The organism is Rhodoferax sp. GW821-FHT10B06, from assembly GCF_059415605.1.
Genome location: NZ_JBWKNO010000020.1, coordinates 1 through 56,375, shown reverse-complemented (window position 1 = coordinate 56,375; position 56,375 = coordinate 1). Strand labels below are relative to the sequence as shown.

Genomic DNA, 56,375 nt, shown 5'->3' with positions numbered 1-56,375 from the left:
CACCACCGCATCCCACAAACGGTCGGTTTCGGCCTGGTCATCGGTCGCAACCTGGAACGAAAAGGCTTCAGACTGCTGGATCCCCGGCCCGCCGTTCAGGCCTACACATGGAATGCCGATCACGGTGAACTCGACCGTCAGCACATCGCCCTGTTTACCTGCGGGATAGTCACCGGGCGCGCGATGGACGGCACCCACCGCGCTGTCCGGAAAGGTCTTGGCGTAAAACTGCGCGGCGTCCAGGGCTGTGCCGTTGTACCAGAGACAGATCGTGTTTTTAGGGACCATGCTCGCTCTCCAATCGGTTGCAGGCCTTGCATCCTATCGCGCAAGCTACGGAATACGAACCCACCAACAAGACCCTGCTCTTATCAGCAGTACCGCCCTGAAACAACCGTAACAGCGATAGCCGTCATAGGGTCCGGCAAGCCACCGGCCCGCGGCGCCGCTGCGGCAGCACGATCAGCCAGAGCACTGCAGCCAAGGCCAGCACCAGCATCACCGAGCCCGCAGAAAACGCTGCAGCAATCCGGTGCGCCAGCAGCGCCCGCGCATCCAGCGTGCCCTGGTCCACCGCCGCAAACACCACCACCAGAATCGCCAACCCCAGCGAGCCGCCCAACTGGTGGGCCGCATTCACCAGGCCGGACGCGGCACCCGCATCCTCCCGGCGCACACCGGCGATACCCGCTACCGTCAGCGGGCTCAGCGTGCAGCCCTGGCCCAAGCCCAGCAGCACCATGGGCAAGGCGATACCGGTCAGGTATAGCGAATTCACCGACACCCAGCTGAGCCAGACCATGCCCAGCACGGTGGTAGCCAGGCCCGCTGCCAGCACACGGCCATTGCCAAAGCGCTGGGTCAGCCGGGGCACGGCCATGGCCGCGGCGAAGTTAGGAATGGTGGTGGGCAAGTACGCCAGGCCCGCCTCGAACGGGCTGAAGCCCAGCACACTCTGCAGAAACTGCGTGGTGAAAAACCAGAAGCCCACCATCGCCCCCAGGAACAGCACCCGCGCCACATAGGCCCCAGCCCGCTCGCGGTGGGCAAACAGGCGCAGCGGCATGACGGGCTGCTGCACCCGCGACTCATGCCACACCAGCAGGGCCAATAGCAGCAGGCCCGCAGCCAGCGACGCCACGGTCAGCCCATCGCCCCAGCCGGTACTGGCCGAGCGCACCAGGCCGTAGACCAGCGCGCCCATGCCCAGCGTGGAGGCCACGGCACCCAGCACATCAAACTGGCCCGATGCATGGCGCTCCGTTTCCTGGATGTAGCGCCGCGCGCCCCAGACCACGGCCAGGCCTATGGGCAGGTTGATGAAGAAGCCCACACGCCAGGACAGCCAGTCGGCAATCACGCCGCCCAGCACCAGGCCTATGCTGGCACCCACACCGGCGGTGGCGCCGTACATGCTCAGGGCCCGGGTGCGTTCCGGCCCTTCGGCAAAGTTGGTGGACAGCAAGGCCAATGTCGAAGGCGCCAAGATCGCCGAGCCTATGCCCTGCACCGCGCGGGCGCCCAGCAGCCATTCGGGAGACTGCGCCAGGCCTATCGCCAGCGAGGCAAAAGTAAACAGCGACATACCCCACAGAAACATGCGGCGCCGGCCCAGAATGTCGCCGGCCCGCGCGCCCAGCAGCAGCAGGCCGCCAAAGGCCAGGGTGTAGGCGTTTTGCACCCAGCTGAGCTCGGTGGCGCTGAACTGCAGGCTTTGCTGGATCTTGGGCAGCGCGGTGATGACGATGGACACGTCCAGCAAGGTCATCAAATAGCTGACCAGCACAATCGCCATCACCGCCGTGCGGTGTGTGGCGGTGCCCGACGTACTTGCGTGGTTCATAGGCTGTCCAGCCTGTATTGCGCATCGCTGACCTGCTCCAGCCAGGCGGCCGTGCTGCCGTCCAGCTCTTCCTGGATGGCGGTGTGCGTCATGGCCACATGGGCCTGGGCGCCGTGCCAGTGCTCTTCACCGGCGGCAATCCACACCACGTCGCCGGGGTGGATCTCTTCGCGCGGGCCGCCACGGCGTTGCACCCAGCCGGCGCCTGAAGTGACGATCAGCGTCTGGCCCAGTGGGTGCTGATGCCAGGCGGTGCGGGCACCGGGCTCGAAGGTGACGCTGGCGCCCAGCGCACGTGCCGGCGGGTGGGCGGGAAACAGATAGTCCACCTGCACCGTGCCGGTGAAATAGTCGGTGGGGCCTTTGGCGGAAGCTTGTGCGCCGTTGCGTTGGATGTCCATGGTGAGGTTCCTAAGTTTCGTGGGTGCAGTGGGGTGCACTGCGACGAAAAGAACTTTATCCATGGAGGCCGCCCTTGATAAGACGGTTAAATTGGCATGAACCTATGAGATTGGCTCACGAATCCATCACTGCTAAAAATTCAGCAAAAAACAGGCTCTAGCGCAGAATCTACCTGCGCAAGCAGCTATGAAAAGTGTAGTAGCGCTGTACAGAGGGCTTATGCCGGGCTCCAGTCCAGCCACTGCAGCAGCGCCTGGCACACGGCATCGGCCTGCTCCATAGTGCTCATATGGCCGGACTGCTCAACCACGTGCAACTGCACCGGCGCCGCCCGCAGCAGCGCCTGCATCTGCGCGTGCCGGGCCACGGGGCTCCAGGCATCTTCGCGGCCGCACAGCAGCAGCGTGGGGCAGCGGATCCAGCCCAGCAGCGCGGTAGCGTCCGGGCGATGCAGCAGTGCCTGGATTTGCGCGGCAAACACCTCGGGCGTGCTGCGCTCGATCATGTCCAGAATCTGCTCGAACAGCGGGCTGTCCAGCCGCGACGGGTGCACCATGCCGCGCGCCCAGTCACGGCCCATGGCGCGCATGCCGTCCTGGCGCGCGGTCTGCAGCAGCGCCATGCGGCCGGCACGCTCCTTGTCGCCAGCAGCGCCGGCTGCCAGGGCTTCAAAACCTGTGTCCAGCAAAGCCAGGCGCTGGATGCGGTCCGGCTGCTGGTGCAGCACCTCCAAGGCCACGCGCCCGCCCATGGAATGGCCGGCCAGTGCCAGCGGCCCAGGGGGTGCGGTCTGCAGCACATGCTGGGCCATGGATTCGATGCTGTCCAACGTGCCGTAGCTGGCCACCATGCAGGGACTGCGCTGTTGCAGCGCGGGCAACATGTCTTGCCAAACACTGGCATCGCACAACAGGCCGGGAAGCAGAACGAGTGTCATGCGCAGATAGTAGCCTGACTACACTGCGGAGCATGCCTCTCCCCCCAAAGCACAGCGCGCAAAATCATCTGACCAGCTACTACTGGAGCGGCGACGCCCTGCGCAGCCGCAGCGTGGGTGCGCATGTGCTGGCCGGCACGGTGGACCTGCCGGCGCTGCCCCTAAGGCTACTGGCGGACTGCGAGCGGGAAATCCTGCACCAGGGCCTGGAGGCTGGCGACGTGGAGCCCCTGCCCTGGGCGCGTGCACGGGCGCGCTGGCCGGGCTACCCGGCCTGGGTGCAAGCCATGTCCGATTGGCTCCGCAGCTTTGGGCTGCACAACGCACTGGCCGGTAGCGACGTCGCCCTCATGGCCTGCCTGGGCGCTCGCTACCACCATGATGCAGCCCATTACGGCAGCGCCGCTTTCTGCAACCTGTTTCTGAGCGAAGACAAGGGGCTGGACGTGCACTTTCCGCACACCGGCCAACGCATCCCGCTGCGCCGGGGCACGGCCTTGGTGTTCGACACCGGCCAGCCGCACGCCGTGATTCCACGCCACCGCAATGCCTTCCAGGCGGCCGACTTTGGACCTGGGCAGGACTGCAGCCAGCTGTTCCTGACCTGGGAACTCCCCATCGAGGATGCGCATGTCGCGCAGGCACTGCAATTGAACTTTGACGTAGACACCACTAGCGCCCAAAGACTGGATGCCGAGCAAATCTGGTGGCGAGGCGCACCGGCCCAGGTGTGCCCAGACACCGGCCAGTGGCGCGCGGCCAGCCCCGATGGCTCGCCGACAATCGCCCCTCCACACAGCACTCAGCGCCCCCAGCTTCCATGACGAACCTTCCTAAACAAACCCCGCGCAGAGTCGACGTGGTGGTCTACGCCGGCTTCAAGGCGATAGAGGCAATTGGTGCCATGAGCGTATTCGAATACGCCAACCTGCATCTGCTGCAAGAAGGCCGGCCAGCGGGCTATGCACTGAACATCGTGTCCGTCGCCGCCGGCCCGGTGGCCTCGGACACCCATATGCTGCTGCAGGCCGCCAGCGGGGTAGACGCCAACGACCTACCGCACACCGCCATCATCGTGGGCGCACGGCAGATTGAAAAAGCAATGGCGGCGCACAGCAGCATCGTGGACTGGGCGGCGGCGGTAGCGCCGCGCATCGAGCGCCTGGTGGCACTGTGCTCGGGCTGCTTCTTCCTGGCGGCAGCCGGTGTGCTGGACGGCCTGCCCGCCACCACGCACTGGAGCGTGGCGACACTGCTGCAAGAAAAGTTTCCGGCGGTGCAGGTACAGGCCGACGCGATCTACCTGCGCTCAGGCCGCTTGTGGACATCGGCCGGGGTCACCGCCGGCATCGACCTGGCCCTGGCCCTGGTGGAAGAAGACTACGGCCGCAGCCTGGCGCTGCAGGTGGCACGCGACCTGGTGGTGTACCTGAAGCGGCCCGGTGGGCAGTCGCAGTTCAGCGTGCACCTGAACAGCCAAAGCACCAGCCACCCCGGCATCCGCGAGGTGCAAGACTGGGTGCTGTCCAACCTGTCGCTACCGCTGGACGTGGCCATGCTGGCCGACCGCGCCGCAATGAGCGAGCGCAACTTCCGCCGCGTGTTTGCCAAAGAGGTGGGCAGCAGCCCGCTGCAGTTCATCGAGTCGGCCCGGTTGGAAGCTGGCCGCCGCCTGCTGGAAGAAGGCGAGCTGCCCCTGAAGTCCATTGCCGGGCGCATAGGCTTTGCGTCCGAGCAGTCGCTGCGCAAGCTGTTCATCAAGCGCCTCGGCGTGGGGCCGCAGGCATACCGCGAACGCTTTGGCGGGGCGCGGCCTTGAAGTTTTTTAAGCCGCCTTGCGCAGCTTGAAAACCTGCGTAGCCAACACGTCCATCAGCGTGGGCGACAGGCAGTCGTAGGTCTCCAGCCCGGCGTCGCGCAGCTCTTTGCGGATGCTGGCCATCTGCTCAGGCGGCGTGCCGGTCTCGATGATGGACGAGACAAAAGCCGCGAACTCCGGCCCGGCCCAGCCGGCGTCTTTCGACAGCTCGGTGTGGATGAAGGCCAGTCCATAGAACGCATGGTCCTTGTTCTCGACGGGGCCAAACATATGCACGCCACAGGCCTTGCAGGCATGGCGCTGGATGGTGGCGCTGGGGTCGACGATGTGCAGCTTTTCAGGGTGTGCGGTGACATGCACCTTGTCGCGCGACACCACGCCGACGATGGAGAACAGCGCGTTGGCCGGCTTCCAGCATTTGCTGCAGCCGCAAGCATGGTTGTGCGCCACCTGCGCATCGACCCTCACCACCACAGGATCGCTGCTGCAGTGGCAGGTCAACGTGCCGCCGCTGAAACCCGGTGCGCCCGGTTTCTTGCTTTGGCCCAAAGCGGGATGCAATACGGATGTGCTCATGTGTGTCTCCTCAAAGTCCACGCGGAACGGCCGCGCACCGAAAACAACACGTTTGCAGGTAATCAGTCCGTGCCTACAACCGTTCGGGCTGAGGTTCGAAGCCTCTATCCGCCGCACTAGGCACTTCGACAGGCTCAGTGCGAACGGGGTGGAGGGTGTATAGGCCCCATGCGCACCGGCTGGAAACGTCAGTACAGCACCACGCCGCGAATGGACTCGCCGCGCTTCATCAAGTCAAAGCCCTTGTTGATGTCCTCCAGCGGCATGGTGTGGGTGATCAGCGGGTCGATGCTGATCTTGCCTTCCATGTACCAGTCGACGATCTTGGGCACGTCGGTGCGGCCACGGGCGCCACCAAAGGCCGAGCCTTCCCATTTGCGGCCGGTGACCAGTTGGAACGGGCGTGTAGATATCTCGGCACCGGCCTCGGCCACGCCGATGATGATGCTGCGGCCCCAGCCCTTGTGGGTGCATTCCAGCGCCTGGCGCATGACCTGGGTGTTGCCTATGCATTCGAAGCTGTAGTCGGCACCGCCGTCGGTCAGTTGCACGATGGCGTCCACTACGTTCGGTACTTCCTTGGGGTTGATGAAGTGGGTCATACCGAACTGGCGGGCCATGGCCTGGCGCTCGGGGTTGATGTCCACGCCAATGATCTTGTCGGCACCCACCATCTTGGCGCCCTGGATCACGTTCAGGCCGATACCGCCCAGGCCGAAGACCACCACATTGGCGCCGGCTTCCACCTTGGCGGTGAACAGCACGGCACCGATGCCGGTGGTGACGCCGCAGCCGATGTAGCAGACCTTGTCAAAGGGCGCGTCCTTGCGGATCTTGGCCAGGCTGATCTCGGGGGCCACGGTGTAGTTGCTGAAGGTGCTGGTGCCCATGTAGTGGAAGATGGGTTGGCCGTCCAGGCTGAAGCGGCTGGTGGCGTCGGGCATCAGGCCTTTGCCCTGGGTGCCACGGATGAGCTGGCACAGATTGGTCTTGCGGCTGAGGCAGAACTTGCACTGGCGGCATTCGGGGGTGTAGAGGGGGATGACGTGGTCGCCCTTTTGCAGCGTGGTGACACCGGGGCCGACATCGACCACGATGCCGGCGCCTTCGTGGCCGAGGATGGCGGGGAAGATGCCTTCTGGGTCGGCGCCGCTGAGGGTGTAGTAGTCGGTGTGGCAGATGCCGGTGGCTTTGATCTCGACCAGCACTTCGCCGAACTTGGGGCCTTGCAGGTCCACGGTTTCTATGGTCAGGGGGGCGCCTGCTTTCCAGGCTACTGCGGCTTTGGTTTTCATGGTGTGTGTCTCTCTTGCGGTCTACGCGCGGGGATGAAATATGGACGCGAATGTAATGCTGCGCCGGCCCGCGCCGCGCTGCAATCGGGCCCATCCAGCATGAATGGCCGTGTTGGGGCGCAACTTGGCCGGATTGCACCCCTGCCAAGCATTTGCTATATAAAACATAGCTACTCGCGCAGGTAATTCGTGCGCCAGAGCCCTAAAACACTTGAATTTTCAAAACGCAAACCCCACAGCCGCCACTGCTGCCAGCGCAGCACCTGGCCCGCAGTCTGCTGCAAAACCAGCAGCAGCAGTGCGCCACACAGCCCCTAAGCCCTTGATTTTGTTCATAAAAATATTGGCACAGTCCTGGCATATATGGAATATGCGACCAAACCATTGCGGCTTCAATGCAGTGGGCATATCAACATTCCAGGAGAACCGCCATGAACCCCCATCCCACGCCGGCCACCGCTGCTTGGAGCCCCTACGACCACCCCACCCTGGCCGACAAGTTCCGCCCCATCTTCCAGCGTATCGCCGACACCGTGCTGGAACGCGAGCGCACGCGCACCCTGCCGTTTGAACCCATCACCTGGCTGAAGCAGGCCGGCTTTGGCGCGGTGCGGGTGCCGGTGGAGCACGGCGGCGGCGGCGCGTCGATTCCGCAGCTGTTCCAGCTGTTGATCGAACTGTCGGAGGCCGACTCCAACGTCACCCAGGCGCTGCGCGGGCATTTCGCGTTTGTCGAAGACCGGCTGAACGCGCCGGCCAGCCCCCAGCGCGATGTGTGGCTCAAGCGCTTTGTGGCGGGCGAGCTGGTGGGCAATGCCTGGTCGGAAGTGGGCAGCGTGGCGATTGGCGATGTCATCACCAAGGTGTCGCAGAAGGACGGCGGCTGGGTGGCCAATGGCCGCAAGTTCTACAGCACCGGCAGCATCTTTGCCGACTGGATCGACCTGTACGCGCGCCGTGCCGACAACAACGCAGACATCATCGCGGCGGTCAGCACCCACCAGCCGGGCGTGCAGCAGCAAGACGACTGGGACGGCTTTGGCCAGCGCACCACCGGCAGCGGCACATCGGTGTATACCGACGCCAAGATTGCCGAAGAAAACATCTTCCCCTTCGAGACCCGTTTCAAGTACCAGACCGCCTACTACCAGCTGTTCCACCTGGCCACGCTGGCCGGCATTGGCCGTGCGATTGAGCGCGACGTGGCCCAGCAGGTGCGGGACCGCCAGCGCGTCTACAGCAACGGCAACGCATCGCACGTCAGCCAGGACGCGCAAATCCAGCAGGTGGTGGGCCAGATATCGGCCTTGGTCTATGCCGCCGAAACTACGGCCCTGCGTGCCACCCTGCCCGCCCAGCGCGCGTTCGAAGCGCGGCTGCAGGGCGACAACGCCGAGGCCGAGCGCCAGGCCAATATTGACGCCGAAATCGAATCCGCCCAGGGCCAGATCGTCGTGTCCGAGCTGGTGCTGCGCGCGGGCACCGACCTGTTCAACGCGTTGGGCGCATCCGCCGCCAGCACCAGCAAGTCGCTGGACCGCCACTGGCGCAACGCCCGCACCGTGGCATCGCACAACCCCATCGTCTACAAGTCGCGCATCGTGGGCGACTGGCGCATCAACGGCACCGAGCCGCCCTACGTCTGGCAAATCGGCAACGGCACAGGCCGCAAGGTTTGAACCTGTCTTTCATCTTCAAGGAATTACCATGAGCACTGCCACCCTGGACCGCCCCCGCGTCAACTCCACCGCGCCGTTCACCGCCCGCCCCCGCCCCAGTCAACCGGCCCACGTGATCCGCGACGATGCCGAAGCCATCACCGTGGCGCACCGCTTGGCGGCCGAGTTCCGCACCGAATCCGCACTGCGCGACCGCGAAGGCTTGCTACCACTTTCAGAGCTGGACGCGTACTCGCAAAGCGGGCTGTGGGGCATTAACGTGCCCAAAGCCTATGGCGGTGCAGGCGTCTCCTACGCCACGCTGGCGCAGGTGATACGCATCCTGGCCGAGGGTGACTCCAGCCTGGCCCAGATCACGCAAAACCACCTAGCGCTAGTTGCCCACATCGGGCTGGATGGCACGCCGGCCCAGCAGGCCGAGCTGTTTGGCCTGGTGCTGCAAGGCATACGCTTCGGCAATGCGTTCTCGGAAAAAAACAGCAAGAACGTGGCCGCGTTCGAGACTACCTTCAAGATCGAGGGCGACACCGCTGTGGTGAACGGTCAGAAGTTCTACACCACCGGCGCACTGCTGGCGCACATCGTGCCCATCGTCACGGTGGACCCGCTGGAAGGCAAGGGCTACCTAGCCTTTGCCGACCGCAATGCCGACGGCCTGACGGTGCTGAACGACTGGTCCAGCTTTGGCCAGCGCACCACAGCATCCGGTTCGATCCAGATCGTGGATGTGCGCGTGCCGTTGAGCCGCCTGGTGCCCGTGGCCGCGTTCGACCGGCCCACGGCAGCGGGCGCGATTTCGCAGATCATCCAGGCCGCGATTGATGGTGGCATCGCCGCCGGCGCGATTGCCGAGACCATCGCCTTCGTAAAGAACCGCAGCCGCCCCTGGATAGACAGCGGCAAGGAAACCGCTGCCGAAGACCCGTTCACCATCAGCGCCATCGGCGACCTGACGCTGCGCCTGCATGCGGCCGAGGCCCTGCTGGAGCGCGCCGGCCGCGCCATCGACCTGGCCCTGGCCGAGCCGAACGAGGCCACGGTCAACGCCGCCACCCTAGCCACAGCCGAAGCCAAGGTGCTGACCACCGAAGCCGCGATTGCCGCCACCAACAAGCTGTTTGAACTGGCCGGCACCCGCTCCACCCTGGCCGAGCACAACCTGGACCGCCACTGGCGCAACGCCCGCGTACACACCCTGCACGACCCGGTGCGCTGGAAGTACTACCACCTGGGCAACTACCACCTGAACGGTGTGCACGCCCCACGCCACGCCTGGAGCTAGGCAATGGCCCGACACATCCGCTTCAACGCGTTCGAAATGAATTGCGTGGCCCACCAGTCCCCCGGGCTGTGGGCCCACCCGCGCGACAGGTCCTGGGAATACAAGGACCTGCGCTACTGGACCGACCTGGCCAAGACGCTGGAGAAGGGCTTCTTCGACGGTATCTTCATTGCCGACGTGATCGGCTACTACGACGTCTACAAGGGCAGCAACTACCACGCGCTGCAACAGGGCGCGCAGATCCCGGTAAACGACCCGCTGCAGCTGGCCGCGCCCATCGCCATGGTGACCGAGCACCTGGGCATAGGCATCACCGCGTCCACCTCGTTCGAGCACCCCTACACCTTTGCGCGGCGCCTCTCCACCGCCGACCACCACACCCAAGGCCGGCTAGGCTGGAACATCGTCACCTCCTATCTGGAGAGCGGCGCCAAGAACATCAGCCAGGGCGGCCTGCGCCACCACGACAACCGCTACGAGGTGGCCAACGAATACGTGGAGGTGCTGTACAAGCTGCTGGAAGGCAGCTGGGAGGCCGACGCCGTGGTGCGCGACCGCGCCAAGGGCATCTTCGCCTACCCGGAAAAGATCCACGAAATCGCCCACAAGGGCAAGTACTTCGACGTGCCCGGCTACCACCTGAGCGAGCCCTCGCCGCAGCGCACACCGGTGCTGTACCAGGCAGGTGCCTCCGGCCCCGGCAAAAGCTTTGCGGCCCAGCATGCCGAGTGCGTATTCGTCGCCGCGCCCACGCAAAACGTGCTGAAGAACTATGTGCGCGACGTGCGCGCGCAGGCAGCCATTGCCGGGCGCGACCCGCACAAGCTGCTGGTCTACAACCTGGTGACGGTGATCGTGGATGAAACCGACGCCAAGGCGCAGGCCAAGTTCGAGGAATACCAGCGCTACGCCTCCTACGACGGCGCGCTGGTCTTCATGTCTGGCTGGACCGGCATCGACTTCGGCCAGTACGCGCCCACCGAGCTGGTGCGCAAGGTGGACACCAACGCCATCCTGTCCGCCGTGGAAGTGCTGGCCGGCGGCGACCGGTCCTGGACCATCGAGGAGTTGGCGAAGTGGGGCGGCGTGGGCGGCCTGGGCCCGGTGTTCGTAGGCTCGGCCGCCACCGTGGCCGACATCCTGCAACAGTGGGTGGAAGCCACCGATATCGACGGCTTCAACCTGGCCTACGCCATTGCGCATGAGACCTTTGAAGACGTGGTCACCCACCTGGTGCCCGAGCTGCAGCGCCGCGGCGTCTACCCCACGGCCTACAAGCCCGGCACGCTGCGCGAAAAACTGTTTGGCGACGGCCCCCTGCTGCCCGCCAGCCACCCGGCGCAGCAGTACCGCGATATTGAAAAGGTGAAGAGAGAGGGTGGGCAAAGAAGCGCGCCAGCGGCGGCGGAGACAGAGCGGGAGGCTGCTTTGTCTTAAACCGTCATATTGGCGTTTGCTTCATTTTTAATAGCTGCCAGCGCAGGGCTCTTCTGCGCTGGTGGCTATTTTTTCTTGTGGATCGGAATACGAGGACAACCGTTGGTGCCGCGATTCGCATTCTGCGAAGTCGCGCTTACCAGGCCTCTGCGGCTGGCGTTCCTTGGTGGTAGCGCAGCTGCCACTGGCCATCTACCTGCATCCAGATAGATGAACGCAGCGTGTGATTCTCCAGACCACCGTGTTGTTGGCGGTGCGCCGAGCGGTAAGTAAGCAATGCCACCCCGGCTGCAGGTTCGTACACCGAGAAGTCACTTGAGACCACAGGCGGAGAAGTCTGCTGCGCGCCCAGGAAGCGAAGAACCGTTGCACGATCGTATTCACGTCCTGAGCGGCCTACTTCTGAGAAGTCTTTGTGTAGCAACTCCTCTAGGCGACCGACTTCACAAGGAACACCCGGATGGTGTAGCTCGACCTCTAGGGCTTGAATGGAGGAGAGGAGAGAATTCATAGATGAAAATTCAAGACAGGCTCCAGCCTACGGCAAGGCGTTAGACACATACGCTTCTCTGTTTTCGAAGAATCGCATGTTCTTCATTGACAGAACCGAGCCACACGTCGGACATGTGCGCGATATGGTTCCAGTAAACGTCGTTTCCTCGTTCAATTCGTGGCACTTTTGACACCACCAGACAAACGGAAACTTGTCCGGTAAGTCAACAGAGCAAAGCGAAACGAATTGCACTGCAGTCCTCCAAATGGACTCATCGTGGTTGTTGACGTCTAGCGAGTGATTAAATTCGCTGTACTCTTCATATCCATAAAGTCCAGGGGACAGATTTCTTGCAAGATCTATCCAGATCCAGAGGATATATGGCTCATTGCTGTCGTCTGAGAGTTGCAGCATTTCCCTCACACAGTCCCATGGTTGCAACGTCCCATTGACCGTTCTCTTGCATATGCTGCTAGCGTACGCAAGGAGTGCTTGATGCCAGTTCAAAGGTAAGGTGAGTCCTAGCTCGATAAGGCAAGATTGAAATATACGTTCAACTTGCTGCTTGTCAGGGTTCGATTCCAAGTAGCAGCTTGCCAGCTCAGCAACGCTCGGTGCGTCGCTACCTTCTTCAAGTAGTTGAGTTGCCCACTCGATGTAGTCGCGCGTCGTGAGCCATCGCTCTTCAAGTCGCTTGTAAGCTAATTCGACAAATTCCATAGCAGCAGAAGTCTGGCGCAGTAAGGCCTAGCGCAACGTCAACCGCGAAGCCTGCGGTGTAAAAGGGTCGCTTAGGTCTATGTTGCTCATCCAAATCTCCTGTATGTGGCTTGCTGACTGACTTCCCGGTAGAGTGGCTGGGCAAGTGCCCAGGTATACAAAGGCTCTACCAAACCCCGTAGGGCTTTGATGGCAATGTTAGCCGTCGATTCAGCAGCCGGTCTTCCCCCCTGCGATAAGTCAGCCCAGTGGTTCGGCAAAGACCATCCCACACCGTACCGGCCCGCAATGCTTCTTGCTGCCCGGGCAGCAACACCACCCACATCTGCTGCCCCACCAGCATCCAAAAACAGCATATGCATGCGCGCAAACCGACTATGCCGCAGGCACTGTTGCTCCAGCAGCAACACATCCGCAGCATGTTGGAAACCCAGCACACACAGCGCCCATAAAAACACCCTAAACCCTTGATTTACATCAATATTTTCTCTGGCACGCCATTCGCATAAAGCCACTGTGCTGCAAATAGGTTGCGGCTTCCAAACAGAGGTCCTATCAACATGGTGAAGAAACTCAAAGTCGTGGCTGTATCCGGTGGTTTGCAGCGCCCCTCCCGCACGCTGGTGCTGGTACAAGAATTGTTGGCCGCGCTGGGCGATGCCCTGCCTATCGACGTGCATCTGATCGAGCTCGGCAACATCGGCCCGCAGTTTGCCGGCACGCTGTACCGCAGCCAGCTGCCGGCCCACGTGGAGGCCGAAGTGGCCGCCATCGAATCCGCCGACCTGCTGATCGTGGCTAGCCCCGTGTACCGGGGCTCGTACACCGGCCTGTTCAAGCACCTGTTCGACTTCGTGCACCACGAGGCGCTGACCGATGTGCCGGTGCTGCTGGCCGCCACCGGTGGCAGCGACCGCCATGCGCTGGTGATCGACCACCAACTGCGACCGCTGTTCAGCTTCTTCCAGTCGCGCACGCTGCCGATTGGCGTGTACGCGGTGGAGAAGGACTTTGACGGCTACGAGATCAGCAGCCCCGCGCTGCGCGACCGCATTGCCCTGGCGATTGCCCGCGCCGTACCCCAGCTGTCGTACCGCGCCACCCTCGATGAAGTGACTGCCACGGCAGCAGAAGCCGTCGCCGCCTGATCCACCTCTAACGCACAGGAGTCTTCCCATGAGCAACGCATCCAGCACCCCACCCGCAGAACTCAAGTTCGCCTACTGGGTACCCAATGTCAGCGGCGGCCTGGTGGTCAGCACCATCGCGCAGCGCACCGACTGGAGCCTGGAATACAACCAGAAGCTGGCGCAGACGGCCGAGAAGGCCGGCTTTGACTACGCGCTGAGCCAGATCCGCTTCACCGCCGGCTACGGCGCCGAGTACCAGCACGAATCCGTATCCTTCAGCCAGGCGCTGCTGCATGCCACGACCAAGCTGAAAGTGATCGCCGCCATCCTGCCCGGCCCCTGGAACCCGGCCGTGGTGGCCAAGCAGATTGCCACCATCGACCACATCTCCAGCGGGCGCATTGCCGTCAACATGGTGAGCGGTTGGTTCAAGGGCGAGTTCCAGGCGATTGGCGAACCCTGGCTGGAGCACGACGAGCGCTATCGCCGCACCAACGAATTCATCCGCGCGCTCAAGGGCATCTGGACGCAGGACAACTTCAGCTTCAAGGGCGACTTCTACCGCTTCACCGACTACACGCTGAGCCCCAAGCCCATCCAAAAGCCGCACCCGGAAATCTTCCAGGGTGGCAGCTCGCGCGCGGCACGCGACAACGCGGCCAGCGTGTCCGACTGGTACTTCACCAACGGCAACACGCCCGACAAGCTGAAGGAACAGATCGACGACATCCAGACCAAGGCCGCCAAGAACGGCCACAAAGTGCGCATCGGCGTGAACGCCTTCGTCATCGCCCGCGACACCGAGGAAGAAGCCAAGGCTGTGCTGGCCGACATCATCAAACATGCCCATGTGGAAGCCGTGCACGCCTTTGGCGACGCGGTGAAGCAGGCCGGCAAGGCATCGCCCGAAGGCGAAGGCAACTGGGCCAAGTCCACGTTTGAAGACCTGGTGCAGTACAACGACGGCTTCCGCACCAACCTGATCGGCACACCGCAGCAGATCGCCGAGCGCATCGTGGCGCTGAAGGCGATTGGCGTGGACCTGGTGCTGACCGGCTTTTTGCACTTCATCGAAGAAGTCGAATACTTCGGCCAGCAAGTGCTGCCTCTGGTGCGCATCCTGGAAGCAGAGCAGGCGAAGACGTTGGCACAGCCGCAGGCCGAGCCGGCGCTGGAAGCCCTGGCCTAAGGACAGCACACATGCCCAGCGCCAGCCTAGGTCTGGACCGGCTCGCACCGGTCTCGCCGCCACCGACCACCACGCTCAGGCAAAGCACCGAGCGGCCCCGCCCTGCACGGCCCGCCCACACGGCGCCCACCGCTGCCACGGCAGTGACGCCCGTGTTGCGGCTGGAAGACATCCATCTGTCTTTTGGCGGCGTAACCGCCTTGGCGGGCGTGGACCTGTCGATTGCGGCCGGAGAAATCCGCGCCGTGATCGGGCCGAATGGTGCGGGTAAAAGTTCGCTGGTGAATGTGATCAGCGGTCTGTACCGTCCCGACCGGGGACGCGTATGGATAGGCGGCAAAGACTTTGCCCAGGTGCCCACGCCACGGCTGGCACGGCTTGGCGTGGCGCGCACCTTCCAGAACCTGGCGCTGTTCAAGGGGCTGACGGTGCGCGACAACATCGTGATGGGCCGGGTCGACACGGTGCGCTCCACGTTCATCGAGCAATGGATAGGCCTGGGCCGCGCACGGCGCGAGCGTGACGACGCGCAGGCCCGTACCGACGCGATCATGGGCTTCTTGGGCCTGCACAGCGTGCGCGAGCGCCTGGCGGGCACCCTGCCCTATGGTCTGCAAAAACGGGTGGAGCTGGCACGCGCTCTGGTGGCGCGCCCGCAACTGCTGTTGCTGGACGAACCCATGGCCGGTATGACCGTGACCGAGAAGAGCGAGATGGCGCATTTCGTGCGCGCCGCCCGCGACCAGTTCGGCACCACCATCCTGTTGATCGAGCATGACATTGGCGTGGTGCTGGCCCTGTCGAACCGCGTGGCGGTACTGGACTACGGTCGCAAGATCGCCGACGGCACACCCGCCGAAGTGCGCGACGACCCGGCGGTCATTGACGCCTATCTGGGCGTAGCCCATGCAGAAGAAAGCCTGTGATGGACGGATTTGATTTCGCCTTTTTTGCCGAAGTACTGGTCGGCGGCCTGCTTTCCGGTGTGATGTATTCGCTAGTAGCCATCGGCTTTGTGTTGATCTACAAAACCTCGGGTGCGCTGAATTTTGCGCAAGGTGCGCAACTGCTGTTTGCGGCGCTGACCTTTGTGAGCCTGGTGGAACGCGGCATCGGTTTTCCGCTGGCGCTGCTGGCCACTTTTGCACTGATGGTGCTGCTGGGCCTGGCGGTGGAGCGCGTCGTACTGCGCCCGCTGGTGAACCAGCCGCCCATTACCCTGTTCATGGCCACGCTAGGCCTGTCGTATGTGATCGAGGGCGCGGCCCAAATGCTGTGGGGCACCCAGGTGCATGCGCTGGACCTGGGCATTGCCGACGAACCGATCGAGGTGTGGGGCATCCTGATCTCCACCTTCGACCTGTTTGCCGCTGCCATTGCCGGCACCATGGTGGCGCTGCTGTCGGCCTTCTTCCGCTACACCCATGTGGGCCTCGCCTTTCGCGCCGTGGCCGACGATACCTATGCGGCGATCGCCGTAGGATTGCGCCTGCCGCGCATCTGGGCCACGGTGTGGGCGACCGCCGGCACCATCGCGCTGGTAGCGGGCCTGCTGTGGGGCGCCCGGCTGGGTGTGCAGTTTTCGCTGTCTCTGGTGGTGCTGAAGGCACTGCCGGTGCTGATGCTGGGCGGCTTTGATTCCATCTTGGGCGCCATCGTCGGCGGCCTGCTGATCGGCGCACTGGAGAAGCTGGCCGAGGTGTATCTGGGCCCCTTCGTCGGCGGCGGCATTGAAAGCTGGTTTGCCTATGTGGCGGCGTTGGCCTTTTTGCTGGTGCGCCCGTCCGGCCTGTTTGGCCAGAAGCTGGTGGAGCGCGCATGAGCAAGGCTGCATTCCCCGCCAAGGCTTGGGGCGCACCATTGGCCTTGCTATTGGTCGCCTATGGCGTGGTGCCCACGCTGGGCAGCGCCTATTTGTTCGACGCCATCCTGATCCCGTTCCTGGCGCTGTCGCTGGCGGCCGTGGGGCTGAACCTGTTGACCGGCTACGCCGGCCAGTTGTCACTGGGTTCGGCCGCCTTCATGGCCGTAGGTGCGTTCGCGGCATACAACTTCAACCTGCGCCTGCCCGGCCTGCCGCTGTTGGCCAGCATTGCACTGGCGGGCCTGTCGGCTACCGCCATTGGACTGGTGTTTGGCCTGCCCAGCCTGCGTTTGCGCGGCTTCTACCTGGCCGTGTCCACACTGGCGGCGCAGTTCTTTGTGCAGTGGGCTTTGACCAAGTTCAGCTGGTTCACCAATGACAACGCATCCGGCGTGATCGACGCACCTCCGCTACAGGTGCTGGGCTTCAGCTTTGACACACCCGTAGGCCGCTACCTGTTTGCGCTGACCCTGGTGGCGGTGTTAACTGCGCTGGTCTGGCGCCTGGTGGGTACGCAAACCGGGCACAACTTCATCGCCATCCGCGACAACGAGCTGGCCGCCCGCGTGATCGGTGTGCCGGTGCTACGCACCAAGCTGCTGGCGTTTGCGATTTCGTCCTTCATCGTCGGCGTAGCCGGTGTGCTGTGGGCCTTTGTGTACCTGCGCACGGTGGAGCCCGCGGGCTTCAACCTGGACCGCTCGTTCCAGATTCTGTTCATCGTCATCATCGGCGGCCTGGCCACCATACGCGGGGCCTTTCTGGGCGCCGCGCTGATCGTGGTGTTCCCGCTGCTGCTGTCACGCGTGGGTGCCCTGCTGTTTGGCGGCTGGTTCGATTCCGGCGTACTCGACATGACCCAGCGCATCGTGCTGGGCGCACTGATCATCTTTTTCCTCATCGTGGAACCACAAGGCCTGGCCGCCCTCGGGAGTCGCCTGCGGAAGAAGTTGTCTCCGGCTGTCTGAAAACAGCATTTCAATTCAAAAATACACGGGAGTTTTCATCCATGTCTTTCATCAAAAACCTGCGTACCGCGGCCATCGCCGCTACGCTGGCCATCAGCGGCCTGCAGGCGGCCCAGGCCGACGAGCAATTCTTTCCGCTGCAAAGCTACCGCGTAGGCCCGTATGCGGCCGGCGGCACCGGCTTCTTCGGCGGCTTCATTGACTATCTGAACCTGGTCAACACCCGCGACGGCGGCGTGGGTGGTGTCAAGCTCACCTGGGAAGAAGGCGAAACCCAGTACGAGGTTGAGCGCGGCGTGGAGGTGTACGAGCGCCTGAAAACCAAACCCGGCATCGCCGCCTGGAACCCGCTGTCGGTCGGCATTGCCTACGCGCTGATCGACCGCGTCACGGCCGACAAGGTGCCCCTGCTGACCATCAACCACGGCCGCACCGACACCACCGACGGCCGCGTCTTCAAATACATCTTCCCGCTGCTGCTCAACCCCTACAGCGAAACCTCCGGCATCGTGAACTACATCGCCGGCAAGGTGGGTGGTGAAGACAAGCTCAAGGGCAAGAAGATCGTGGTGCTGTACCACGGCTCGCCCTACGGCAAAGAGACCATCCCAATTTATGAGCTGCTGGCCAAGAAATACGGCTTCACCGTGCAGCAGATTGAAGTGCCACACCCTGGCAACGAGCAACAATCACAGTGGCTGACCATCCGCCGCGCCAAGCCCGACTACGTGGTACTGCGTGGCTGGGGCGTAATGAACCCGGTGGCATTGAAGACCGCGCAGAAGACCGGCTTCCCGGCCGACCACATCATCGGCAATGTGTGGTCCAACTCCGAAGAAGACGTGATCCCCGCCGGCGACGCCGCCAAGGGCTATGTGGCCATCACCAGCGTGGCTGCGGGCACGCAGTTTCCCGTGGTGCAGGACATCGTGAAGACGGTGTACGACGCCGGCAAGGGCAATCTAGAAGACAAGAAGCGCATCGGTACGCGCTACCACAACCTGGGCATTTTGAACGGTATCTTGAACGTGGAAGCCATCCGCATCGCTCAGGCCAAGTTTGGCAAGCGCACGCTGACCGGTGACGAAATCCGCTGGGGCCTGGAGAACCTGAAGATCGACGAAGCCCGCGCCGCCGCACTGGGTGCCAAGGGTCTGTTCCACTCCATCAACGTGACCTGGGACAACCACGAAGGCGATGGCCGCGTGGCCTTCCAGCAGTGGGATGGCAGCAAATGGAATGTGGTGTCCGACTGGATCGCCCCCGACTGGAAACTGCTGCGCCCCATCATTGAAAAGTCGTCCCTGGCCTACGCCAAGGAGAAGAACATCAAGGTACGCACCAGCATCAACGATTGAAACCCAACCATGCTGCAAATTGATGCTGTCGAAGCGGTTTACCAAAATGCCATCGCGGCCTTGCATGGCGTGAGTCTGGACGTACGGGCAGGCGAAATCCACGCCTTGCTCGGGGCCAACGGCGCAGGCAAATCGACCACGCTGAAAGCCGTATCCAACCTGCTGCCGGCACAGCGCGGCAAGGTGACTGCGGGCAGAATCGTGTTTGACGGGCATGACGTGGGCCGTACCAGCCCGGCCGCGCTGGTGCGGCTAGGGCTGGTGACGGTACTCGAAGGACGGCACTGCTTTCGCAGCCTGACGGTGGAGGAAAACCTGCTGACCGGTGGCCTGGGCCGCAGCGCCAGCCGGGCCGAGTTGGCCCAGGATCTGGAGCGCGTCTACGCCATCTTTCCGCACCTACGGGACAAGCGCCGTGCACTGGCAGGGCTGACCTCCGGCGGGGAACAGCAGATGACAGCCATTGGCCGCGCGCTGATGTCACGCCCGCGCCTGCTGGTGCTGGACGAACCGTCCATGGGCCTGGCGCCCCTGGTGGTGCAAGACATCTTCCGGCAGCTCAAAAGGCTGAACCAGGACGAGGGTCTGAGCATTCTGGTTGCCGAGCAGAACTCCACTGTCGCCCTGCAATATGCAGACCGGGCCACGGTACTGGACACAGGGGTAGCCGTACTGACGGGCACCACCGCAGAGCTACGGCAGCGCTCGGATATCCAGTCGTTCTACTTTGGTGAGGCCATAGCGGAGGAATTGGCAGGCTAATACCGCCCATTTCATCCTCAAGTCCGCGCGCCAGCGGCCGATAAAGTAGGCATGAACGTCTCATCCATCAGCGCAACGTCGTCCTCCGCCTCGTCAGGCAGCGGGACTTCTGACGCCATCGCCAAGCTGCAAAAGCAGATCCAGGCAGTGACGACCGAGTTGAAAAACCTGGCCGCCAGCGACATGGATGCCAAGGCCAAGGAAACCCAAAGCCAGTTGCTGCAGAATGAAATCCAGATGCTGCAGGCGCAAATCGCCGCCCTGCAACAGCAGCGCCAACAAGCTGACGCGTTGCAAATCCAGAAAAATTCCAAGCCAGACGCAGCCGACGCTGCTGCGCAAGCGCCAACTGCGCCCAAAAAACGTACGCCGGGGCTGGGTGAGTTGATCGACACCTACGCTTGAGGCATATCTGAGGCCCCTGCCTCAGAGCCGGTCCCTCAGCAGCTGCTATACAACGGCACCAGTCGCATCAAACACACCTTCAAACAAGGCTGAGCTCAGATAGCGCTCACCCGAATCCGGCAGCACCACGACGATGGTTTTGCCCTCGCTCTCCGGCTTGTGGGCCCAGCGCACAGCAGCGGCCACGGCCGCGCCGCAGGAAATGCCGGACAAGATGCCCTCCTCGCGCGCCAACCGCCGCGCATAGTCCAGCGCCTCGTCGTTGCTGACCTGCTCTATGGCATCCACCAGCGACAGGTCCAGCACATCGGGCACGAAGCCAGCGCCTATGCCCTGGATCTTGTGCGGTGCGGGTTTCAGCTCTTCACCGGCGCGCTTTTGCGTCAGCACCGGGCTGGCCGATGGTTCCACGGCCACCGAAATAATGGCCTTGCCCTGGATCTGCTTGATGTAGCGCGACACGCCGGTGATGGTGCCGCCGGTCCCCACGCCCGACACCAGGATGTCGATGCGGCCCTCGGTGTCCTGCCATATTTCAGGGCCGGTGGTGGTGGCATGGATGGCTGGGTTGGCCGGGTTCTGGAATTGCTGCAGCAGCACGTATTTGGGGTCGCTGGCCGCTATTTCCTCGGCCTTGGCGATGGCGCCTTTCATGCCCTTGGCACCCTCGGTCAGCACCAGCTTGGCGCCGTAGGCCAGCAGAATCTTGCGCCGCTCAATGCTCATGGTTTCGGGCATGGTCAGGGTGATAGGAATGCCTTTGGCTGCCGCCACAAACGCCAGGGCGATGCCGGTATTACCACTGGTGGGCTCCACAATTTCCTTGCCGGGGCCTAGCAAACCGCGCTTTTCCGCGTCCCAAATCAGCGCCGCACCGATACGGCATTTGACCGAATAGGCAGGGTTACGGCCCTCGATCTTGGCCAGCACCGTGGCCTTGGCACCATCGGTAATGCGCTTGAGGCGGACCAACGGCGTGCGTCCTATGGACAAGGAGTTGTCTGCGTAAATCGCGGTCATGGTGGGCGTTCTCCGTGGTGAAAAAGACCACTTTAGGATCAAAGCGTGGTGGCTCCAACGAAGAAAAAATCAGTTCCATACAAGCTGTATGTATGAGAACCTGACTACGGCCTATTGCCACATCGCTTATGCGTTTTTCCATCTTGAATATCGCCATTCATTCGTTCACAGCATGTAGCGGCATGCCTACAGTCGGCCTCCTCATTACTTCTCTGAGCGAACCACACAATGCCATTCCGTCCTGCCGCAATCATTGCCACCGCACTCACTGCGACCCTGTTGTCCCACGCCGCAATGGCCGACCAATTGGATGACATCAAGAAAAAAGGCGAGCTGGTCATCGGCGTACTGGGCACCGACGAACCCAACAGCTTTGTCGATCCCAAGACCCGCGAAATCGTGGGCTACGAGGTGGACATCGCCAATGCCATCGCCAAGAAGATCGGCGTCAAGCCCGTGTTCAAACAGCTGGCCGTGGCCGCCCGTATTCCCGAGCTACAACAAGGCCGGGTGGACATCCTGGCCGCGTCGCTGACGCATAACAAGGAACGTGAAGCGCAGGTGGACTTTTCTCTCACCACCTTCGTCACCGGCCAGAAGGTGCTGGTGAAGACCGCTAGCGGTATCAACGACCTGCCCCAGTTGGGCGGCAAGAAGGTGCTGACCGTGAAGGGCGGAACGCAAGAGCCAAACATCCGCAAGGCCGTGCCTGGCGTGGATGTGGTGACCTTTGAAACCACGCAGCAGGCCTTTCTGGCACTGCAGCAGGGCAAGGGCGTGGGATATGTAAATGACGAGGCCTCGTTGGTCAACGACTACGCCAAGCTGGGTGCAGCCAAGAAGGACTACGCCATCCTGTCGCAAAGCATCAGCGTGGAGCCCCTGGCCCTGGGTCTGAAGAAAGGCGAAAAGAGCCTGAAGACCACGGTGGACGGCGTGCTGCGTGAACTGGAAAGCTCGGGCGAAGCCGACAAGCTGTTCGTCAAATGGTATGGCCCCGCCACCAAGCTGCAGTTCGACAAGCGCAGCTTCAAGATCGACAGCGACCAAATCTAACCGCGATTTTTCGTGCCTGTCCGCACCACCTCTGCACGGGGTGGTGCGGATTCTTTTTATAGCTGCACATGCTGAATTTTGATCTGAACCTGCTGCTGACCGGCCAGTACCACGACTGGCTGCTCAGCGGCCTCGTGCTGTCACTGCAGTTGGCCGGCATCACCCTGGTGCTGGCGCTGCCGCTGGGCATGGTGGTCGCCCTGCTGCGCCTGTCGCCCTTTCGCTTGCTGCGCAGCCTGGGCTGGCTGTATGTGGAGAGCATACGCAACGTACCGCTGTTGGCGCACCTGTTGTTCTGGTACTTCGGCGCACCCGAGTTGCTGCCCGACCCGGTAAAGGAATGGCTGTACGCCGGCAATATCGAGGCGCTGAGCGCCATCGTCGCGCTGACGCTGTACACGGCAGCCTATATGGCCGAAAACATACGCAGCGGCATACGCGCCGTACCCACGGTGCAGACCGAGGCCAGCCGCGCACTGGGTTTTGGCTTCATCGCCACCATGCGCCTGGTGGTGCTGCCGCAAGCGCTGCGCGTGACCATACCGCCACTGCTGTCGCAAACACTGAACCTGTGGAAGGACACCAGCGTGGCCACCGTTATCGGCGTGGCCGAGATGATGTACCAGGCGGCCAAAGTTGAATCGGCCACCTTTCGCAGCATGGAGCCCTTTGCCTTCACCACCAGCGCCTACCTGGCGGTGGCGCTGCTGATCACCGGCCTGGGCGTCTGGTACCAGCACCGCTACCCGGTGCGTTCCATATAAGCAGGCGACCACAAGCATGTTGGAACTGATACAAACCTACTGGATTTACTTTCTGGTCGGCCAGTACCCGAACGGGCCGCTGGGCGGCTTGGCGCTGACCGTTTCGCTGGCGGCGCTGGCGCTGCTGCTGGCCCTGCCGCTGGGGCTGCTGCTGGGCTTGGCACGCGTCAGCCCCTGGCGCTGGCTGCGCTGGCCCATCACCGCGCTGGTGTTCCTGGTGCGCAGCGTGCCGCTGCTGATGGTGATCTTCTGGGCCTACTTCTTCCTGCCCAGCATCACCGGCCACAAGACCGAGCAGTTCAGCACCATGCTGATGGCGCTGGTGCTGTTCGACGGCGTGTACCTGGCCGAGATCGTGCGCGCCGGTGTGCTCGGCGTGCCCAAGGGGCAGATGGAGAGTGCACGCTCGCTGGGCTTCAGCTACCTGGCCGCCATGCGCCTGGTGATCCTGCCGCAGGGCCTGCGCCACATGCTGCCCTCGCTAGTGAACCAGTTTGTGGACTCCATCAAGGCCACCTCGCTGGGCTACATCATCGGCCTGACCGAGGTGTCCTTTATTGCCGCGCAGATCAATACCCAGGTGTTCACCCAGAGCACCCAGGTCTACACCCTGCTGGCCCTGACTTATTTTGTGCTGTGCTTCGGCCTGTCGCGCTTCGCCTTCTGGCTGGAACGGCGCAGCACCCTCTCTGTGAAAGCAAGCGCATGATCCAGTTTCAACAAGTCCAAAAATGGTATGGCGATTACCATGCGCTGGTAGATGTGTCTGAGACCATAGAGCGTGGTGAAGTGGTGGTGGTCTGCGGCCCGTCGGGCTCGGGCAAGTCCACGCTGATACGCACGCTGAACCGGCTGGAGTCCATCCAGTCTGGCCAGATTCTGATCAACGGGGAAGACATCCACCGCCGGGGCGTGGACCTGAACCGCTTTCGCTCCGGCATAGGTTTTGTGTTCCAGCAGTTCAACCTGTTCCCGCATTTGACAGCGCTGCAGAACTGCACACTGGCGCCGGTACGCCTGCGCGGCCTTACGCCCACCGCAGCTCGGGAAGAAGCCCTGGCCCTGCTGGACCGCGTGGGCCTAGCGCACAAGGCCGATGCCTACCCCAACGCGTTATCCGGCGGCCAGCAGCAGCGCGTGGCCATCGCCCGCGCTCTGGCCATGCAGCCGCCGCTGATGCTGTTCGACGAGCCCACCAGCGCACTCGACCCGGAGATGGTGGGCGAGGTATTGCAGGTCATGCGCGCCCTGGCCAAGGACGGCATGACCATGGTCTGCGTCACCCACGAAATGGGCTTTGCCCGCGAGGTGGCCGACCGCGTGCTGTTCATGGACGCCGGCCGGGTGCTGGAGCGCGCCGACCCGCACAGCTTCTTCAGCCAGCCGCAGCACCCACGCGCCCAGCAGTTCCTGGCCGATATCCGCTCACCGCATACGCGGGCGTGAGCGGCATATACACAAGGATTAGCTATCAAATAAATAGCATACTGCGTAGGTACTATCTGCGCCAGTGGCACATTTCTCTCGGTTAAATCCCGGTCCCGCAGCGCAGATGCAGGCTACACATGCATTCCGCCAATTTATGAGCCCGTGTGGGCTATATGCCCCGTGCGCTGATCCCTCACCAGCCCTGCAAGCAAAACGTCCACCAAGGTACCGCCCTCCTTCGACCCTCCATTCACAACTACCTCGGGTACCAGTTTCACGCCTGCGGAAGCCAGTGCCTGTGCGACCTGCACGATTGCATAGTTACCTGACTCCATGGAGTCAATCTTCTGCTTGATCACCGTCGCTTCCGCCTGCCCGACCGCCAACGTTTTGCCGGCTTCGGCCTCGCCGGTTACCCGGATCACCTCTGCGTCCGCGCTGGCATTGATCTTTTTCGCCCGCGCAGCGCCGTCAGCCGTCTTCACGGCGGCCTGGGCAGAGAAGTCGGCAATGGCAACCTTACGCTCAGCGTCTACAACCTGCGCCTGGGTGTTGGCCAGTGCAGTGGCTTGCTCCAGTTGCTGCTTCACGCCCTGGGCTTCCATCTGGGTGTTGTAGGTAACTTTCTCTTGTTCGGCGATCTTGCGATCGGTCAAGGTTTTCATAAGGTCGGCCGGCGGGCTGATATCACCAATCAAGGTCTCCACAGCCCCCACGTCGTAGTCCTTCAATGCGCGGGCAATAGCTTCCTTGGCATCGGCTTGGCGCTCTGTACGTTTCTTCAGAAAGTCGATGACGTCGGAACTCTGCGCAGCATTGCGGAAGTAGTTGCCAATAGTGGGCTCCAGTACCTGTGTCACCAGCGCTTCCATGCTGCCAAAGCGCGCAATGACCTTGGGGGCATCGTTACGCGGAATATGGATGATCTGGCTGACATCCAAGTTGAAGGTGAAACCGTCAGCCGAACGAACCGAAATGGTGGATAGGTTGGCGTCCAGCTTGTGGGCTTCCATTTTGCCGGTCGCCCAATTCAGTACGACGTTCGCGGTCGGGACCACCCGCACCTTGTGGGTATAGGTATTGACTGCGTATTTTCCTGGATCGAGAACATCTACCCAGACACCTTTCTCACCGCGGCGCACCATATTGGCATGCTTGAATTCGACCCCCGTCACATCGTCACCGGCCTTGCCAACGAATGCGACAACAACGCCGACCGAGGCGATAGGCACTTCGGTCATGTCGATGATCTCGACAGTCGCAAACATGGGGTTGATGAAGTAGCGTCCGGCAAGCAATACCTGCTCCTGCAGGCCCTTGGTACCACCGTTGTCCACAAACGCCTGGGGGTCCTGAAACAAGTTGTGGCCGGGCACTTCGGAGCCAGCGATTTCACCGGTCTTCAAGGACGCACCTTCACGCGTCGTCACAATGCCAACCTTGTTGTCTGGCACGTCCTGCACCGCAGCCATGGAAACCTTGAACAGCCGTGGATTGATCCGGTATTTGCCTTGCGGAATGATGGTCATTTGGGGACCACGCTCACCACCTTTACTCATGAAGGCCTGTGCATCCTGGAACGAATCACAGGCAACTTGCTTACCAATAATGCGACCGCCAGACAGCGCCTGCCCATCCCGCGCCTCAACAATACCAATCTTGCCCGGTTCGATCACAGTCATGGTGTCGATGTGCACCGTGAAAAGCAGAGTGTTGATACGCCATGCACCAGGCGGAATAACCGACATCTGTACCCCGCGCTCACCGCCATTGACCAGGAACGCACGTGCATCCTGGAAGTTGTCGCACACAACCTGCTTGGCGATCACCCGTCCGTCGGGCAATGGCGTCCCGTCGCAAGCTTCGATGACTGCAATACTGCCATCGGGAACAATCACAAACTTCACCAGTTCGATGGTGTATTGCCAGGGCCACAAGAAAAAATGCAACCCAGGCGCCAGGGTATCGGCTTGCAGGCCCGCCTCCCCCATGAGCGCCACAATTTTTCCTGGAGGCAGTTCCCGGTTGGCGCCAAACAGCACAAATTTTTTGGTGATGGTGCCAATGGAATCGTCAGGCACGATCACCACGCCAAAGAGCCGAAAGGTCCACTTGTAGAACGCAAAGAATGCCAGTATCACGGCAACGGTTAACACGACGCCTATATGGTTAAAAACGACATCACCCATGTCCATATTCATCTTTCTTGGTTGGATTTCTTGAGAGTTTCGGAGCCTTCTGAGACACCCATTCCAGGATGTCTAGATGGACGAAGGTGGATGAACGCAGCTTCGCGGTTCACCCCAAATAGTAGGCCTCCGCTAGAGGGAAAATATCGAGGCTTTGGCAAGCGCCTGGAAAACAGCCTGTACTGACAGGTTTTCAGTGTGCTCTTGCGACTATTCGAATACTTGGCCTGCGGAACGATCATGTGCTGACCTCAGTATGCACAGTTTGTCGCCCTATCCCGTCAACTCTGGCGCTACCCATCCACCATTTTGAGAAGACCCCAAAGTTCTACTTACACCAACTCAATAGATCGATTAACTATATGGAATAAACAATTTATTCTTTTGAGAAATAATATTTACGCCAAATAATCGCCGCTGGTTTGGTTATCAGGCAGGGCTTTTCCCCATGAATTTTCAGCAATTACGCTCCGTGCGCGAGACGGTGCGGCGCGGTTTCAATCTGACCGAAGTGGCCAATGTGCTGCACACCTCGCAGCCCGGCGTGAGCCGCCAGATCCGCGAGTTGGAAGAAGAGCTGGGCATTGAGCTGTTCGTGCGCGCCGGCAAGCGGCTCACCGGGCTGACAGACCCGGGCGGCCATGTGCTGCCCATCATTGAACGCATGCTGCTGGACAGCAATAACCTGCGCCGCGCCGGCGAGGAATACATGTCCCAGCAAAACGGCCAGCTGGCCATCGCCGCCACCCATTCCCAGGCCCGCTATGCGCTTCCGGCGGCGGTGCAGGAATTCCGCACACTGTTCCCCAGCGTGACCTTCCACCTGCACCAGGGCTCACCCGGCCAGGTGGCCGAAATGCTGCTGTCCGGCGAGGCCGATGTGGGCATTGCCACCGAGGCGCTGGACCAATACGAAGAGCTGGTGGTGCTGCCCTGCTACCGCTGGACGCACTCGGTCATCGTGCCGCCCGGCCACCCGCTGCTGGACGCACCGCTGACGCTGGAGCGCCTGGCCGCCTACCCGCTGATCACCTACGACAACGGCTTTACCGGCCGCACGCGCATCAACGACGCGTTCGCCCAGCAGCAACTGACGCCGCACATCGCCCTGGCCGCCATGGATGCCGACGTCATAAAAACCTATGTGGAGCTAGGCATGGGCGTGGGCATCGTGGCGTCCATCGCCTTCGAGGCAGAACGCGACCTGTCGCTGCGCGCCATCGACGCGGGCGAGCTGTTCGGCATCAACCTGACCAAGCTGGCGGTGCGACGGGGCAGCTATCTGCGCAGCTATGTGTACGCCTTCATCGCCTCATTTGCTCCCACGCTGACGCGGGAGGTGGTGGAACAGGCACTGGGCCAGAACAACTTCGCCGGCTGATCTCCGTTGGCCCGCGAGCCGCGAGTACCCTAGCTGCCCATACTGTTTACGGCTTGCCGTTAGTATCGGCCGCATTCGGGTTACTACTTAGTCAAGCCCGCTACCCATGCCCTCGGCCGCGCTGCGGGGCTTCCTGATTTCGCCCATGTCCGACCTGTCGTCCACCTCACCCACGGCACACACAGCCGCCATCAGCCAACCCAAAAGCCACGAGGTGCTGGCGTTAGTAGCCATCCTGCTGGGCGTGGTGCTCAGCGCACTGGACACCGCCATCGCCAACACCGCCCTGCCGGCCATCGCGGCGGACTTGCACGCACCGGCGGCCAACTCCATCTGGATCATCAACGCCTACCAGTTGGCTGTAGTGGCGACCCTGCTGCCGTTTGCTGCCCTGGGCGACCTGGTGGGGCCGCGGCGCATCTTCATCGGCGGCCTGGCGCTGTTTACCGCCGCTTCGCTGGCCTGCGCGTTTGCCAGCACCCTGCCCCAATTGGCTTTTGCGCGTGCCTTGCAGGGCATTGGCGGCGCCGGAGTGATGAGCGTGAACATCGCGCTGATACGGCTGATCTACCCACCCGCGCGCCTGGGCCGTGGTGTGGGCATGAACGCGCTGGTGGTCGGCATAGGCTTCACTCTGGGCCCGGCGGTGGCATCGCTGGTGCTGGCGGTGGCGTCCTGGCCCTGGCTGTTTGCCATCAATGTGCCGCTTGGCCTGCTGGCCCTGGCGTTTGCGTTCACTTCGCTGCCGCAATCGCCCCGGCGTGGCCATGGCTTTGACCCCTTGGCCGCCGCGCTGACCGCCGTGACCTTCTCGGCGCTGATCTTCGCCTTGGGCTCAGCCGCCCAGCGTGAGGCAGCGACGGTGGTGTTGCCGCCCCTGGGCCTGAGCCTGGTCACCGGCCTGCTGCTGTTGCGGCGCCAGGCCGGCCACCCTGCACCCGTGCTGCCGGTAGACCTGTTCCGCCGTCCGATGTTTGCGCTGTCCACCATTACCGCCATGGCGTCTTTCGCGGCCCAGGGCCTGGCCTTTGTGTCGCTACCTTTCTACTTTGAAGAGGTGCTGCACCGCAACCCGATCGACACCGGCTTTCTGATGATGTCCTGGCCGGTAATCGTGGCCCTGGCCGCACCGATAGCGGGCCGCATGTCTGACCGCTACCCGCCGGGCCTGCTGGGCGGCGTGGGCCTGGCGCTGCTAACCCTGGGCATGGCGTCGCTGGCGCTGCTGCCGGACAACCCGCACACACTGGACATCGTGCTGCGCATGGCGCTCTGCGGCGCGGGTTTTGGCTTCTTCCAGTCACCCAACCTGAAGGCGCTGATGTCCAGCGCGCCACCCGAGCGCAGCGGCGGCGCCAGCGGCGTGATCGGCATGGCGCGGCTGCTGGGCCAGACGGTGGGCGCCGCCCTGGTGGCCCTGTGCTTCAGCCTGGCCGGCATGCAAGGCTCCACCTGGGCACTGTCGTTGGGCGCCGCATCAGCCGGCCTGGCGTCCATCGCCAGCTTTGCCCGACTGTGGGCTCGCTGAACCGACGCGATTACTAGACCGCTAACGGGACCGGCGTATAGCCCGCGTCGCTGATGGCCTCCCGCAGGGCCTGCACATCGGCTTCGCGGCTCTCAATGTCCACGCGGTGCGCCGACAGATCGATATGCACCTGGGCGGCCTGGTCGGTGGCCTGTACGGCCTTGGTGATGGTGCTGGCGCAGTGGCCGCAGGTCATGTCTTGGACTTCGAAGCTGATCATGGAATGTTCCTTGTTGGTGGATAGATGGGCATACTATGAACCTTCACATGATGGCAAGGTCAAGCAGGATTTTTCAGCAACCACCCTGGCTGCATTGATTTTCCAAACAAATCCTTGACATTGCCATGGTGGGAAGCTTCAACATGAAGCCGATTTCACCACACACAAACACTATGTCTTCCACCCTCGCAGCCCCCCTTCAACTCGGCATTACCGGCATGAGCTGCGCATCCTGCGTGTCGCGGGTGGAAAAAGCGCTCAAAGCCGTGCCGGGCGTACACGAAGCCAGCGTCAACCTGGCCACCGAACAAGCCTCGGTACAGGCCGACGCCACGGTAGGCACCGCCACGCTGGCAGCGGCCGTGCAGCGCGCCGGCTATGCGGTGCAAACCACCGAGAGCAACCTGCAGATTGAAGGCATGAGCTGCGCGTCCTGCGTGGGCCGCGTGGAGAAAGCCTTGCTGAAGCTGCCCGGCGTGCTGTCCGCCTCGGTGAATCTGGCCACGGAGAAAGCCACCGTACAGGTCCTGTCCAACGTGACGCCAGCGGCGCTGAAAGCCGCCATCGCCAAAGCCGGTTACACCGCCAAAGACCTGGCCGCACCCGCACCTGCCCGGCGACTGCCGGACTGGTGGCCGGTAGCCGTCGCCACGATACTCACCCTGCCCCTGGTCTTGCCCATGCTGCTCGGCTGGCTGGGCATCGATGCCATGCTGGACGGCTGGACACAGTGGGCGCTGGCCACGCCGGTGCAATTCTGGCTGGGCGCACGCTTTTACCGTGCCGGCTGGGGTGCTTTGCGCGCGCGCACCGGCAATATGGACCTGCTGGTGGCGCTGGGTACCAGCAGCGCCTATGGCCTGTCGGTCTACCTGCTGTTCCAGCATGCGGGCCACGGCATGCCGCACCTGTACTTTGAAGCCTCTGCCGCCGTCATCACCCTGGTGCTGCTGGGCAAGTGGCTGGAGGGCCGGGCCAAGCGGCAGACCGCCGACGCTATCCGCGCGCTGAATGCGCTACGCCCCGCCACGGCCCGGGTGCAGCGCGGCACCGAGCTACTGGAGCTGCCGGTAGACCAGCTGGTGCTGGGCGACCTGGTGCTGGTGCGGCCCGGCGAACGCATTGCCGTGGATGGCGAAGTAGTCGAAGGCAGCAGCCATGTGGACGAATCGCTGATCACCGGTGAAAGCCACCCCCTGGCCAAAACCGTGGGCGACCATGTCACCGGCGGCGCCATCAACGCCGAGGGCGCGCTGACGCTAGCCACCCGTGCCCTGGGTGCCGAAACGCGGCTGGCCCGCATCATCCGCCTGGTGGAATCTGCCCAGGCAGCCAAGGCACCGATCCAGCGCACGGTGGACAAAGTCAGCGCGGTGTTTGTGCCCGTGGTGCTGGGCATTGCGCTGCTGACATTGGTGGGCTGGCTGCTGGTGGGCGCCGACGTGTCCCAGGCGATCCTGAATGCCGTGGCGGTGCTGGTCATCGCCTGCCCCTGCGCATTGGGCCTGGCCACGCCCACGGCCATCATGGCGGGCACCGGTGTGGCCGCGCGGCACGGCATTCTGATCAAGGACGCGGAAGCACTGGAGGTGGCCCACGCTGTCACCACCGTCACTTTCGACAAGACCGGCACGCTGACCCAGGGCCAGCCCTCTGTGGTGGCGGTGCTGCCCGCCACCGGCCAGAGCCGCGACGAGGTATTGACCCTGGCCGCTGCCTTGCAGCACAGTAGCGAACATCCGCTAGCCCGCGCGGTAGACCGCCAGGCACAGACCGAGCAATTGCCGGTGCCCGCCGCCCAACAGGCCCGCGCGCTGCCGGGGCGCGGGGTCGAAGCCGTGGTGGACGGGCAGCTGTACCAGCTGGGCAGCAGCCGCCTGCTGCAAGGGCTGGACTTGGGTCCCTTGGCGGCACAGGCCCAAAGCCTGGAAGCGAAAGGACGCACTATTTCCTGGCTGCTGCGCCAAGACAGCACACCCACATTGCTGGGCCTGCTGGCCTTTGGTGATGCCATCAAACCCACGGCCCGAGCGGCGGTGGCCCGCCTGCACGCCCAGGGCATTGCCACGGTGATGCTGACCGGCGACAACCGCGGCAGCGCCGAAGCCGTGGGTCAGGCGCTGGGCATACAGCAGGTGCAGGCCGAGGTGTTGCCCGCCGACAAGGCCACCGCCGTGCAAGCCCTGCGCACCGCTGGCCAGGTAGTGGCCATGGTGGGCGACGGCATCAACGACGCACCGGCCCTGGCCACGGCCGACGTGGGCATCGCCATGTCCACCGGCACCGACGTGGCCATGGAAACGGCCGGCATCACCCTGATGCATGGCGACCCCGGCCTGGTGGCCGACGCGCTGGACATTTCGCGGCGCACCTATGCCACCATCCGGCGCGGTCTGTTCTGGGCTTTTGCCTACAACGTGGTCGGCATACCGCTGGCGGCCCTGGGCTGGCTGAACCCGGTGGTGGCTGGTGCGGCCATGGCCTTGAGCAGCGTCAGTGTGGTCGCCAACGCCCTGCTGCTGAGCCGCTGGCGGCCCGCTGCACCCACGGAGAAAAAAGCATGAATACAGCCATCGCCATGAACATCGGCATGGCCGCCAAGGCCTCGGGCGTGTCGGCCAAGATGATCCGCCACTACGAGCGAGTGGGCCTGCTGCCCGAACCCAACCGTACCGAGGCCGGCTACCGCCAGTTCAGCGAGGCCGAGGTGCACACCCTGCAGTTCATCCGTCGGGCGCGCGACCTGGGGTTCTCGATCGCGCAGATCGGCGAACTTGTAGGCCTGTGGCAGAACCGCAAGCGCCCTAGCCGCCAGGTCAAGGCCCTGGCCCAGGCGCATATCCAGGAGCTGGAACAAAAAGCCCAGGAACTGCTGGCCATGAAAGCCACGCTGGAGCACCTGGTGCACTGCTGCCATGGCGACGACCGGCCCGAATGCCCCATCCTGGAGCAGCTGGACAAAGGCTAAATTCCTACAAGCTTTTTAAGCCTCTAGCGCAGGTATTACTTGCGCCAGTAGCTACAAAATTGATTGCACCAGGAAGCCCATCAAGCGCTGCACAGCCGCAATCCTCGGCACACTGTCCTACAAAAAATACCCAATCCCGCTGATGGAACTTTGGAGCACCGGGTTGCACTATCCAGTGTCATTTGTAAATATCTGTATATGCGCACTAATCCACGCACCGAATTCCACGTTAAACGCTCGTTTGCCGATGGCATCAGCCACCCGGCCAGCCTGGCCATCGCACTGGCGGTGTTGATGGCGGCCTTGATAGGCTTGCTATGGGCACTCTGGTGGCCACTGGGTGCGAGCCTGGCATGGGCCTGCTTCCATGCATCGCTGAGCCCCTTGCAGTATGCGGAAACCCAGCACATGGTGGGCGCCTTGCTGGTGGCCGCCGTGGTGGTGGGCGTGGGCACCATGTTCGGCCCCGTGGCCGCTGGCTTTACCAGCCTCACCTTGCTGCTGCCGCTGGGCCTGGCCGGCTTGGGTTTACGCGGCGAGCCTGCCGATGCGGCCTATCCGTCCAGTCTTTAACCGTTCAAACGCGCCACGCCATTCACAATCTTCACCCGGTCGCCAGGGCGAACGCTCTGTTCAGACTGGTGCAGCGTACGGGTCGATCCGTCATCCAGGCGCACCACCACTTCGTAGCTGTGCGTGGCCTTGACCTGGCCTTCAATATGGTTGCCCGCAAACGCGCCACCCAAAGCACCTAGCACCGTCGCTACGTCGCGACCACGGCCACCGCCGACCTGGTGGCCCAGCACACCACCGACCACGGCACCACCCACAGCACCCACGCCGCTGCCTTGTGCCGGCGTGGTCACTTCACGGGCCGATTCCACCACACCGCAGTCGCCACAGCGCTGTGCCACCGCCACGGGTTGAACAGCAGGGCGCGGGGTCGCATGCTGCACCACCGGCTTGGCCACGGGGGTCATGTTCTGTGCCGATGTTTGCACCGGGGGCGCCACCACCACGGGTGGGTTCGTCTGGGCCAGCTCACTCATCTCGGCATTCTTGGCAGTGGAGGAAGGCAACCAGCCCAGAATGGCGGCGGTGCCGACTGCGCAGACCATCACCACAGCGGCGCAGGCCACCAGGATCATGGGGTGGAGACGGGATTTGGAAACAGCGTCCAGGGGCGTATTCATAACGATCACCTTTGTTTTTGATTGTTGACGGGCCAAGCTTGCACAAGGCATGAAAAGCTATTTGGATAACGCGGCCCTTGTCTGTAAAGATGACACGAAACCGGCCTTGGCGGGTAACAGTGATTGTTACAAGTTCACCCTGGCAAGGTTTGCAGCCAGGTTTTGTCCCCGCCAAAGAAGCTGACATGCATCCAAAGCGCCACCCGTTGCGCGCCCCTGCCATGCCCTTTATTACGCTTTTTACGTTCAGTGGCGCGGCCCGCATAACGCGCCGTTTCCATCTGTTGGCTGCGGGGTGCTGCGGCCCTAGCCCACTTACACATCAAAGTGCCCTAGGCGCCTAGCAGCTTGCCGTGCGGCGTCCAGCAAGGCGGCCGGATCCGGGCCATCCCAGGCTGCGCTCAGGTAATCCTTGTGGCCAATGAGTGTCAGCACGGCCACGAGCTGTCGCCCCAGACCATACACCGGCGTGCTGAACGCACTGATCCCAGGCTGGGTGTTGCCATCGGATCGGGTCATACCGTGGGCTTGCAGGTCCGCCGCAATGTGTACCCGCTCACTCTCAAAATCCAGCGGCGTGCCGGGCGCGCTCAGCAAAACCTCCACCGGATTGTTCAAGGCTGCGGCAATCTTGTCACGCGGCAGTACGCCCGCAAACACGCGACCGGTCGCCGAACCCAGCAAGGACACCACCGAGCCCGGTCGCAGAGCAATATGCAAAGGCCGGCACGCCTCCACCATCCGAACCACGGTTGGCCCCAGATTGCCCCATACGGACACGGCTACCGCATGCCCTGTCGCCTGGGCCAGCGACTCGGCTGCATCGTTGACCGGCCGCATGGGCTCCAGTTGGTGCAAATAGGTCAGCCCTAGCTGGAGCGCAGCCGGCCCAAGGGCATACAGCCCGTCGGCACGGCGTTGCTCCACCAGTCCCAACTTGGCAAAACTGACCAAATAAGGGTGGGCCCGCGAAGCTGGCAGGCCAGCCTGAGCGGCCAGGTCCTTGAGCGTCATGGGCGACGCATTCTCGGCCAGGGCCAGTAGCAAGCGGCCACCCACCTCAATCGACTGTACGGCGCGTTGCTCTCGAGGTTCCTGCATGGTGGGTCCAAATTTCGTTAATGCCAAAGAATTTTGCCATACGCTAATTTTTGACTATGATTCAACAAATCAATTTGCAAATAGCGAATTCAAATGCAGACTGGCGTGATGCAGCTTTGTGCAGATGTATGAAAAAAATGCCTACGGCGCAATATCTATCTGCGCAAGCAGCTACATAAAACATAGCAACGCTATAGAAAGCGAGAGCGATATGACGGAGACAAATCTGGCCACGCGCCAGTACCAGCATGGCTTTGGCAACGAACACGCCACCGAAGCCGTGGTCGGCAGCCTGCCGCAAGGCCGCAACAGCCCGCAGCGGGCGCCGCTGAACCTGTACGCCGAGCTGGTCTCCGGCTCGGCCTTCACCGCGCCGCGCGCAGAAAACCGCCGCAGCTGGCTGTACCGGCGCCAGCCCTCGGTGGTCACTGGCGCCTACCAGCCCTATGCCCAGCCGCGCTGGACCAGCGGCGCCGCCACCGGCGTGGTCATGCCGCCCGACCCGCTGCGCTGGAACCCCTTCCCCCTGCCTGCCGCGGGTACGGCGGTGGACTTCATCGACGGCCTGGCCACCGTGGTGGCCAACGGCGACCCCGAAACCCAGACCGGCATGGGCGCCCTGGTCTATGCCGCCAACAGCTCCATGCAGCAACGCGCGCTGGTCAATGCCGATGGCGAGCTGCTGCTGATCCCGCAGCAGGGCCGGCTCATTATCACCACCGAGCTGGGCGTGCTGGACGTGCGCCCCGGCGAGATCGCGCTGATCCCACGCGGCATGGCTTTCAAGGTAGCCCTGCCTGACTCGGAAGCTGGCGCGGGGCCGTCTCGCGGCTATGTGTGCGAGAACTACGGCGCCGCCTTCCGCCTGCCCGAGCTGGGGCCCATAGGCTCCAACGGCCTGGCCAATGCACGCGACTTCCAGGCCCCGGTGGCTGCGTTTGAAGAACCTACCGGCGACTATGAAATCATCAAGAAATTTGGCAGCCGGCTGTGGCGCAACATGCACCAGGGCACGCCCTTCAACGTGGTGGCCTGGCACGGCAACCTGGCGCCGCTGAAGTACGACACCGCCCACTTCATGGTGATCGGCTCCATCAGCTTTGACCACCCCGACCCGTCCATCTTCACCGTGCTGACCAGCCCCAGCGATACGCCGGGCACGGCCAACTGCGACTTCGTGATCTTCCCGCCGCGCTGGCTGGTGGCCGAGGACACCTTCCGCCCGCCCTGGTACCACCGCAACCTGATGAGCGAGTTCATGGGCCTGGTCTACGGCCAGTACGATGCCAAGCCCGAAGGCTTCAAGCCCGGCGGCGCCAGCCTGCACAACTGCATGGTGCCGCACGGCCCGGATACCGACGCCTTCGACAAGGCCAGCCACGCCACGCTGGCGCCCCACAAGCTGGACGACACCCTGGCCTTCATGTTGGAGAGCCGCTACCGCTTGGTGCCCACCGCCTACGCCATGCAGGGCAGCAGCCTGGACCCCGCCTACGCCCAATGTTGGCAAGGCCTGCAAGACCATTTCAAGAAAGCCACCCCATGAGCACCGCACCCGACCACACCCACGCCCCCACACTGCAGAGCTGGGTCGCCTCGGCCAACCAGGCCGGCAGCGACTTCCCCATCCAGAACCTGCCCTACGGCCGCTTTCGCCGCGCCGGCAGCGGCGAGGCCTGGCGCATAGGCATTGCCATTGGCGACCAGATCCTGGACCTGCAGCGCGCCCACAGTCAGCCCGGCTGGCCCCAGTCCCTGGCTGCGCCGCTGGCGGCCCTGGCAGCCGGTGACCTGAACAGCGTGATGGCAGCCCCCAAAAGCCAGCGCCAAGCCCTGCGGGCTGCCTTCTCTGCCGCCCTCAGCGCGAATAGCCCGCAGGCCGCAGCGTTGACGTCCTGCCTGGTGGCACAGCAAGATGCAGAAATGGCCCTGCCCTGCCACATCGGCGACTACACCGACTTCTACACCGGCATCCACCACGCCACCACGGTAGGCAAGCTGTTCCGCCCCGACAACCCGCTGCTGCCCAACTACAAATGGGTGCCTATCGGCTACCACGGCCGCGCCTCCAGCATCGTGGTCAGCGGCCAGCCGGTGCGCCGCCCGCTGGGTCAGCTCAAGGGTGCGGAAGACACGCCCAGTTTCGGCCCCTGCCGCCGCCTGGACTACGAGCTGGAGCTGGGCGCTTTTGTTGGCCCGGCGAACGCGCTGGGCGAGCCCGTGCCCATGTCCAAGGCCGAAGACCGGCTGTTCGGCCTGGCACTGTTCAACGACTGGTCGGCCCGCGATCTGCAGGCCTGGGAATACCAGCCGCTGGGTCCGTTCCTGGCCAAAAACTTCGGCTCTACCCTGGCGCCCTGGGTCGTTACCATGGAGGCGCTAGAGCCCTACCGCGTTGCCTTCGAGCGGCCCGCCAGCGACCCGCAGCCCCTGCCGTATCTGGATGCGGCCAGCAACCGCGCGCAGGGCGCCATCGACATCACACTGGAAGTCTGGCTGCAAAGCCGCGCCATGCGCGAGGCCGGCCTGGCGGAGGTGCGCCTGTCGCAGTCCAACTTCCGTGACGCCTACTGGACCCTGGCCCAGCTGCTGGTGCACCACGCCAGCAATGGCTGCAATTTGCAGCCCGGTGACCTGCTCGGCACAGGCACCCAGTCCGGCCCAGCGGCCGGCCAGGGCGGCTCGCTGCTGGAGCTTTCGCTGGGCGGCAAGCAAGCTATTGCGCTGCCCGGTGGCGAGTCGCGTACCTTCCTGGAAGACGGCGACACCCTCACGCTGCGTGCCTACTGCGAACGCCCCGGTGCCGCCCGCATCGGGTTTGGCGAAGCCAGCGGCACGGTGCTGGCCGCTCCCACCCTGCCCTGAGGCCGCCACCATGCTGCAACTGCACAGCTACTTCCGCAGCTCGGCCGCCTACCGCGTGCGCATCGCGCTGGGCCTGAAAAGCCTGGACGCCCAGATACTGCCGGTGCATCTGCTCAAGAACGGCGGCGAGCAGCGTAGTGCCACCTACCGCGCCATCAACCCCGCAGGCCTGGTGCCGGCCCTGGTGGACGACGGGCACATTCTCACCCAGTCGCTGGCCATCATCGAGTACCTGGAGGAATGCCATCCCCAGCCGCCATTGCTGGGCAGCACGCTATTGGAGCGAGCCCACATCCGCGCACTGGCGCTGGACATCGCCTGCGAAATCCACCCGCTGAACAATCTGCGCGTGCTGAACTACCTCAAAGACGAGATGGGCCTGAATGAAGAGCAAAAAATGCGCTGGTACCGCCACTGGACCGAAACCGGCCTGGCCACGGTAGAGGCCCGCCTGGCGCACACCGCAGGCCAGTTCTGCGTGGGCGACAGCCCCAGCCTGGCCGACTGCTGCCTGGTCCCCCAGGTATTCAACGCCCAGCGCTTCGCTTGCAGCCTGGACCAGTTCCCCACCGTGATGGCGGTACATAAGCGCTGCAGCGCATTGCCAGCTTTCCAGCAGGCTGCACCGGAGATGCAGCCCGACGCAGGCTAAGTAGCGTAGGATTTCGGCATGCACATGCCCACCAATACCTTCAAGAAAAACCTGCGCGAAGGCCGCGCCCAGATTGGCCTATGGGTGGGCCTGGCCGACGCTTATGCAGCCGAGGCCCTGGCCACCGCCGGCTACGACTGGCTGCTGATCGACGGCGAACACGCCCCCAACGATGTGCGCAGCATCCTGGCCCAGCTGCAGGCCGTGGCACCCTACCCCGGCCACGCCATCGTGCGCCCGCACATAGGCGACGTGGCGCTGATCAAGCAGCTGCTGGACACCGGCGCCCAAACCCTGCTGATCCCCATGGTGGACACAGCCGAGCAGGCCGCCCAGATGGTGGCCGCCACGCGCTACCCGCCGCACGGCATACGCGGTGTGGGCAGCGCACTGGCCCGCTCATCGCGCTGGAACCAAATCGACGGCTATCTGCACAAGGCCAATGCCGAAATGTGCGTACTGGTGCAGGTCGAAACCCTGGCCGCACTGAAGAACCTGAAAGCCATTGCCGAAGTGGACGGAGTAGACGGCGTGTTCTTCGGCCCCTCCGACCTATCCGCCTCGATGGGGCTGCTAGGCCAGCCCGGCCACCCGGACGTGCAGCAGGCGATTGCCGAAGGCATGGCGACAGTCCAGGCGGCAGGCAAGGCGGCCGGCATTCTGGCGGTAGACCCGGTGCTGGCCAAGAAATACCTGACCCTGGGCGCCCTGTTTGTGGCCGTGGGCGTGGACACCAGCCTGCTGGTCAAGGCAGCCAAGGAGCAACTGGCCATCTTCAAGGCAACCAGCACCTCCGCCAGCGGCGCTGCGTCTGGTTATTGAGCCCCCACAGCCCCGCTGCATTAGCGGGTAACTCCCTGCACGACGGCGCAGCGCATGGCACACTGAACTTCAGTTTGAGGAAAGTGATTTCTATGTTGCGCCGTGCATGTTTGCTTGGTTTCACAGCAACAGCCCTGTGGGCTGCGGCTCCATTCGCGCTGGCGGCAGACCCGCCACAGGCCGTCGCAGAGGAGGACGTTCAAGTCCAGCGCTCCGGGCAAGGCTTTACCGTGGACCTGAGCTTTTACGCCCCCGTGCCCCCGGCCCAGGCCTGGGCCGTATTGACCGACTTCGAGCACATGCCGGAGTTTCTGCCCAACCTGACCAGCAGCCACGTCAACAAGATCAGCGATACCGAGCTCAAGGTCAGCCAGACCGGTGTAGCCAAGTACGGCGTGTTTTCAGCCAACTTTGAGTCCATCCGCGAAATCACACTGACGCCCGAAACCGAAATCCACGCCCACGGCGTGGGTGGCAATCTGCAGCATCTGGAAAGCGTAATGCAGCTGCACCCCGAGGGTAGTGGTACCAAGCTGGTCTACCACGTGGAAGCCTTGGCGGGCTTCTGGTTCCCGCCGCTGATCGGCCCATCCCTGGTGCGGCACGACACCGCGGCCCAGTTCTCGGCCATGGTGCGGGAAATGCTGCGCCGCAGAGGCGTTGCTACACTTTAAATAGCTACTTACGCAGTATTTATCTGCGGTAGAAGCGGTTTTAACCCCGCACTACACCGTATGTCCTGCAGCCCTGAAATCGACCGGGGCCTGTCCCGTCCAGCCCTTGAATGCACGGGAAAAGCTCTTCTCGTTGGTAAAACCCACCGCCAGAGCAATCTGTTTGACCGGCTTGGCCGTGCGCAACAACTGCTGCGTGGCGAGGTCGCGCCGCACTTCATCCTTTAAACCTTGCAGCGAAACCGCCTCTGCCAGCAACTGGCGGTGCAAGCTGCGCACAGAAAGCCGTAGCTCCGTGGCGATAGCCTCGGCCTGGGTGAAGTCGGCCGGCCGTTGCTGCAGTAGATTTTTGACGCGTTGCGCCAACAACCTGTCACGCCGGTAGGGCAACACAATCAGCGGCAAGGGCCGGCGCAACATCATGCCCAGGGCCTTCTCATCACGGCGTATGGGCAGTGCCAGGTACTGTGCGTCGAAACGTATGCACGCACCTGCGGCGCCAAACTCTACCTCCCCGGAAAACATGTGCGGATACACGGCTGCGTGCGCAGGTGCCTCGAACGGAAAACAGGCCTGGGCCAAGGGCAAGCGTGAATCCACCATCCAGCAGGCCACCCCATGTGCATTGCGCAGGCAGGTGACAAGGCAGAACTCGCGGAACGGGCCCAAATCACGCCGCTCCTCTATGGACAGCGTGGCCACACCTGCAGCCACCTCCAGCTTCAAAACGATGTCGTCCACCAGCAAGCCGTGGTGGCGGCACCAGCGCTTCAAGGCCACACCGAGATTCGGGGCGGTGATGGATGCACGGCTCAACATGCCGTAGCTGCCCCAACGCAACTTGCGCGAGAACCAGCCCAGGGCTTCGTCGTCCAGCTCGTGCATGGCGTGGGCGCTGATGGCCTCCATCTGTGCCGCCGTGACCCGGGCATCGTCGCGATCCACATTTTTTGTCGCAATTTGTGCCACCTGCAAGGCCTTTGCGGGGTCGATACCGTATTTTTGGTAGGCCAGCAATATGGCTCGCACAAAAGCCATGGGCGTTACTGCCGGGCGTGAAGATGCCGAACTGGACGAAATATGCATGGTTAAAAGAGTCTAAGCACGGATGGCAGTATTTGCAACCTGACTGGCAAGACATGTGCAAAGCCCAGGCATAGAGTGCAGACACAAGCAGCTATCGCAAGGAGACACTACATGCACGCCTTGGCCACACACATCAATCCGCGCGCGGCCGACTTCCAGGCCAATGCCGCGGCGATGCGTTCAGCGGTCGCAGACCTGCGCGCCAAAACGGATGAAGCCGCACTGGGTGGCGGCGAGCTGGCCCGAAGCCGCCACACCGCGCGGGGCAAGCTGCTGCCACGTGAGCGTGTGAACCAGCTGATAGACCCGGGCAGCCCATTCCTGGAAATAGGCCAACTGGCCGCCTACGACATGTACGGCGGAGAAGCCCCATCTGCGGGCCTGGTGGCGGGCATAGGGCGCATCCATGGGGTGGAATGCATGGTGCTGGCCAACGACGCCACGGTCAAAGGCGGAACCTACTTTCCGATGACAGTGAAGAAACACCTGCGTGCACAGGAAATCGCCGAGCAAAACCACCTGCCCTGTATTTATCTGGTGGATTCAGGGGGGGCATTTTTGCCACTGCAAGACGAGGTGTTCCCCGACCGGGAGCACTTTGGCCGCATCTTCTACAACCAGGCGCAAATGTCGGCCAAGAGCATTCCGCAGATCGCGGTGGTCATGGGCTCGTGCACGGCCGGCGGGGCCTATGTGCCAGCCATGAGCGATGAAACCATCATCGTGCGGAACCAGGGCACGATCTTCCTGGGTGGCCCGCCGCTAGTAAAGGCGGCCACCGGCGAAGTGGTCAGCGCAGAAGACCTGGGTGGGGGTGATACCCACACCCGCATATCGGGCGTAGCCGATCACCTGGCGGAGAACGACCACCACGCGCTGTCCATTGCACGCAGCATCGTGGCGAACCTGAACCACCAAAAACCCTTGACCCTGCGGCTGCAAGCCAGCGAAGAGCCGCTGTACGACGCCGAAGATATCTACGGCATCATCCCGCAGGACACGCGCAAGCCCTACGACGTACGCGAAGTCATAGCACGCGTGGTGGACGGGTCCCGCTTTGACGAATTCAAGGCGCGCTACGGCGCCACCCTGGTCACAGGCTTCGCGCACCTGTACGGCATGCCGGTAGGCATCATCGCCAACAACGGCATCCTGTTCGGCGAATCGGCACAAAAAGGCGCGCACTTTATAGAACTGTGTGGCCAGCGTGGTGTGCCGCTGGTTTTTCTGCAGAACATCAGCGGCTTCATGGTGGGCCGCAAGTATGAAAACGCAGGCATTGCGAAGGACGGCGCAAAGATGGTCACGGCGGTAGCCACCGTCGGCGTGCCTAAGCTGACCATGCTCATAGGCGGCAGCTTTGGCGCCGGCAACTACGGCATGTGCGGCCGCGCCTATTCCCCGCGCTTGCTGTGGATGTGGCCCAACGCACGCATCAGCGTGATGGGCGGCGAGCAGGCAGCCGGCGTGCTGGCGACCGTCAAGCGCGATGGCATCGAGGCCAAGCAAGGTACATGGTCAGCACAAGCGGAAGAAGACTTCAAAGCCCCCATCCGGGCGCAATACGAAGAGCAAGGCCACCCCTACTACGCCACCGCCCGCCTGTGGGATGACGGAGTGGTGGATCCGGCCCAGACCCGGCGCGTGCTGGGTCTGTCCTTGGCGGCCACGCTGAACGCGCCCATCCTGCCGACGAAGTTCGGCCTATTTCGTATGTAAGGCATGTGAGGCCCGTATGCACTACCAACACCTGAAGATCGAACACCGCGGCAACTGTGCCTGGATCTGGATGAACCGTGCCGAAGTGCACAACGCCTTCAACGAAACGCTGATCCAAGAGCTAACAACATGTATCGCCGAGCTTGACGCCGCGCCTGCTGTGCGCGCCATCGTATTGGCGGGTGCCGGTAAAAGCTTCTCGGCCGGGGCCGACCTGAACTGGATGCGGCGCCAGGGCGAGGCGCCCCTGAAAGATAACCTGGCCAGTGCGCACAAGCTGGCGGCACTCTTCAGCACCCTGTCGCAATGCGCCTCGCCTACGATTGCACGCGTACACGGCGCAGCCCTGGGCGGTGGCATGGGATTGGCTGCAGCATGCGACATCTGCATTGCATCTACCAAGGCCACATTTGCCACCACCGAAGTCCGGTTCGGCATCATTCCCGCCGCGATTGGCCCCTATGTTGTGCGAGCCATCGGCGAGCGGCAGGCCTACCGCTACTTCCAGACGGCGGAGCGCATCGATGCCGTGCGCGCACAGCATATCGGCTTGGCGCATGAAGTGGTTGAACCCGAGCAGTTGGACGCCTGCGTGCAGCAGATCGTCGATGCACTGTTGGCCGGCGGCCCACTTGCGCAGGCAGCTGCAACCCAGCTGATACGCCGTATCGTGCACCAACCGATAGACACGGCACTAGCCACTGAGACCGCGCAGCGTATTGCGGTGCTGCGCGCGACCCCCGAAGCCAAGGAGGGGTTGAGCGCGTTTCTGGAAAAGCGCGCGCCCGTCTGGAACCACGCATAAGGAGGAGACGATGTTCAAAAAAATCCTCATTGCCAACCGGGGCGAAATCGCCTGCCGCGTCATCAAGACAGCACGCCAACTCGGTATTGCCACGGTCGCGGTGTATTCCGATGCAGATGCCCATGCACGCCATGTCCGCCTGGCCGACGAGGCCCTATGGATTGGTGCAGCGCCCGCGCTTGATTCCTATCTGCGCGCGGACCGCATCCTGGCGGCCGCACAGCACAGCGGCGCCGAGGCAATCCACCCGGGCTACGGCTTTCTGTCAGAGAACGCCGACTTCGCCGAAGCCTGCGAACGGGCAGGCATTATCTTCATTGGTCCGCCGGCCGCAGCGATCCAGGCCATGGGCAGCAAGTCCGCGGCGAAACAGTTGATGGAGAAGGCCGGCGTACCCTTGACGCCCGGCTACCACGGCAGCAACCAGGACCCGCTATTCCTGGCCCGGCAGGCAGACACCATCGGCTACCCCGTGCTGATCAAAGCCAGCGCCGGTGGCGGCGGCAAAGGCATGCGCCGTGTAGACCAGGCGGCCGACTTTGCTGCCGCGCTCAGCTCCTGCCAGCGCGAGGCCTTGAACGCCTTTGGCAGCGACCATGTGCTGGTCGAAAAATATGTGCTCAAACCGCGGCATATCGAGATCCAGGTATTTGGCGACATGCAGGGGCATGTGGTGTACCTGTTCGAACGCGACTGTTCTGTGCAACGCCGTCACCAGAAGGTACTGGAAGAAGCCCCCGCGCCCGGCATGACGCCAGAGCGCCGCGCGGCCATGGGCCAGGCGGCCGTAGAAGCGGCCAAAGCCGTCGGCTACGTGGGCGCAGGAACGGTGGAGTTCATTGCCCAGCAGGACGGCAGCTTCTACTTCATGGAGATGAATACCCGCCTGCAGGTCGAACACCCTGTGACCGAAATGCTGACGGGGCTGGACCTGGTGGAGTGGCAGTTACGGGTGGCGTGCGGCGAGCCACTGCCACTGCGGCAAGAGCAGCTCACACTCCGCGGCCACGCGCTGGAGGCCCGCATCTATGCCGAGGACCCCAACAAAGGATTTCTGCCCTCTACCGGCCGGCTGGTGCATCTGGCCACACCGCAGGAATCGGCCCACGTACGTATAGATACGGGTGTAGCGCAAGGCGACGAGATCACGCCCCACTACGACCCCATGATCGCCAAGCTGATCGTCTGGGGTGCAGACCGCAGCCAGGCACTTGCGCGCATGCACCAGGCACTGGGCCAATACCAGGTAGTGGGCGTTCAGACCAACATCGAGTTCCTCTCGCGTCTGGTGACAAGCCCATCGTTCAGCCATGCCGATCTTGATACCGGCCTGATAGAGCGCGAAGCAGCGCTTCTATTCCCATCCAACACCCGCGTGCCTGACGAGGTATGGTTGCTGGCAACGCTGGCCGAACTACAGGACCACGCCCAACAGACAGCGCGCGAGGCTGGGCGTGACGCGTATCCAGACTCGCCCTGGCGCGCACAAGACGGCTGGCGCCTGAACGGACGGGCTAGACGCACGATACAGCTGCGCATGGGGGATACCGTGCAAGCTATCGAGGCTGAAAGCCTTGGCGTGAATGGCAGATATACGCTTTGGCTGCATGCAGAACGCCTGCCCGCGCACGCCACACTGGATATGCAAGGCCAGCTACAGGCCTGCATAGGTGAACGCCAGCTGCACGCAAAGGTAGTTCCGATCGGTGATAAAAGACATGTGTTCTTTAAGGGAAGAACTTGGGCCTTGGCCATAGCGCCCACCGCCTACATAACCACGGATCACGCAGTCGAAGGCCATTTGAAAGCACCAATGCCCGGAAAGGTACTGGCGTTGCTGGTCGCCACAGGCACACGGGTAGATAAAGGCTCGGCCCTATTAGTCATGGAAGCCATGAAGATGGAGCACACGATCACCGCCCCACGTGACGGCGTGGTCAAAGCGTTCTACTGCGCAGTCGGAGAGCAGGTGGCCGAGGACGCGGAGCTAGTCGAATTCGATGATGAAACGTCCTAGCGGGAGAGTAAAAGAGCTTTGGGGGCAGAAAATCCGAGGGCATCTTTGAAAAACTCTATTCAATACATAAATTTTATTGAGTTCTTGGATTCATAGTAATTAATTACTATGAATGTCCCAGGCTGTCATTTGCAAACAATGGCCGCACATGCATATTTCTGCCTGCTGCTGCGGCACCATGTATCCACAAATACAGCCACCAACCGACAAAGGAGAACCCCATGTCCAATGAAGCCAAGTGTCCCGTCCACCATGCTGCCAGCGGCGGCACAACCAACAAAGACTGGTGGCCCAACCAGTTGCGGGTTGACGTATTGAACCAGCACTCCAACAAGTCCCACCCGCTGGGCGAGAAGTTCAATTACGCGGAAGAATTCAAGAAACTGGACTACAAGGCACTCAAGGCGGATCTGGTCAAACTGATGACCGACAGCCAGGACTGGTGGCCGGCCGACTTCGGCCACTACGGCCCTCAGTTCATCCGCATGGCTTGGCACAGCGCGGGCACCTACCGTACCCAAGACGGCCGTGGCGGTGGTGGCCGTGGCCAGCAGCGCTTTGCGCCGCTGAACTCCTGGCCCGACAACGTCAACATCGACAAATCACGCCGCCTGCTCTGGCCTATCAAGCAGAAGTACGGCCAGCAAATTTCCTGGGCCGACCTATTCATTCTGACTGGCAACGTGGCGCTGGAATCGATGGGCTTCCGGACCTTCGGCTTTGCCGGCGGCCGCGAAGACGTGTGGGAACCCGACATGGATGTGAACTTCGGTTCCGAGACTTCCTGGCTGGCCGCAGACAAGCGCTTCAGCGGTGGGGGCGACCGCAACAAAGGAGAGGGCGAGCTAAACAACAACCTGGCCGCCACCCACATGGGGCTAATCTACGTCAACCCGGAAGGCCCCAACGCCAGCGGTGACTACCTGGCCGCGGCCAAGGACATCCGTACCACCTTCAGCCGCATGGCCATGGACGACGAAGAAATCGTCGCCTTGATCGCTGGCGGCCATACCTTCGGCAAGGCACATGGCGCAGCGCCCGAGTCGCACAAAGGCCCAGAGCCCGAAGGCGCGGGCATTGAAGCCCAGGGCCTGGGCTGGAACAGCAACTTTGGCAGTGGCCATGGCAAAGACACCGTCTCCAGCGGCCTGGAGGTCACATGGACCACCACCCCGGCACAGTGGAGCAACAACTTCTTTGAAAACCTGTTCAAGTACGAATGGGAGTTGACCCATTCGCCCGCCGGTGCCAAGCAGTGGGTCGCCACGAATGGGCCAGAGATCATCCCTGACGCACATGTGCCGGGCAAGTTCAACAAGCCCACTATGCTGACCACCGATCTGACGCTGCGCTTCGACCCCGAGTTCGGCAAGATCTCCAAGCGCTTCCATGAAGATCCGCAGGCCTTTGCCGAAGCCTTTGCCCGCGCCTGGTACAAGCTGACCCACCGCGACATGGGCCCGAAAGCACGCTACCTCGGCCCTGAAGTGCCCAAGGAAGACCTGATCTGGCAAGACCCGCTGCCGGCTGCAACCTACCGTCCTACGGCGGCGGATATCTCCGAGCTCAAGGCCAAGATCGTCGCCTCCGGCCTGTCGGTAAGCGAACTGGTGTCCGTGGCCTGGGCTTCGGCCTCCACCTTCCGTGGCGGAGACAAGCGCGGTGGTGCCAACGGCGCACGGCTGGCCCTAGCCCCGCAGAAGGACTGGGAGGTCAACAAGATCGCCGTCCAGGTATTACCCAAGCTGGTTGAGATCCAGCAGGCATTTGGCAAGGCCTCGCTGGCCGACATCATCGTATTGGCCGGCAGCGTGGGCGTCGAACAGGCGGCCAAGGCAGCAGGCGTGGCCGTCGTGGTGCCATTTACGCCGGGCCGCGTCGATGCGACGCAGGCGCAGACCGATGTCGAGTCCTTTGCAGTTCTTGAACCGCTGGCCGATGGCTTCCGCAACTACAAGAAGGGCAAGATCGGCGCGCCGACCGAAGCCCTGCTGGTCGACAAGGCCCAGTTGCTGACCCTGACCCCGCCCGAACTGACCGCGTTGGTCGGTGGTCTGCGCGTGCTGGGCGCAAATGCCGACGGCAGCAAGCACGGCGTATTCACAGACCAAGTAGGCGTGCTCAGCAACGATTTCTTCGTACGTCTGCTGGACATGGGTATCGAGTGGAAAGCCGTGGACGGTGAGGCTGAAGTATTCGCAGGCCGCGATCGTAAGACCGGCCAGGTGAAATACACCGGCACCCGCAACGACCTGATCTTCGGCTCCAACTCGGTGCTGCGCGCTTACGCCGAAGTCTATGCCAGCGCAGGCGGTGCGCAAAAGCTGGTGACTGACTTCGTCGCAGCCTGGACTAAAGTCATGAACCTGGATCGCTTCGACTTGGCGTAAGCACGCAAGTCGAACCAACGATCTCCATTGCCCCAAGCGGAAAGGCATAGCCCTCTCCGCTTGGGGCAATTGGGTTTATGCACAAAATGTTGTTGTTGGCTCCCCAAATTGGCCCAGCCTGCCAGCCTTAAGTCGCTGCAGCGGCGTAGGACTCATATCCATAGCGACTTGGGTCGTCAGTATTGCAGCCATGAAGCCAGGACACACTGTGCAACCGGTAGATGCGTTCAGAGGGCAAGGACAATTTCACGGTAGATCCTATGCAGTGACGCTTGCTGAACCAGCGAAACCCACCTACCAGCGGGTAATGACTTTTTGAATCACAGCTTTCAGGTGTTCAGCGGCAGCATCGCGATGCTCTACCGCGCAATCAAAATAGGCATCGTGCAGCATTAGCGAAGTTTCCATCAATGCATCGCGCATGACAATCAAGGACTGAGCAAGCTCCAGCAGCGCTGCCTTTTCACTACCTGCGTCCTCTTGTGATTTTTGTTCCGCCATCAAAAGCTCGCCCACTCGCCTTCGCCGTGCGGTGATGAAGTTCTTGGTAGTACCGTACCTATCTGGGATGACGGCACGGTCTTGGGCTTTACTGTTAACTTGCGGGTACCGACAAGGGCATGTTGTACAGTCCCGGCAATAGACTCCACCGAGCGAGAACGGTATGCATCCCCGTTGGTGCCAGCCCGTAATTTGAACACCGCGACCATGCTCACCAATTCCTCCACCTAGATGTTGAGACTGCCAGCCACCGCCGCCATTTGACATACCAAAGCTGCATTCTGTAGCGTGCCTTGGTCCGCCTGTGCCACCATTTCGTCAACCTGCGACACACCGATACTTTGCTCAGAGCTGGCTACACTAATTTCACCCATAAGATCCATCACTTGTTTGCCTGATCCCTCCACCTCGGTCATGGTCGAAGCGGCTTTGGCGATGAGGTTTGTATCAGCCTATTCATTTTTGCGACAAAACATCCGCCAACTGGTGCTGGGCATGCACCGCCGAGATCTTGGGATCGTTGAAATAGTCAGCAACGATATCAATCCATCCTTGTGACATCTGCGAGGGCATGGTCATCGATTGGGCGGCAACTTGAGAGCCCTTGCGCGAAATCAAGTCCAGGCCAACTTTCCCGCATGCATCAAGATTTTTGCGTTGAACGTCGGTTCGAACGGGAATCGACCCTTTGATGCGGTTGAAGGCGAGTTGATTGTCGACATCCATGATCTGGCGTGCAAAGAGAAGCTGGGAGCGGCGATCCTGCCCGTTGTTCGTGATCGGAAAGGCAAACGCATCAACCACGACAAAATAGACCGATTCTGTCCCCGGTGCCAACGTGCATCGGAAATCCTTGTCTGAGACGAGTCCTGCCTCGGTCAGCTCACCCTTTGCCCAATCGCCCATGAACTGCATGCCTGCCCGGCCTCGACCGACAGAAAGCGTCGCATCGGCCCAAGTCTTGCCGGTTCGAACAGGCTCGGCAAAAGCGCTGAGATGCCGCAAAATGCCGAGCGCTTTCAACATCTCTGGTCGCATTACGGCATGCGGGTCCCCTCCACTCATCAGGCGTGCATAAGCCTCAGGGCCATAGATTGAATAGACAATGTCATTGAAAATGAGAGAAATTTCCCATGTGCCAGATCCGAGTGCGATGGGTGTATAACCGGCGGCCTTAATCTTGGCGGCACTGTCGAGAACGCTGTCCCAACTTGTCGGCGACGGTAATTTCAATTTATCGAATATCTTCTTATTGGTCCACAGCCAGTTTTCCGCATGAATATTGGTCGGCGCAAAATAGATGCGCCCCTTGTAGCTGATCTGATCAATCACATTTCCGGGCAGGAAATCCCGCCAATGATCAGCTGCTGCGACCTCTTCGATATCCTGCACGACACCCATCGCCGGTAGTTCCTTGCTGCCCTCATTGGCATTCCACTGCATTACCGTGGAAGGATAGCCATTGGCAATTCTGTCAGTGACCGACTTCAGTTCGGCATCCTTGTTCTTGACCGGTACGTCGTTCCATTTACCACCGAGGCTCTTCCAGGCCTGGCGATAAACATCGAGAGCCTTGCTCTCGCTTGGCGAAATCCAAAAATGTATCACCTCCACGGTCGGTTGAAATACGCTGCTCGTGGATTCAGCGTGTGCGAGTGAAAGAAAGGATATTGCCAGCGTCAAACTGAGGCATCTCAAGGGCGAATAATGTCCGCGTATTGTCATTGTTAAACCTACTTTATCAAGAAACCATCAGAGATTCACATTGAACATCGCGTCTAGCGACCAGTCGAGATGTAGCCATTTCAAACGGTTGAGGCTTTGCAAAGAAATAACCTTGCACCATACCGCAACCGGCTTGCTGTAAAAACATGAGCTGCTCTTCCGTCTCCACACCTTCGGCAACACAGTTTTTCCCCAAATTTTCAACAAGATCAATCATGGCCTTAATAATCTGCTCTGATTTATTATCAACACCTATGTCAGAAATAAAGCTGCGATCAATTTTTACATCATCAAACGGAAAATTCCTGAGATTCGTCAACGATGCGAAACCGGTACCAAAATCATCGAGTGCAATCGACACCCCCTGTTCACGCAGTTTTATGACAGTTGCAAATATCTGCTCCGTATATTTATTCATATATACATCCTCAGTGATTTCGATTGAAAAATCACTCCATTCAACCGAATATCGCTTAATCGCATTCGCAAACATATCATAGCCAACCTCAGAAATGAGGATGGCTTCGGGCATATTGATTGCTACACTTCCAGGGGACAAGCCCGCATCACGCCAGACTCGTATGTCGTAGGCCACCTTGTTAATAACGCACTCGGTCATTGAGGAAATTGATGCTGCAGTATTGAAGAGATGCAAAAAACTCCCCGGCGATAAAATACCGAGATCAGGGTGGCGCCACCGTACAAGTGCCTCAAATGCAATATGCCGACCACTTCGGGCATCTATTTTTGGCTGGTAATAAACAAGGAATTCATCGTTTTCGACCGCATTAAACAGGGCTGTACGAAGCTGACTTTCAGCAAGTCGATCAGCCATCATCGCCTCGTTGAAGATTACTTGGTTGTTGCGCATCGTTTTTGCGGCATATAGCGCCAAATCAGCGCACCGTATAATCTCTTGTGCATTACTGCCGTGATCAGGGAAAATAGCGCCACCGATACTGCTCGATACATTAAGAGCATGTCCATCAACAATGCAAGATTGAGACAAGCTTCCACGTATCCGTGTAGCAATTTTTTCAGCTTCATTGCTATCTGAAAGATTCGGAACCAAAATAGCAAATTCATCGCCACCCAATCTCGCTGCGATGGAGTCGGACCCAATGACTAATGCGATTCGTTTCGCCGCCTCAACCAATAACTCATCGCCGGCTTGATGTCCGAAGGTGTCGTTGACTGCTTTAAAATGGTCCAGATCAATCAGGAAAAGGACGAATGAGCCGCCTTCAGAATATGGGTCTTTTGAATTGCGAGCCGCAATAAGTCGATCCAATATTCGATTGAATGCCATGCGATTGGGAAGATCGGTTAAACCGTCCCTATGGGCAAGAATCGATAATTTCTGCTCGAAAACCTTCTTTTTTTCATATTCAATGCGTAACTTCTTAAGCAACGGGCTAAGAATAAATATACCCACAATGAGTAAACCAAGAAGAAGAGACAATACTAATAAAGCACTGATCCGCTTTGCCATCGCAATGCTCGCCTCGCTCTTAGCAAAAGATTGCCGAATAGCCTCTTGAAAACCACGCATAATGAAACCATCCGACGCGGCAGCAAAATCAATGGGCCCCCAAAAGGAGTAACGACGCCCCCGGCTAATATTATCAATTTTCCCTAGTTTTTCTGCCCGCTCCAGAAAACCTTGAATTCGAAGATCAAGATCGCTTGGCGCAGCATCATCGCCAAGACGAGCACGCAGAAGAAGCAATTGTGCATTAATATCCTTAATCTCTATGATTTCATGGTTCATCTCATCGATCAGCCGATCAAGCACATTAACTGAGATAGCTTTATCTGCAGATGCACGCATCAATGCACGCGTGGTATTGGCCAGCTGCTGAAACTTAATGAACTGATTGCTTGTAAGAAAACTGACACTTTGTTGAACAGAGTGGCGTTCAAGAACAAACTGCATGGTTGCATAAATAACCAATGCAACCACCATAACCAAAATCAAGGCTCCTTTGTAATAGCGAGATATAGCCTTAATACGCCGACCTAGCGAAATTCGATCAACGCTATCAAAATTACCCAATTTCATTTTTTGTAGAAACAAATCAAATGCCTACACAGCAATATATATTTAATGTACATCACATTAAATAAAAGACTCGTCATCTATTAATACATAAAAAATATTTTTCGATCAACACAAAACATCAGGGGGCGAATTGAGTCCGCCACAATCACACTTACCAAATAAGAAGATCACGCAACGAATATTTGGGGCCAAAATTTTAAGAAATACCAACCTCACAATTTGATACAAGATGATGTTCCATTTTGACAACTCCAACCATCAGCCAATTCCGATTTACCCCTAGGAATCAACCGAATGAATATAAGAATTACCCTACCCACGAACACCCATACCTAGTTGACCAAGACTCACTATCACCGCCCTACATCCCCAAAAAAGAGTTTCATTCAAGGTGCCTTGGGTGATCTCCGATTTCTGCCCTATCGCTCAAATTTGCACCGGCAACAGCAGGTTACCCAGCGGGATAACCGTACCGTCGATGAAAATTTTCGGACGTAGCACAATAATGCAGCCCCACCAGCGACGCCCCGCAGTGCCAAACGGGACCTCCACTCACCTGCAGGGGCAGAATTGAATTCAATACATCGAGCCTGGAGAGCACCCGTTTCTCTGGCCATTCAATCCGACCAAACAAGTTGTGTGGGTACGATTTGCGTCAAACGGTACTCTGCATAGCCCGGAGAATCTCCATATGAATTTCTCCCAACGGCAGCACCCGATCCACCGCGCCTAGTTTTACAGCCTCCTTGGGCATACCGTACACCACGCAACTTTCCTCGTCCTGCGCCAACGTACGTGCGCCCATGCCGCGCAGTTCCTTCAGCCCGCGCGCGCCGTCGTCACCCATGCCAGTCATGATGATGCCCAGCGCATTCCGTCCAGCGCACTTGGCCACGGAGCGAAACAGTACATCCACAGATGGTCGGTGGCGGCTCACCAGCGGCCCTAGCATGACGTCGACGCGATACTGCGCTCCACTCCGCTTCAACAGCATATGCCGACCTCCCGGGGCAATCAGCACCCGTCCGGGCATAACCCTATCTCCACTCTTCGCCTCACGCACCTCCATCTTGCACAAACCATTAAGGCGATTGGCAAAAGCTTCCGTGAATTTTTCCGGCATATGTTGCACGACGACGATACCCGGACACATTTGGGGCAGCGCAGTTAACACTGCTTCAAGAGCTTGCGTTCCGCCCGTGGAGGTCCCGATGGCCACGACACGATCGGTCGTCTGAACCATCACGTGGGTCGACGCTGACAAAATCACGTCCGCCGAGAGCTTGGGTTGAGGAATAACAGCGGTTCCAGCGGGCATCAGTCGCCGCACATTGGCGCGCGCCGCCGTCTTGACCGCACTGATCAAATCATCAGAGTTGTCTTGCAAAAACTGTTTGAGGCCCAGCTTTGGTTTAGTGACAATACTGACGGCCCCAGCCGCCAGCGCCTGCACTGTGGTTTCCGCGCCTTTTTCAGTCAACGTAGAACAGATCACCACTGGCGTTGGATGTTCTGCCATCAGTTTCTTTAAAAAGGTAATGCCATCCATCCGCGGCATTTCCACATCCAGCACGATCACGTCGGGCCACTGTGCACGCATGCGATCCATTGCAAATACCGGATCGGATGCCGCACCAATCACCTCGATACCCGGATCCTCCTGTAGCTTGGCAGTCAACACTTGACGCACTACAGCGGAATCATCGACGATCAACACCTTCACTTTGTGCATAGCGTTTCATTTTTGTCTTTGAAAGGGCCTGGCGGCTGGTGCCGCACCCAGACATGGCCGCTCCAGATATCCAGCATAACCGTACGATGCCCTGTGCCGCCAAGATGCTCGGCCTGGGCTGAAAAACCATGTCGCTTCATCAAGACGCGCGCCATCTCGACATTCCTGGCCCCTACGTGGTCCACTCGGATACTTTGATTCCCGGAAAACATATGCCCGCCACCGAATAGCTTGACCTGATATTCCGCCGGTGAAGTACAGGCATTGCGGATCTCCAGCAGCATCAACTCCAACGCTTCGTCGGCGTAACGCCCATCCAGGGTTGCACGCCTGCCAGACGGTGCACTTGGCAGCATGTAATGGCACATGCCACCCGTCAGCATGCCGGGATGCCACATTACGATGGAGACACAAGAACCCAACAGCGTACGTATACGTGTGTCGCGCACGCCAAAATACACCTCACCAGGCTGCAGGAATATCTCAACTGTATGCGCCGGTTTACGCATCAGTCCGACTTTTGGTAAATAGCCGGCGCAATCGATTTCATGACATTGGTCACGCCGTTCAGGCTCTCTGAATGTCCGATCAGAAAATACCCGCCGGGACGCAGCAATGGCAACAAATGCGACACCACTTTCTGCTTGGTTCCCTGGTCAAAATAGATCATTACATTGCGCAAAAAGATCACATCGAACTCACCCAGCCTCGGCGGTGCTTCCATCAGGTTGTGCAGCATAAAGCGCACCCGTTCGCGCAAAGCTTTGTCAATCAGCAAGGTGCCATCAAACTCACCGATGCCTTTGAGGCAATGGCGGCGCAGATACTGCTTGGGAATTTCCGGCAAGCGCTCCAGCGGGAACAAGCCGTTACGCGCCTTGTCCACAATGCGCGTGCTGATATCCGAAGCCAACACCTCCCATGGTTGATTGCCCAGCAACTCGTCCAGCACCATGGCAATGCTGTAGGGCTCCTCGCCGCTAGAACAGGCTGCACTCCATGCGCGAAAAGGCGTACCCAAGCGCCGAAAAGGAACAATGCGCTGGCGCAGAAAATCAAAATGTTTGGGTTCGCGGAAAAAATGCGTCTCGTTGGTAGTCAGCATGTCCACCGCTATTTGCAATTCGTCTTTGCCTTGGAGTGAAGTGATCAGACGGAAATAGTCGCCATAGTTGTCTAGACGGCAATGCTTGAGCCGCTTGGCCAGACGGCTGGAAACCAGCGATTTCTTGGCCGGAGCCATGCTAATGCCTGCGATGCGGTAAATCAGCTCGCTGAACTGTGCGAATTCCCGGTCGAGCAATGCTACAGCGCCTGCCAACGAACCAGTGCTGCTACCGGGCGATGCCCTTGAGTATTCCTTCGTCAATACCATTTTTCCTCTGTTGCTCCAATATGCCCTCCCTGAAAGGGTGAATGGCAGGATAAGAATGGCTTGGCGTCGCGATTCACTCCATCAGATCCGCGATCGCTCATTCAAGCCCAGAACCTATATGCAACCTACTTGAAGCCGCATGAAATAGCATCAAACCCCAACCACGCCGCCGCTCCCCACCCCGGCCAGCGCGGCCATCTCATCCACCGACAGCACATGGTGGATGTTGAGGATGATCACGAACTTGCCGTTCACCTTGCCCATCCCGGTCATAAAATCCGCACGGAGATGGGCTCCAAAGGATGGCGGGGGCTCAATCTCGGCAGCCGGTATCTCCAGCACGGCATTGACTGCGTCTACCATCACGCCCACCACCTGGGTGTCGTGCTGGGCGCCATTGCCGCCGGCCACTTCCACGATCACGATGCAGGTGCGCCGCGTGACGGTAGTGGTGCCTTTGCCAAAGCGTGCGCTGAGATCAATCACCGGCACCACCGCACCACGCAAGTTGATGACCCCGCGGATGAAGCTGGGCATGCGCGGCACTTCGGTGACACTGCCGAACTCGATGATTTCCTTGATGGCCAGGATGCCCATGGCGTAGGTCTCGCCACCAAGCATGAAGGTCAGGTACTGGTGCTGGTCGGGCTGGCTGTGCCCGATGGTGGCACTCAGCACGGCAGGCGTTTTTTGTTGTGCTGAGATCATGGCACTCATGTCAATCTCCTTAGAAGCGGACGAAGCTGGCTTCGTTGTTTACCGCTTTTTTTGCGACAGCTTTGTTGATCCTCAACAAGGGTGGTGCGGCTTTGAAACTAGCGGAAGTCTGGGGCCTGCCGATCTCGGCAGGTGTATAACCCGCGTCTACCTTGAAGAAGCCCATCGCTTCCTGCAGCTGTGCCGCCTGGCCGCTCATCTCTTCCGCTGTGGCCGCCAGCTCTTC

54 protein-coding genes and 1 pseudogene (1 of these 55 running past the window's edge) are annotated in these 56,375 nt (G+C 61.1%); 31 read left to right on the top strand and 24 right to left on the bottom strand.

Annotated elements, in window-relative coordinates; all coding sequences use genetic code 11:
- The 4 genes from AC07O2_RS22815 to AC07O2_RS22800 all read right to left on the bottom strand — a co-directional run.
- Positions 1-288 carry the 5' portion of a VOC family protein gene (locus AC07O2_RS22815; protein ID WP_495106350.1) on the bottom strand. The gene continues 192 nt to the left of window position 1, outside the view, so the window shows 288 of its 480 coding nt (coding positions 1-288); the start codon lies at positions 286-288; its stop codon lies off the left edge, out of view.
- Positions 289-412: 124 nt separating this feature from the next.
- A complete protein-coding gene (locus tag AC07O2_RS22810) occupies positions 413-1,843 on the bottom strand; it encodes an MFS transporter (RefSeq protein ID WP_495234512.1) in 1,431 nt (476 codons plus the stop codon).
- Complete coding sequence (locus tag AC07O2_RS22805; protein ID WP_495234511.1) at positions 1,840-2,244, bottom strand: (R)-mandelonitrile lyase; 405 nt, start codon at positions 2,242-2,244, stop codon at positions 1,840-1,842. Before AC07O2_RS22805 ends, AC07O2_RS22810 begins: the two co-directional genes overlap by 4 nt.
- A gap of 218 nt (positions 2,245-2,462) precedes the next feature.
- Positions 2,463-3,182, bottom strand: a complete 720-nt coding sequence (locus AC07O2_RS22800; RefSeq protein ID WP_495234510.1) for an alpha/beta fold hydrolase — start codon at positions 3,180-3,182, stop codon at positions 2,463-2,465.
- A gap of 32 nt (positions 3,183-3,214) precedes the next feature.
- Between AC07O2_RS22800 and AC07O2_RS22795 the strand changes: the two genes are divergently transcribed.
- Positions 3,215-4,006, top strand: coding sequence for a hypothetical protein (locus AC07O2_RS22795; protein ID WP_495234509.1), 792 nt, complete (start codon positions 3,215-3,217; stop codon positions 4,004-4,006).
- Positions 4,003-5,001: a GlxA family transcriptional regulator gene (locus tag AC07O2_RS22790; RefSeq protein ID WP_495234508.1), complete on the top strand. Its 999-nt coding sequence runs from the start codon at positions 4,003-4,005 to the stop codon at positions 4,999-5,001. The genes AC07O2_RS22795 and AC07O2_RS22790 overlap by 4 nt, the downstream gene beginning before the upstream one ends.
- Before the next feature lie 6 nt (positions 5,002-5,007).
- Here AC07O2_RS22790 and gfa read toward each other — a convergent pair whose 3' ends face one another.
- From gfa to AC07O2_RS22775, 3 genes are all read right to left on the bottom strand, one after another.
- Positions 5,008-5,577 (bottom strand): S-(hydroxymethyl)glutathione synthase, encoded by a 570-nt coding sequence (gfa, locus tag AC07O2_RS22785; protein ID WP_495234507.1) that lies wholly within the window; start codon positions 5,575-5,577, stop codon positions 5,008-5,010.
- 188 nt (positions 5,578-5,765) lie between these two features.
- Positions 5,766-6,872 carry an S-(hydroxymethyl)glutathione dehydrogenase/class III alcohol dehydrogenase gene (locus AC07O2_RS22780; protein WP_495076624.1) on the bottom strand — a complete coding sequence of 369 codons (1,107 nt, stop codon included), beginning with the start codon at positions 6,870-6,872 and terminating at the stop codon, positions 5,766-5,768.
- A 219-nt stretch (positions 6,873-7,091) separates the two neighbouring features.
- Positions 7,092-7,280: a hypothetical protein gene (locus AC07O2_RS22775; protein WP_495097749.1), complete on the bottom strand. Its 189-nt coding sequence runs from the start codon at positions 7,278-7,280 to the stop codon at positions 7,092-7,094.
- A 23-nt stretch (positions 7,281-7,303) separates the two neighbouring features.
- Here AC07O2_RS22775 and AC07O2_RS22770 point away from each other — a divergent pair, with 23 nt between their 5' ends.
- From AC07O2_RS22770 to AC07O2_RS22760, 3 genes are read left to right on the top strand one after another with little or no spacing between them, the layout of a single operon-like run.
- Positions 7,304-8,551, top strand: a complete 1,248-nt coding sequence (locus tag AC07O2_RS22770; RefSeq protein ID WP_495234506.1) for an acyl-CoA dehydrogenase family protein — start codon at positions 7,304-7,306, stop codon at positions 8,549-8,551.
- A 28-nt stretch (positions 8,552-8,579) separates the two neighbouring features.
- Positions 8,580-9,833 carry an SfnB family sulfur acquisition oxidoreductase gene (locus AC07O2_RS22765; protein ID WP_116607046.1) on the top strand — a complete coding sequence of 418 codons (1,254 nt, stop codon included), beginning with the start codon at positions 8,580-8,582 and terminating at the stop codon, positions 9,831-9,833.
- A gap of 3 nt (positions 9,834-9,836) precedes the next feature.
- Entirely contained in the window at positions 9,837-11,270 is a 1,434-nt protein-coding gene (locus tag AC07O2_RS22760) for an LLM class flavin-dependent oxidoreductase (RefSeq protein ID WP_495234505.1), read from the top strand.
- Positions 11,271-11,406: 136 nt separating this feature from the next.
- On the opposite strand, the gene AC07O2_RS22755 is transcribed toward AC07O2_RS22760, so the two are convergent.
- Both AC07O2_RS22755 and AC07O2_RS22750 read right to left on the bottom strand, forming a co-directional pair.
- Positions 11,407-11,781, bottom strand: coding sequence for a nuclear transport factor 2 family protein (locus AC07O2_RS22755; RefSeq protein WP_495234504.1), 375 nt, complete (start codon positions 11,779-11,781; stop codon positions 11,407-11,409).
- 27 nt (positions 11,782-11,808) lie between these two features.
- Positions 11,809-12,483, bottom strand: a complete 675-nt coding sequence (locus AC07O2_RS22750) for a hypothetical protein (protein WP_495234503.1) — start codon at positions 12,481-12,483, stop codon at positions 11,809-11,811.
- Between the two features lie 560 nt (positions 12,484-13,043).
- Between AC07O2_RS22750 and msuE the strand changes: the two genes are divergently transcribed.
- The 8 genes from msuE to AC07O2_RS22710 are packed head-to-tail and all read left to right on the top strand — an operon-like array spanning position 13,044 to position 20,159.
- Positions 13,044-13,631 carry an FMN reductase gene (gene msuE, locus AC07O2_RS22745; RefSeq protein ID WP_495234502.1) on the top strand — a complete coding sequence of 196 codons (588 nt, stop codon included), beginning with the start codon at positions 13,044-13,046 and terminating at the stop codon, positions 13,629-13,631.
- 28 nt (positions 13,632-13,659) lie between these two features.
- Positions 13,660-14,802: a dimethylsulfone monooxygenase SfnG gene (gene sfnG / locus AC07O2_RS22740; RefSeq protein WP_495234501.1), complete on the top strand. Its 1,143-nt coding sequence runs from the start codon at positions 13,660-13,662 to the stop codon at positions 14,800-14,802.
- A gap of 11 nt (positions 14,803-14,813) precedes the next feature.
- On the top strand, positions 14,814-15,728 hold the full coding sequence (locus tag AC07O2_RS22735) for an ABC transporter ATP-binding protein (RefSeq protein ID WP_495234500.1): 915 nt from the start codon (positions 14,814-14,816) through the stop codon (positions 15,726-15,728).
- The gene (locus tag AC07O2_RS22730; protein ID WP_495234499.1) at positions 15,728-16,624 is read left to right on the top strand and encodes a branched-chain amino acid ABC transporter permease; all 897 of its coding nucleotides are present in this window, start codon (positions 15,728-15,730) and stop codon (positions 16,622-16,624) included. Before AC07O2_RS22735 ends, AC07O2_RS22730 begins: the two co-directional genes overlap by 1 nt.
- Complete coding sequence (locus AC07O2_RS22725; protein WP_495234498.1) at positions 16,621-17,634, top strand: branched-chain amino acid ABC transporter permease; 1,014 nt, start codon at positions 16,621-16,623, stop codon at positions 17,632-17,634. Before AC07O2_RS22730 ends, AC07O2_RS22725 begins: the two co-directional genes overlap by 4 nt.
- Before the next feature lie 41 nt (positions 17,635-17,675).
- The gene (locus AC07O2_RS22720; protein WP_116607054.1) at positions 17,676-18,992 is read left to right on the top strand and encodes an ABC transporter substrate-binding protein; all 1,317 of its coding nucleotides are present in this window, start codon (positions 17,676-17,678) and stop codon (positions 18,990-18,992) included.
- 9 nt (positions 18,993-19,001) lie between these two features.
- Positions 19,002-19,754, top strand: coding sequence for an ABC transporter ATP-binding protein (locus AC07O2_RS22715; RefSeq protein WP_495234497.1), 753 nt, complete (start codon positions 19,002-19,004; stop codon positions 19,752-19,754).
- Between the two features lie 51 nt (positions 19,755-19,805).
- The gene (locus AC07O2_RS22710; protein WP_495234496.1) at positions 19,806-20,159 is read left to right on the top strand and encodes a FlxA-like family protein; all 354 of its coding nucleotides are present in this window, start codon (positions 19,806-19,808) and stop codon (positions 20,157-20,159) included.
- A 45-nt stretch (positions 20,160-20,204) separates the two neighbouring features.
- On the opposite strand, the gene cysK is transcribed toward AC07O2_RS22710, so the two are convergent.
- Positions 20,205-21,179, bottom strand: a complete 975-nt coding sequence (cysK, locus tag AC07O2_RS22705; protein ID WP_495234495.1) for a cysteine synthase A — start codon at positions 21,177-21,179, stop codon at positions 20,205-20,207.
- Positions 21,180-21,473: 294 nt separating this feature from the next.
- Here cysK and AC07O2_RS22700 point away from each other — a divergent pair, with 294 nt between their 5' ends.
- From AC07O2_RS22700 to AC07O2_RS22685, 4 genes are all read left to right on the top strand, one after another.
- Complete coding sequence (locus AC07O2_RS22700) at positions 21,474-22,235, top strand: ABC transporter substrate-binding protein (protein ID WP_495234545.1); 762 nt, start codon at positions 21,474-21,476, stop codon at positions 22,233-22,235.
- 68 nt (positions 22,236-22,303) lie between these two features.
- Positions 22,304-22,999 carry an amino acid ABC transporter permease gene (locus AC07O2_RS22695; RefSeq protein ID WP_495234494.1) on the top strand — a complete coding sequence of 232 codons (696 nt, stop codon included), beginning with the start codon at positions 22,304-22,306 and terminating at the stop codon, positions 22,997-22,999.
- Between the two features lie 16 nt (positions 23,000-23,015).
- The gene (locus tag AC07O2_RS22690; protein ID WP_495097764.1) at positions 23,016-23,708 is read left to right on the top strand and encodes an amino acid ABC transporter permease; all 693 of its coding nucleotides are present in this window, start codon (positions 23,016-23,018) and stop codon (positions 23,706-23,708) included.
- Entirely contained in the window at positions 23,705-24,445 is a 741-nt protein-coding gene (locus AC07O2_RS22685; RefSeq protein WP_495234493.1) for an amino acid ABC transporter ATP-binding protein, read from the top strand. The genes AC07O2_RS22690 and AC07O2_RS22685 overlap by 4 nt, the downstream gene beginning before the upstream one ends.
- Before the next feature lie 134 nt (positions 24,446-24,579).
- Here AC07O2_RS22685 and AC07O2_RS22680 read toward each other — a convergent pair whose 3' ends face one another.
- Positions 24,580-26,622: an SPFH domain-containing protein gene (locus AC07O2_RS22680; protein ID WP_495234492.1), complete on the bottom strand. Its 2,043-nt coding sequence runs from the start codon at positions 26,620-26,622 to the stop codon at positions 24,580-24,582.
- Between the two features lie 442 nt (positions 26,623-27,064).
- On the opposite strand from AC07O2_RS22680, the gene AC07O2_RS22675 reads away from it, so the two are divergent.
- Together AC07O2_RS22675 and AC07O2_RS22670 are read left to right on the top strand one after the other, a co-directional pair.
- On the top strand, positions 27,065-27,997 hold the full coding sequence (locus tag AC07O2_RS22675; RefSeq protein ID WP_495106330.1) for a CysB family HTH-type transcriptional regulator: 933 nt from the start codon (positions 27,065-27,067) through the stop codon (positions 27,995-27,997).
- 106 nt (positions 27,998-28,103) lie between these two features.
- Positions 28,104-29,525, top strand: a complete 1,422-nt coding sequence (locus AC07O2_RS22670; RefSeq protein WP_495234491.1) for an MFS transporter — start codon at positions 28,104-28,106, stop codon at positions 29,523-29,525.
- A gap of 13 nt (positions 29,526-29,538) precedes the next feature.
- Here the strand turns inward: AC07O2_RS22670 and AC07O2_RS22665 are convergent, their stop codons facing one another.
- The gene (locus AC07O2_RS22665; protein WP_495106328.1) at positions 29,539-29,745 is read right to left on the bottom strand and encodes a heavy-metal-associated domain-containing protein; all 207 of its coding nucleotides are present in this window, start codon (positions 29,743-29,745) and stop codon (positions 29,539-29,541) included.
- Between the two features lie 173 nt (positions 29,746-29,918).
- On the opposite strand from AC07O2_RS22665, the gene AC07O2_RS22660 reads away from it, so the two are divergent.
- From AC07O2_RS22660 to AC07O2_RS22650, 3 genes are all read left to right on the top strand, one after another.
- Entirely contained in the window at positions 29,919-32,309 is a 2,391-nt protein-coding gene (locus AC07O2_RS22660; protein ID WP_495234490.1) for a heavy metal translocating P-type ATPase, read from the top strand.
- 14 nt (positions 32,310-32,323) lie between these two features.
- Positions 32,324-32,713, top strand: a complete 390-nt coding sequence (gene cueR / locus AC07O2_RS22655; protein ID WP_495234544.1) for a Cu(I)-responsive transcriptional regulator — start codon at positions 32,324-32,326, stop codon at positions 32,711-32,713.
- 198 nt (positions 32,714-32,911) lie between these two features.
- On the top strand, positions 32,912-33,286 hold the full coding sequence (locus AC07O2_RS22650; RefSeq protein WP_495106326.1) for a hypothetical protein: 375 nt from the start codon (positions 32,912-32,914) through the stop codon (positions 33,284-33,286).
- Here the strand turns inward: AC07O2_RS22650 and AC07O2_RS22645 are convergent.
- Both AC07O2_RS22645 and AC07O2_RS22640 read right to left on the bottom strand, forming a co-directional pair.
- A complete protein-coding gene (locus AC07O2_RS22645) occupies positions 33,283-33,906 on the bottom strand; it encodes an outer membrane lipoprotein (RefSeq protein ID WP_495106325.1) in 624 nt (207 codons plus the stop codon). The two genes, AC07O2_RS22650 and AC07O2_RS22645, sit on opposite strands and share 4 nt — an antisense overlap.
- A 315-nt stretch (positions 33,907-34,221) precedes the next feature.
- Positions 34,222-35,007, bottom strand: a complete 786-nt coding sequence (locus AC07O2_RS22640; RefSeq protein WP_495234489.1) for an IclR family transcriptional regulator — start codon at positions 35,005-35,007, stop codon at positions 34,222-34,224.
- A gap of 211 nt (positions 35,008-35,218) precedes the next feature.
- On the opposite strand from AC07O2_RS22640, the gene hmgA reads away from it, so the two are divergent.
- The 5 genes from hmgA (at position 35,219) to AC07O2_RS22615 (ending at position 40,020) form a co-directional block, all read left to right on the top strand.
- Positions 35,219-36,553, top strand: coding sequence for a homogentisate 1,2-dioxygenase (hmgA, locus tag AC07O2_RS22635; RefSeq protein ID WP_495234488.1), 1,335 nt, complete (start codon positions 35,219-35,221; stop codon positions 36,551-36,553).
- Positions 36,550-37,872 (top strand): fumarylacetoacetase, encoded by a 1,323-nt coding sequence (gene fahA / locus AC07O2_RS22630; protein WP_495234487.1) that lies wholly within the window; start codon positions 36,550-36,552, stop codon positions 37,870-37,872. Before hmgA ends, fahA begins: the two co-directional genes overlap by 4 nt.
- A 13-nt stretch (positions 37,873-37,885) precedes the next feature.
- Positions 37,886-38,524 carry a maleylacetoacetate isomerase gene (maiA, locus tag AC07O2_RS22625; RefSeq protein WP_495234543.1) on the top strand — a complete coding sequence of 213 codons (639 nt, stop codon included), beginning with the start codon at positions 37,886-37,888 and terminating at the stop codon, positions 38,522-38,524.
- A gap of 18 nt (positions 38,525-38,542) precedes the next feature.
- On the top strand, positions 38,543-39,346 hold the full coding sequence (gene hpaI / locus AC07O2_RS22620) for a 4-hydroxy-2-oxoheptanedioate aldolase (RefSeq protein WP_495234486.1): 804 nt from the start codon (positions 38,543-38,545) through the stop codon (positions 39,344-39,346).
- Between the two features lie 92 nt (positions 39,347-39,438).
- Positions 39,439-40,020 (top strand): SRPBCC family protein, encoded by a 582-nt coding sequence (locus tag AC07O2_RS22615; protein WP_495234485.1) that lies wholly within the window; start codon positions 39,439-39,441, stop codon positions 40,018-40,020.
- Positions 40,021-40,071: 51 nt separating this feature from the next.
- Here the strand turns inward: AC07O2_RS22615 and AC07O2_RS22610 are convergent, their stop codons facing one another.
- Positions 40,072-41,058, bottom strand: a complete 987-nt coding sequence (locus tag AC07O2_RS22610; RefSeq protein ID WP_495234484.1) for an AraC family transcriptional regulator — start codon at positions 41,056-41,058, stop codon at positions 40,072-40,074.
- Between the two features lie 159 nt (positions 41,059-41,217).
- Between AC07O2_RS22610 and AC07O2_RS22605 the strand changes: the two genes are divergently transcribed.
- From AC07O2_RS22605 to katG, 4 genes are all read left to right on the top strand, one after another.
- The gene (locus AC07O2_RS22605; protein WP_495234483.1) at positions 41,218-42,825 is read left to right on the top strand and encodes a carboxyl transferase domain-containing protein; all 1,608 of its coding nucleotides are present in this window, start codon (positions 41,218-41,220) and stop codon (positions 42,823-42,825) included.
- 16 nt (positions 42,826-42,841) lie between these two features.
- Entirely contained in the window at positions 42,842-43,630 is a 789-nt protein-coding gene (locus AC07O2_RS22600; protein ID WP_495234482.1) for an enoyl-CoA hydratase/isomerase family protein, read from the top strand.
- 10 nt (positions 43,631-43,640) lie between these two features.
- The gene (locus AC07O2_RS22595; RefSeq protein ID WP_495234481.1) at positions 43,641-45,647 is read left to right on the top strand and encodes an acetyl/propionyl/methylcrotonyl-CoA carboxylase subunit alpha; all 2,007 of its coding nucleotides are present in this window, start codon (positions 43,641-43,643) and stop codon (positions 45,645-45,647) included.
- Between the two features lie 221 nt (positions 45,648-45,868).
- A complete protein-coding gene (katG, locus tag AC07O2_RS22590) occupies positions 45,869-48,037 on the top strand; it encodes a catalase/peroxidase HPI (RefSeq protein WP_495234480.1) in 2,169 nt (722 codons plus the stop codon).
- Positions 48,038-48,331: 294 nt separating this feature from the next.
- Here katG and AC07O2_RS22585 read toward each other — a convergent pair whose 3' ends face one another.
- From AC07O2_RS22585 to AC07O2_RS22545, 9 genes and pseudogenes are all read right to left on the bottom strand, one after another.
- Positions 48,332-48,553: a hypothetical protein gene (locus tag AC07O2_RS22585; RefSeq protein WP_495234479.1), complete on the bottom strand. Its 222-nt coding sequence runs from the start codon at positions 48,551-48,553 to the stop codon at positions 48,332-48,334.
- A 212-nt stretch (positions 48,554-48,765) separates the two neighbouring features.
- Positions 48,766-48,954, bottom strand: coding sequence for a hypothetical protein (locus tag AC07O2_RS22580; RefSeq protein WP_495234478.1), 189 nt, complete (start codon positions 48,952-48,954; stop codon positions 48,766-48,768).
- Positions 48,955-48,994: 40 nt separating this feature from the next.
- Complete coding sequence (locus AC07O2_RS22575; RefSeq protein WP_495234477.1) at positions 48,995-50,263, bottom strand: ABC transporter substrate-binding protein; 1,269 nt, start codon at positions 50,261-50,263, stop codon at positions 48,995-48,997.
- 16 nt (positions 50,264-50,279) lie between these two features.
- Positions 50,280-52,340, bottom strand: coding sequence for a putative bifunctional diguanylate cyclase/phosphodiesterase (locus tag AC07O2_RS22570; RefSeq protein ID WP_495234476.1), 2,061 nt, complete (start codon positions 52,338-52,340; stop codon positions 50,280-50,282).
- Positions 52,341-52,980: 640 nt separating this feature from the next.
- Positions 52,981-54,057 (bottom strand): protein-glutamate methylesterase/protein-glutamine glutaminase, encoded by a 1,077-nt coding sequence (locus tag AC07O2_RS22565; RefSeq protein WP_495234475.1) that lies wholly within the window; start codon positions 54,055-54,057, stop codon positions 52,981-52,983.
- On the bottom strand, positions 54,045-54,566 hold the full coding sequence (locus AC07O2_RS22560; RefSeq protein ID WP_495097794.1) for a chemotaxis protein CheD: 522 nt from the start codon (positions 54,564-54,566) through the stop codon (positions 54,045-54,047). Before AC07O2_RS22560 ends, AC07O2_RS22565 begins: the two co-directional genes overlap by 13 nt.
- Positions 54,566-55,432 (bottom strand): CheR family methyltransferase, encoded by an 867-nt coding sequence (locus AC07O2_RS22555; RefSeq protein ID WP_495111391.1) that lies wholly within the window; start codon positions 55,430-55,432, stop codon positions 54,566-54,568. Before AC07O2_RS22555 ends, AC07O2_RS22560 begins: the two co-directional genes overlap by 1 nt.
- 150 nt (positions 55,433-55,582) lie before the next feature.
- Complete coding sequence (locus tag AC07O2_RS22550; protein WP_495234474.1) at positions 55,583-56,149, bottom strand: chemotaxis protein CheW; 567 nt, start codon at positions 56,147-56,149, stop codon at positions 55,583-55,585.
- 10 nt (positions 56,150-56,159) lie between these two features.
- A pseudogene (locus AC07O2_RS22545) lies at positions 56,160-56,375 on the bottom strand (methyl-accepting chemotaxis protein); the annotation flags it as partial.

What these genes read in the sequence shown, in the direction of transcription:
- AC07O2_RS22810 (WP_495234512.1), bottom strand. Translation starts at nt 1,843, where the DNA reads ATGAACCACGCAAGTACGTCGGGCACCGCCACACACCGCACGGCGGTG.
- cueR (WP_495234544.1), top strand. Translation starts at nt 32,324, where the DNA reads ATGAACATCGGCATGGCCGCCAAGGCCTCGGGCGTGTCGGCCAAGATG.
- AC07O2_RS22755 (WP_495234504.1), bottom strand. Translation starts at nt 11,781, where the DNA reads ATGAATTCTCTCCTCTCCTCCATTCAAGCCCTAGAGGTCGAGCTACAC.
- AC07O2_RS22600 (WP_495234482.1), top strand. Translation starts at nt 42,842, where the DNA reads ATGCACTACCAACACCTGAAGATCGAACACCGCGGCAACTGTGCCTGG.
- AC07O2_RS22700 (WP_495234545.1), top strand. Translation starts at nt 21,474, where the DNA reads ATGGCCGACCAATTGGATGACATCAAGAAAAAAGGCGAGCTGGTCATC.
- msuE (WP_495234502.1), top strand. Translation starts at nt 13,044, where the DNA reads ATGGTGAAGAAACTCAAAGTCGTGGCTGTATCCGGTGGTTTGCAGCGC.
- AC07O2_RS22675 (WP_495106330.1), top strand. Translation starts at nt 27,065, where the DNA reads ATGAATTTTCAGCAATTACGCTCCGTGCGCGAGACGGTGCGGCGCGGT.
- AC07O2_RS22595 (WP_495234481.1), top strand. Translation starts at nt 43,641, where the DNA reads ATGTTCAAAAAAATCCTCATTGCCAACCGGGGCGAAATCGCCTGCCGC.
- AC07O2_RS22665 (WP_495106328.1), bottom strand. Translation starts at nt 29,745, where the DNA reads ATGATCAGCTTCGAAGTCCAAGACATGACCTGCGGCCACTGCGCCAGC.
- AC07O2_RS22575 (WP_495234477.1), bottom strand. Translation starts at nt 50,263, where the DNA reads ATGACAATACGCGGACATTATTCGCCCTTGAGATGCCTCAGTTTGACG.
- AC07O2_RS22710 (WP_495234496.1), top strand. Translation starts at nt 19,806, where the DNA reads ATGAACGTCTCATCCATCAGCGCAACGTCGTCCTCCGCCTCGTCAGGC.
- AC07O2_RS22795 (WP_495234509.1), top strand. Translation starts at nt 3,215, where the DNA reads ATGCCTCTCCCCCCAAAGCACAGCGCGCAAAATCATCTGACCAGCTAC.
- AC07O2_RS22790 (WP_495234508.1), top strand. Translation starts at nt 4,003, where the DNA reads ATGACGAACCTTCCTAAACAAACCCCGCGCAGAGTCGACGTGGTGGTC.
- AC07O2_RS22680 (WP_495234492.1), bottom strand. Translation starts at nt 26,622, where the DNA reads ATGGACATGGGTGATGTCGTTTTTAACCATATAGGCGTCGTGTTAACC.
- AC07O2_RS22670 (WP_495234491.1), top strand. Translation starts at nt 28,104, where the DNA reads ATGCCCTCGGCCGCGCTGCGGGGCTTCCTGATTTCGCCCATGTCCGAC.
- AC07O2_RS22760 (WP_495234505.1), top strand. Translation starts at nt 9,837, where the DNA reads ATGGCCCGACACATCCGCTTCAACGCGTTCGAAATGAATTGCGTGGCC.
- AC07O2_RS22730 (WP_495234499.1), top strand. Translation starts at nt 15,728, where the DNA reads ATGGACGGATTTGATTTCGCCTTTTTTGCCGAAGTACTGGTCGGCGGC.
- sfnG (WP_495234501.1), top strand. Translation starts at nt 13,660, where the DNA reads ATGAGCAACGCATCCAGCACCCCACCCGCAGAACTCAAGTTCGCCTAC.
- AC07O2_RS22775 (WP_495097749.1), bottom strand. Translation starts at nt 7,280, where the DNA reads ATGCCCACTGCATTGAAGCCGCAATGGTTTGGTCGCATATTCCATATA.
- hmgA (WP_495234488.1), top strand. Translation starts at nt 35,219, where the DNA reads ATGACGGAGACAAATCTGGCCACGCGCCAGTACCAGCATGGCTTTGGC.
- AC07O2_RS22660 (WP_495234490.1), top strand. Translation starts at nt 29,919, where the DNA reads ATGTCTTCCACCCTCGCAGCCCCCCTTCAACTCGGCATTACCGGCATG.
- AC07O2_RS22580 (WP_495234478.1), bottom strand. Translation starts at nt 48,954, where the DNA reads ATGACCGAGGTGGAGGGATCAGGCAAACAAGTGATGGATCTTATGGGT.
- AC07O2_RS22560 (WP_495097794.1), bottom strand. Translation starts at nt 54,566, where the DNA reads ATGCGTAAACCGGCGCATACAGTTGAGATATTCCTGCAGCCTGGTGAG.
- hpaI (WP_495234486.1), top strand. Translation starts at nt 38,543, where the DNA reads ATGCACATGCCCACCAATACCTTCAAGAAAAACCTGCGCGAAGGCCGC.
- katG (WP_495234480.1), top strand. Translation starts at nt 45,869, where the DNA reads ATGTCCAATGAAGCCAAGTGTCCCGTCCACCATGCTGCCAGCGGCGGC.
- AC07O2_RS22720 (WP_116607054.1), top strand. Translation starts at nt 17,676, where the DNA reads ATGTCTTTCATCAAAAACCTGCGTACCGCGGCCATCGCCGCTACGCTG.
- AC07O2_RS22695 (WP_495234494.1), top strand. Translation starts at nt 22,304, where the DNA reads ATGCTGAATTTTGATCTGAACCTGCTGCTGACCGGCCAGTACCACGAC.
- AC07O2_RS22605 (WP_495234483.1), top strand. Translation starts at nt 41,218, where the DNA reads ATGCACGCCTTGGCCACACACATCAATCCGCGCGCGGCCGACTTCCAG.
- AC07O2_RS22555 (WP_495111391.1), bottom strand. Translation starts at nt 55,432, where the DNA reads ATGGTATTGACGAAGGAATACTCAAGGGCATCGCCCGGTAGCAGCACT.
- AC07O2_RS22645 (WP_495106325.1), bottom strand. Translation starts at nt 33,906, where the DNA reads ATGAATACGCCCCTGGACGCTGTTTCCAAATCCCGTCTCCACCCCATG.
- AC07O2_RS22715 (WP_495234497.1), top strand. Translation starts at nt 19,002, where the DNA reads ATGCTGCAAATTGATGCTGTCGAAGCGGTTTACCAAAATGCCATCGCG.
- cysK (WP_495234495.1), bottom strand. Translation starts at nt 21,179, where the DNA reads ATGACCGCGATTTACGCAGACAACTCCTTGTCCATAGGACGCACGCCG.
- AC07O2_RS22725 (WP_495234498.1), top strand. Translation starts at nt 16,621, where the DNA reads ATGAGCAAGGCTGCATTCCCCGCCAAGGCTTGGGGCGCACCATTGGCC.
- AC07O2_RS22615 (WP_495234485.1), top strand. Translation starts at nt 39,439, where the DNA reads ATGTTGCGCCGTGCATGTTTGCTTGGTTTCACAGCAACAGCCCTGTGG.
- AC07O2_RS22610 (WP_495234484.1), bottom strand. Translation starts at nt 41,058, where the DNA reads ATGGCTTTTGTGCGAGCCATATTGCTGGCCTACCAAAAATACGGTATC.
- AC07O2_RS22735 (WP_495234500.1), top strand. Translation starts at nt 14,814, where the DNA reads ATGCCCAGCGCCAGCCTAGGTCTGGACCGGCTCGCACCGGTCTCGCCG.
- AC07O2_RS22765 (WP_116607046.1), top strand. Translation starts at nt 8,580, where the DNA reads ATGAGCACTGCCACCCTGGACCGCCCCCGCGTCAACTCCACCGCGCCG.
- gfa (WP_495234507.1), bottom strand. Translation starts at nt 5,577, where the DNA reads ATGAGCACATCCGTATTGCATCCCGCTTTGGGCCAAAGCAAGAAACCG.
- AC07O2_RS22565 (WP_495234475.1), bottom strand. Translation starts at nt 54,057, where the DNA reads ATGCACAAAGTGAAGGTGTTGATCGTCGATGATTCCGCTGTAGTGCGT.
- AC07O2_RS22550 (WP_495234474.1), bottom strand. Translation starts at nt 56,149, where the DNA reads ATGAGTGCCATGATCTCAGCACAACAAAAAACGCCTGCCGTGCTGAGT.
- AC07O2_RS22650 (WP_495106326.1), top strand. Translation starts at nt 32,912, where the DNA reads ATGCGCACTAATCCACGCACCGAATTCCACGTTAAACGCTCGTTTGCC.
- AC07O2_RS22780 (WP_495076624.1), bottom strand. Translation starts at nt 6,872, where the DNA reads ATGAAAACCAAAGCCGCAGTAGCCTGGAAAGCAGGCGCCCCCCTGACC.
- AC07O2_RS22770 (WP_495234506.1), top strand. Translation starts at nt 7,304, where the DNA reads ATGAACCCCCATCCCACGCCGGCCACCGCTGCTTGGAGCCCCTACGAC.
- AC07O2_RS22640 (WP_495234489.1), bottom strand. Translation starts at nt 35,007, where the DNA reads ATGCAGGAACCTCGAGAGCAACGCGCCGTACAGTCGATTGAGGTGGGT.
- AC07O2_RS22800 (WP_495234510.1), bottom strand. Translation starts at nt 3,182, where the DNA reads ATGACACTCGTTCTGCTTCCCGGCCTGTTGTGCGATGCCAGTGTTTGG.
- AC07O2_RS22690 (WP_495097764.1), top strand. Translation starts at nt 23,016, where the DNA reads ATGTTGGAACTGATACAAACCTACTGGATTTACTTTCTGGTCGGCCAG.
- AC07O2_RS22805 (WP_495234511.1), bottom strand. Translation starts at nt 2,244, where the DNA reads ATGGACATCCAACGCAACGGCGCACAAGCTTCCGCCAAAGGCCCCACC.
- fahA (WP_495234487.1), top strand. Translation starts at nt 36,550, where the DNA reads ATGAGCACCGCACCCGACCACACCCACGCCCCCACACTGCAGAGCTGG.
- AC07O2_RS22685 (WP_495234493.1), top strand. Translation starts at nt 23,705, where the DNA reads ATGATCCAGTTTCAACAAGTCCAAAAATGGTATGGCGATTACCATGCG.
- AC07O2_RS22750 (WP_495234503.1), bottom strand. Translation starts at nt 12,483, where the DNA reads ATGGAATTTGTCGAATTAGCTTACAAGCGACTTGAAGAGCGATGGCTC.